Below are 41152 nucleotides of genomic sequence, written 5' to 3'. Positions count from 1 at the left end.
CTTGGGTCGACAAGCAACTTGGAACGACCCTGACCGCTTTCCGCCGCCAAGTCCTGCCACGTTCGATAGGAAGCGATCCGGCCTAAATAACAAAAGCCCCATCAGATCCCAGTTGCGCAGCCCAGGCAGGGGCTCAAATGCCGTAACTCGCTCCACTCGCTACGGCCTACAAAAATCTCTGGCGATTTTTGTGCCTGTGACTATCTGTCTCTCACTGAACCCTGGCGGGATCAGCTACGGGATTGGTCGCGTCAATCAGTCCAACACCAGACCGCAGCGATTGGCCGGTTCGATAAATCCTAGGGTCGTTTTTCCGTAGCTTCGGAAATCCCAAGGTCCGGCGGGCAATCGGTCCGTGTCGAATGACTTTTCGGTTTCGGCCATGATCACGCTGCCCGGTGGCGCGTTGGAAAGACCGGCACGAATGATCTGGTTTAGCCTGTCCAATTCCTCTTCCCACAAAACGTATGGTGGGCACAGAAACACCACCCAAGGTGTGTCTTGCGCGGGCGGACCAAGCAGGGTTTCGGCGACCCGAAAGGTGTCAGAATGGATCAGCTTAATCTTGGATTGAATTTCTAGCGATTCGGCTGTCTTGGTAATTTGTCGGCCGGCCATTCGATTCTGTTCGACCAGCACCGCCGATGATGCGCCACGACTGATGGATTCGAACCCGAGCGCGCCGGTTCCGGAGAACAGATCAAACGCGATCGCTCCCTTGATCGCTCGCCCGAGAATATTGAAAAGGTTTTCGCGGATGTTGTCTTTCATCGGCCGCGTAAACTCTTCGCCGTGATAGGTCACGGTGCGGCCACGCATGGTGCCGCCGATGATACGCAATTTCGCTGGTTTGATATGCTTGGTAGATTTCATGCGACCAATATAGCCAGCATTGATTGGTTGGCGACACCAAACCAATCTTCGGTTGCAAACGTAGCAGGATAAACCGAACAGCGACGCTTAACTTCCGATCGAAGCCCTCTTTAAAGTACTTTTATGGTTCCCACAGTCTCGATCGTCCCATCTGGCCTACGGCCATCCTTGATCGTCATCGCTGCGATTGCGATTCCTTGGGCTGCGATTCCTTGGGCTGCGGTCCCGATCGTCTGCGCGGCCCAGGATGCACCGCCGGCAAAAGAAGAGCTGCCGATTGAAGAGAAAAAAGCTGAGGAAAAAATAGAGCCTGACGATCCAACAGCGAGCGATGGCGACACCGAGACGCCGCCGCCGAAAGAACGCCCATCGTTTGAAGAATTGAAAAAGGATCCGGAATACCGGGCTGAGTTAAAACTCCGTACCGAAGCGTTCGAGGCAGGTCGCAAGAAGTTGGCTGACGCTTTGTCTGATCAGCATTCATGCCTTGTTCGCTATCGAAACGGCGACGCAAACTCCAAAGCGGACCAGGAGAAATACCGTGAGGCTAGGCAGAGAGTTCGTGAAGCGATGGATGAGCTATACGATTCCGCAATGGAGCTGAGCCGAATCTCGCCATCGCAAGACGCCGCGCAGTATTTGGTGACGATGATCAAATACCGCCTAAAGCGCGGGATCTACAATTACGAAACGGCCGAAGGTGCAGCCCGTTTGATCGACAGCGGCGCAAATCTGCTGTACTTGTTTCGTGCAGCAGCTAGATCGGCAATTGTCAGCGGGCAGTTTGAAATTGCTAAGCGTCTGTATGAGGCAATGTCTGAAGAGGATCTGGAGGATGTTGATAAACGGTTTATGTATGGCTTCGAGCAGCTCGAAGAAAACTTTCTGGAAGAGCAAGAAAGGCTTAGGAAAGACGCTGAAGCGGATGACCTGCCAAGGGTTAAGCTCCACACCAGCGAAGGCGATATCGTGCTGGAGTTGTTCTTAGACCAAGCACCGTCAGCGGTCGCCAACTTCATCAATCTTGTCGAAGAGGGCTTCTACGACGGCCTGGACTTTCATCAAGTGATCGATGATCTGCTGGCACTCAGTGGCGATCCGTCCGGTTTGGGCGACGGACACAGCGGCAAGTTCTTGGTCGATGAGCATGATCGTCCCGGTGCTCGTCATGGATTCCGTGGTTCGATCGTGATGGCCAAGATCCCCAAGTCACCTGAATCCATGGATTTTGTTCCGAATTCGGCGAGCAGTCAATTTGCGATTTTGATGGTACCGATCGTCGGCATTGAGAAAGAGCAAACCGTGTTCGGCCGAGTCATCGAAGGAATGAATACGATCGCCGCGCTTAGACGCGTGGATCCGTCGAAGGAGAAAAAGAAGGGCGAAGTCATGTTGCCATCCGATTACATTATCGAAGCGACCGTGGTTCGCCGTCCGAAAGAGCTGCCCGAACCTGTCTATGTTGATCTGGAAAAAGAGGCTCGTGAGTTTGTCGAAAGACAACGGGCTCAAGCCGAGCGTTCTAACCAGTAAACCATTCCCGCGTCGTCAGTCGGCTTGATTCGAGTGAACCCGTGCAACGTCGGATCGGTGGCGTAGTGATAGGTCCAAGCGGTTCCGAGAGACTGATTGGATAAGTCAACGATCGTCGCCTCTCGCTTTGGGAAAGTAGCGGCTGACGCATCTTTCGCGGAGCGAAAGGCGACTTTGAACGTTTCAATCACAATTCGGTCGTACAGATTCGGTACGCCGGGTTGGTTGGTGCCTTCGATGCCGTCGAGCACCCGCGTGACTTCCGGCACATGTTCGTCGCGAAACGTCCAAACTTCGCCTTGGACCTTTTCGTCACCCTGACGCATCGCCGGATACCCCGGTCCGTCGTACAGCGAACCCGCCACCCAAGCTGACTGAATCGATACGGGTGAATGCGGCCACATTTTCGAGCGGCAATTTCCACGGCACAGCGTTCCGTAAACGAAAAAGCGGTTGGGATTCATGCGTTTGCGGGGACAGCGTGAGCTTTCAACTTTTCTCGATGAGCGTCCGATAGCGGAATTTTTGTCAGCCCGGAATCATCGAGCTGGCAACAGACCGCCACGATTGTGCCGACCGCGATCACTTGTTCTTTGCTTTGGTTGTCCCGGTTTTGGTCGGACCGATGAAAGCGAAAGGAATAGGTGACGCTGGACGTACCAAGCTTTGAAATCGAAACATCGATCGTCAACACATCTTCAAAGCGAGCGGCGCTAAGATAATCGCACTTCGCCGATACTCGCGGCCACGTGACGACCGAATTGTTTTCGGTGTTCGGATCATCTTGCGACTGTGAATGTCGCGGTTCAGCATGACGGGGCGGCATCACAGCGATGCCGAGCGAACGAAGCATTTCGTGCTCAGCGGATTCCATCATTGGAAAGAACGCTGAAAAATGCACGATCCCCGCCGCATCGGTATCGCGGAACTCAACACGGCGGGTGGTCGAAAACAAGGCTGACTATTCGCCAACGTAAGGAAGCAGAGCCATGAAGCGGGCTCGTTTGACAGCGGCACTGACCGCGTGCTGACTCGCAGCGGTGCAACCGCTTTTGCGACGTCCAACAATGCGTCCCTGGCGATTGATCATTTTCTTTAGCAGCTCGATGTCTTTGTAATCCACATACATCGGCCTGGGGCGATGACCATCGACGAAGATCGGATCTTTCTTCTTGGTGCGGCTACGGACTCGGCTACGTTTGCGGGCACGACTACGCGTGCTCATTGGACGGGGTGCCATCAAAAAACTCGTGGGTTCATAAGGCGAACGGACTGTACGGCCGACGGGTCAATTACCGACGGCTCGCCATGGGAATCAGGCATTATGCAGATCAGACCAAAATCATGCAACCGGTTCGCGGGATTCATCTGGACAGGGAGTGCACCTGACGGTTTGCAATTGGCATGGCCTTTGATTTGGAAACCGGTCAGAATCTTGGTTTTGTCTTTGAATGTCGGTAAACCAGGAGGGCTAGGATGGCCATTTCACCCCAGAATCGTGCTCGAGCTTTGGAGCTCGCCAAAGAATTAAATGAAATCAACGGCGGGCGCTACCACGACGATGGCACGCCCAAGACCTTCGACGAGCTGGAGATCGAAACCAATGCCTTGACCGATCTGCTCAGCTCGATGGCATTGAACGTGTCAGCGAAGGATCTACCAGCAGAAGAAAAACCCGTTCGCTGTCCAAAGTGCAAAGCCGTGCCCAAGCCGCACGACCCTGAGGACGACGAACCGATGATCGTTCAATCCGCTCGCGGCGAAGTCGAGTGGATCAATGAAGGCTACTATTGCCGGCGATGTCGCCGGTCTTTTTTTCCCTCGGCTGGCTGAATTGGCCCTTCGCGTCGAAGCCACCGTCAGCCCCAAGGTCGAACGCAAGATGGTTTACGCGGGCGCCAACAAGGCCAGTTACCAGGTCGCCAGTGACGATCTAAAAGAACTGGCAGAACTGGACATCAAGACCGAGCGGATCCGACTGGCAACGCTGCGAAACGGCAAGGCTCGTCGTGAACTCGAGAAGATCTTGCAGGATGCCTTCCTCGAGAAATCTATTCCCGATCAGAATGACTCTGGACCTGCTGACAAAGAAGCACCTGAACTGGCGGTGGTGATGAGCGATGGCGGCCGGTACCAACGATTCGACCGCGGTGGCGAGAAACCCGAGTCGGGCAGCTTCTGGAAAGAAAGTCGAATGGCGATCCTGCTGTCGATGAAAACCAAGTCTCACCAAGAAGATCCCGACGCCGACTTACCTGACTTCTTGCAAGACGTTTGCATCGCTAAAAAGCTTGCCGATATGGGCAGCGTCGCTGGCGAAAACCCCAAAAGTCAACGCGGCGATGTCCCGAAGGATCCTCCTTGGCAGCGGCCCGAACTGCTCAGTAAAGACGTTGTTGCCAGCGGTAAAACCTGGAAAGAGTTTGGGCCAATGGTAGCAAGTTCGGCTTGGTATGCCGGCTTCTTCAAGGCGACCGAAAGAGTCTTTGTCTCGGATGGTTCTTCGGCGATCGAAGATATGCAGCAGCAGTGGTTCGGCAACTTCACCAGCGTGTTGGACATCATGCATGCGTTGTCGTACAGCTTGGCAGCAGCCCGAGCGATTTACAGCGAACAGTCACAATCGTGGGAATGTTATCGTCGTTTCGCCACGTTGATTTGGCAGGGAAAGGTCGACGAAGTGATCGCGGAATTGGCTCAGCACCAGAAGGAACTTGGCGATCCTCCTGGCGACGCGAGCGACACAGATGCTCGTGAGATCGTTCGTCGATCGCGAATTTACTATCGCAACCATCGTGGCCGGATGAACTATCCCGAATACCGCCAGCGTGGCTACCCGCTGACGAGCTCGATCATGGAATCGACGGTCAAACAGGTCAATCGCCGAGTCAAAGGAAGCGAAAAGTTCTGGTCGACCGCTGGAGGAGAAGCTGTCTTGGGCCTGCGAGCTGCCTACATCAGCGACAGCAAGCCCATGGAGAACTATTGGCAACAAACCCAAAAAACCGCCATCGGCTGCCGTGCCTACCTCGCAGCGTAAACCTACAAACCGTCAGGTGCACTCCCAATCGGCCACTACGCATCCTCGGAATCGTCCGCCGGCTGGCCCGCCGCCGGCAGGTCGATCTGCAGCCGATCGACCAACGCCCGCCACAACTCACGCTGCCGGTCCCAGTCAATTTCGGCCGCGATCGGACGCATCAGCTTCTCGTGAATCTTTGCCCTCCCGCGCTCGTTGCGCGGTAAACAGAGCAACGTCTCCTGGATGTCCGGGGCCAGCAAAGCCATCGACAAAATTTGAGTCATCCGTGGCTGGCTGACGTGGTTCAGCCGCGCGAGCTCCGTCGCATTGTCGACCTCGCCGCGCCGCAGCATCTCATCAAACTTGATCCCCAACGCGACCATGCGAGAGATCTTTGGCTTGCGGCCAGGTCGTTCCACCTTCGCCGGCTTCGACGAACGGTCCGTGTAACCTTCTTTGCAGCGAACCGATGGCACCCGCATCTTCAGCTTCGTTTTGATCTTCACTGCGATTCACCGCCTTCGTCGTCGGTCGCAGTTTCCGCCAACGACTTGATCGCCGTCGCGTGCAGTTTGATCTCGATCGTTCCGTCGCTCCGGTCAAAGTCGATCCGTTCGATCAACAACGCCATCACCTCTCGTTGCTCGTGACTGCTCAACGAATGCCAAACGTTGTCAAAGTTCGACATCGCTCGAATCACTTCCGCCTCGCTAACCGCACTCGCGTGATGAGCAACCAACGCACGCTCGGTTTCCGCGATCGAATATTCAAAAGTCGAAACCTTCTCGTGCAAGTCCGCCAGCCGGGCCGTCGCGTCACTACTGATGGAACCAACGTTGTCGAGCGAGATCGTCCGTATCTCCTCGGCGGCCCGTTTCAGTTGGCGGCCATGCTGCACCTTCGTCAGCTCCAGTTCCTCGACTTCAGCCTTCTGCCGCGTCAACGATTCGCTCAAGATCTCTCGACGGAGTCCATCGTCCGAAGCGATGCAGCGAATCTGGTCCACCACCTCCGACTCGATGTCCGCCGCAGGAAGCGCCGGCGTCTCGCAGTGTTTCCGTCCGCGTTTGATCACCGTCAAACACGTGTAGTAGCGATACACCTTCGACCCCCGTCGCGTGTTGTTATGGACCATTACCTTCTGGCAATCCGAACAATAGATCAGTCCCTTCAAGCACGCACCGTACTTGTCACGCATCGCGTTCCCGTGCCCGCGACCGTTCTTGCGAAGCAACTCACCGACCTCGCGAAACATCTCCTCGTCAACGATCGCGTCGTGTTCGCCTTCGTAAACGTTCTCCTTGTGCCGCAACTTGCCGACATACAAAACGTTCGTCAACAGTTTGTGAACCGAACACTTGTCAAACGGCCGGCCACCTTTTTCAATGCCTCGCCGAGTCGTCCAAATTTTGCCATGCCAGCCACGCCGATTCAATTCCTCCGCGACCGGCATCAACGCTTGCTTCTCAAGATAGAGCTCAAAGATGTGCCGCACGATCCCGCGTTCGTCCCCGTTGACCACCAACTTCGGACTCGGCCCGCTGCGGTCCACGTCGTACCCAAGCACCGGTGTTCCGCCCGACCATTTTCCGCGTCGTCGCTGCGCCGCGATCTTGTCCCGGATCCGTTCGCCTATGATCTCACGTTCAAACTGCGCGAACGACAGCAGGATGTTCAGCGTCAACCGGCCCATCGAATGAGTCGTGTTGAATTGCTGTGTCACCGAAACGAACGACACGCCGTAGCTATCGAACGTGTCCATGATCTTTGAAAAGTCCAACAACGATCGGCTCAACCGGTCGACCTTGTATACTACGACGCAGTCCACTCGGCCGGCTTCGATCGCATCGACCAACCGTTTCAGCGCCGGCCGTTCGGTGTTGCCGCCCGAGAACCCGCCGTCATCAAAGTGTTCTGGAATCACGGTCCAGCCTTGTTCACGTTGGCTGGCGATGAACGCTTCGGCCGACTCACGTTGAGCGTCGAGCGAATTGAAGTCCATGTCGAGGCCTTCTTCGGTCGACTTGCGAGTGTAGATGGCACATCGAATCACCGGTGCTTGCACTGGTTTCTCCGTCAATAGTTCATTCATGATTTCCCCTTCGGTGGTTTCTTGCCAAGTTTGAAAAACTCGAAGCCGTTGTAGTTCGTGCCACAGACTTCGTTCGCGATCGCCGACAGCGACCGATACCATTTGCCGCTGAATTCAAAGCCGCGTTCGAGCACCAAGACGCTGATCATGCGCCCCTTGTATTGCCGCTCGATCCAGTTCCCCGGCGGCGGCAACCGTGGATCAACGACAGGTTCTTTCGTCTTGGTTGACTTCGGCTTCGGGCGTTTCTCAAACACCGACATGTCACGCGGCGGTGTTTGCCGAGCGTCCGAGGTTGCCGCCAGTCGATTCGCGGTCTTCCGTGCTCGGTCCGACAAACCGCCTTCGACCTTCGCCTGCATCCGCCAAGCAATCCGTCGAATCAAGTAACGCTTGTGGCGACTGCGGCACACTTCGCCAAACGTCACCTCATACTTGGCCACCAACTGATCAACTGTCATCTTCTCCAGACGACCAATCTCAACCGCCAATTCAGGACTCATCGCGATCCTCCTGTTGGCACGGAACCGAGACATCCGTTTCGCGTGTCTCCGGTGCATCGGTTGGCAAATCGAGAACCCGATTCGCCACAGCCCAATTTTCACCCTCTCGCTTACGAATCCGTGAAAGCCCGCGAGCCAACAGCGTCGCGAGCCGCTCTGATCGAGCGTTGTTCATGTTCATTTGCAAATCTCTCTGTAGAAGAATGGAATCCACCGTCGGCGTTCTCAAACGCACCGACGTTCGTCCACAGAGAGCGGTCCAGCGGCACGCGGATCAAGCCGCTCCGCCAAAGAGTCGCGAGAGATTTCCGAAACAGGTCCGTCTATCGGGGCGTCTTCCCCACCATCCGCCCGGTTCATCAAACAACACTTCCGCCAACGCACCACACCGCGCGACAAAACTTCCGCGACCGCCCGCCGCCGATCATCCGGCGACAACGCAACCGCCTCCCCCTTCATCCGATTCAACAAACCAAGCACCTCCCACGAGCCAACCAAACGCGAGCGACCCATCACCCGCCCCTAGTCACATAACCCGTTAGCCCGATTCCCTGCGCACCTCTCTCTCCGACCAACACCGTTTCCAAACGTCAAGCCCCGCGTTTCCCAGCCCAATCGGAGGAAAGAAATTCTTTTGATAGACTTTCGGCCGACGAACGCCGCCAACCAAACCACACCACGAGAACGAACTAACCATGAGTGACACATCGAAGCTGTATCAACCGTTTGAAATGCAAGGCATGAAGCTGGCCAATCGAGTGGCACTGGCTCCGATGACGCGAGCGCGTGCCGGCGTCGAGCGTGTGCCCAACGGAATGATGGCGGAGTACTACGCCCAACGATCGGGCGCGGGACTCGTCATCACCGAAGCGACCACGATTTCGCCACAGGCCAATGGCTGGAACGAATCGCCCGGTATCTACACCGACGCGATGGTCAAGGGCTGGAAGCTTGTCACCGAAGCGATCCACCAAGCCGGCAGCAAAGTGTTCTTGCAACTGTGGCATTGCGGTCGAGCATCGCACCCCAGCTTTCACAACGGCGAAAAACACGTCGCCCCATCCGCCATCAAGATCAACGCCGAATACATTCACACGCCCAAGGGCAAAGAAGACCACGAGACACCGCGTGCCCTCGAAACCAGCGAACTACCGGGCGTCGTCGAGCAATACCGACTCGCCGCCCAACGCGGCAAAGACGCAGGCTTCGACGGCATCGAGATCCACAGCGCCAACGGATACCTACTCGACACGTTCATGCAAAGCAAAACGAACCACCGCGAAGACGCCTACGGAGGCAGCATCGAGAACCGCTACCGATTACTCGATGAAGTCGTCTCGGCAGTCAAAACAGTTTGGAATTCCAACCGCATCGGCGTCCGCTTCTCACCCAACGGCGCGTTCAACGACATGGGCAGCCCCGACTACCGCGAACAGTTCACCTATGCCGCGAGCCAACTCAACCAACACGACCTCGCCTACCTACACATCATGGACGGACTCGCGTTCGGCTTCCACGAACTCGGCGAACCAATGACGTTGCCCGAATTCCGCAAAGTCTTCTCGGGTCCACTGATTGGCAACTGCGGCTACGACAAGTCCACCGCCGAGACCGCCGTCGACGAAGGCCACGCCGACATGATCGCCATCGGGCGCCCGTACATCAGCAACCCCGACCTCGTCGAGCGATACCGAAACAACTACCCCCTCGCCCCCGACGCCGAAGTCAGCGACTGGTACACCCCCGCCGGAGCCGAAGGCTACACAAGCTTCCCCACGTACTCCGAAAACGCATAAGCAACGACCGTCCCAATCGAAATCCAACCGCTCTCAAAGATCACAAATCCGCCCCACGGCAGTTCCCATACCAACAAAACTTTTCGCCCAAAACTCAAAGAAACCACTCTCTCACCCGCAAAGAAATTCGGCCAATGATCGCCCCAAGTCTCTCTCCACCCCTCTCAAATCCCAGCATTTGAAAAGTGTGACCGGCAATCAACTTCTCTGTTTGGTTGGAACAATTTCCGACCCTCCAGTAAACGAAAAGCCGTCGTGGCTCCCACGGCGGCTTTTTTCGTTTTTTGCCCAGTATTTCACGGCATTTCTGCCCATCGGCCAGTTTCTCAGAACCGCGATTCTCTCGCCGGCCGTCGCCACGCCGGGTAATGGACCGGCCCCGTTTTCGAGTGTTTTCGCCCGTTCTCTCAGACCTCTCAGTCCCTCGGCCGTTTCGGGTAAACACCCGTCTGCATCGCTCTCCCGAGACGACCCCCCAAGGTTCCGCTCGGTGAGTGACGCGAACAAAACAACGCCAATTCGGGTTATGTCGATTCTCGCGTAAAATTTCGGTCGACGTTTGCCACTCATTTAGGGAGTTCCCATGCCACGACACCTCGCCATCGGCGACATCCACGGCTGCCTGGACGCCCTGCAAACGCTCGTTGAATTTGTCGGCCTGCGGGACGACGACGACGTGCTGGTGACGCTGGGCGACTACATCGACCGCGGCCCGGATTCGCGTGGCGTGCTCGATTGGTTACTCGAGTTCAACAAAGCCGGCCGGCTCGTCTCGCTCAAGGGCAACCACGAAGTCATGCTGATGGAAGGCCGCAGGATCGAGAGTGAACGCCATCGTTGGTTCAAATTCGGCGGCCGGGAAACACTCGAGTCATACGCCGAGGACGAAGACGACGTCGCCGGCTTGGAAGACATCCCGCTGACGCACTGGGAGTTTCTGTTCGACAAACTCGTCTCGACCTACGAGACCGAAACCCACATCTTCGTCCACGCCAGCCTCGATCCGTCGCTGCCGATCGCCGAGCAATCCGATTACCTCCTTCACTGGGGCGGCTACTCGGACAACTTCCCGCGGCACGTCTCCGGCAAGACCATGGTCTGCGGCCACAAGATCCAATCCACCGGCCGACCCGCCACCAACGGCAACGCGATCTGCATCGACACCGGAGCCTACAAACCCGACGGCTGGCTCACGTGCCTCGACCCCGCCACCGGCGAAATCTGGCAAGCCAACCAGTCCGGTGAGACGCGACGGATGATGTTGTCCGAGTTGTAGGGCAACGGCCCCCTCGCAGGTGCCAAGCTATCAATCGGTCCCGGCGACGTTGGGCGGATCGGTTGAGGCTCGTTTTGTTGCTTGATTCGAGCAGTAGCTCGCGTTGAGTTCTTCGATCACGATCTGTTTGTAAACGTCATGCCAGCTATGGAAACTAGCGATCAGCAAGTGAACCAACAGTTGGTCCCTTCGATCTAGCTCCTGCCAAACCAAACGTCGAATCATTTCGAGCTCCACATCAGGAGCAAGCGACGGGCAACTGAATCCAGGCCGATATTTGAAAGCCATCGGAATTTCCTTCTCAGGTCGGTGAATCGCAAGATTGCCACCTCGGCAACCACATCACCCCTATGCCGCGACCCGATCCCGATTGGGAAACCAAAGGGAACTTTCCGAAAAGAATTTTTCGTTTGAGGATCAGGAATCCGTCTGGCTTGAGCAACACAGACTCATTCAATCGGCAATGTTTGCCGCCTCCATCGCTTTGGACCAACTTCCAAACGTTCGTCGGATCGCCATCGCTTTGTCTCGGTTTTCGAGGCACACTTCGCTGTAGACCAATGACTGGCCGGCGGCTTCGCGTTGCCGGATCCAGAGAATCATTGTTTCTCGGTCGAAGTTTTCCGGCCGGCGGCGGGAGACGTTGGCGAGGTTGATGCCGGCAGCGGTCAGGGCGGCTCGCCAGGTGCCGTGGTGACGCAGCGCGGCTTCGTAGAGCGGTCGGTTGCGGGATCGGTTCACCTTGGCCGCCAGGTCGTAGCCTGTCGTACACAGACGGCGGAGTTGTTGTGCGGTCCGCTCGGGCGTTAGCTCGCGACTGCGGCCAACGTCGCGGGCACGGACGCCGGAGTATTCCAGTGCGGTCTCCCACGAACCGAAGTCTTCGATCGCGGCAGCGTGCAAGAGTTCGTCGTCAGAGCGGACTTCGTCTTCGAGCAAACTCTCGCCGGCGAGGTCTCGTTCAACAATCTTGCGGATGATGGCTTCGCGAATCATGACGCCACCTTCTTTCGTCCGAATTGAACCACGCCGGCGGCGGCCAATCCCTTTCGCCACGTTCCGAAATGCCGAACGGTGAGCATCGCGAGGTTGCGAACGTCGGGATGTCCGCTGCTGAGCGATTCGCCGGCCTCATGTCTTTGCCGAATCATGTCGAGGATCTCTGCTTTCGTGTAAAAGCGTCGTTCCGGTTCGAGGTCCGCGGCGATGATGGCTTTGTTCCAAGTGCCAAAGTGCGTTCGCGCCGCATGAAATAACGCTTGGTACTTACGGCTGACCTCGGCGAGCCGATGTCCGGAGTCATGCCAAGCTCGAATCTCCGCGATCACTCGTTGTTGATTCCATCGCCGAAGCTGTGGTTTGAACGTCACCTTGTCGATCAACCCGGCCGCCTCGACGGCCGCTGGCCAAGAACCGAAGTGCCGGTACGCCGCACTTGCAAGTTTCTCGTCGCCAAATCCGATTCGATCGGACGCTTCGCCGGCGATGAAACGGTCTTGGATGGTGGCGACAACACGTTCCTTCGTCCAGCGTCGTGCCGGTGACTCAATCCCGGCAGCTTCAAACGCGGCGTCGTGGCTTCCGAAGAACCGGCAGGCGGCGGAAGACAAAGCCTGGTCGCTAGTGCCCAGATCCGTTTCGCCGGATCGTTCGCCCCATGCCCTCAGTCGGCCAATGATCCGTTGCTTGCTCCACCGCTCTGCCTTGATCGGCTCAAAGCCGGCAACTCGCATCGCGTTTCGCCAACCTCCGAAGTGCAGACAAGCTCCGCGAAACAGCGACTTGTCTTCACGCCACGTTTTGTGCAGATCCAAACCATCCACCTGACGTTCGAGAATGGGTTGGATCACCTTCTCTGGCATCCATCGTCTCACACGTTTCACCGAAACGCCTGCCGCCTCGCAAGCGTTCAGCCACGATTCAAAGCGACGCCTCGCCGACCGATAAAACATCTCGTCTCACCGAAGTTCTACGGCGTCGCCGCCGCCGGCAAAGTGGCCTCGAATCGTCGCGACAACCTCTTCTGCCGACAGCTTGCCCATCGGCGGACGCGGATGGCCCGCCGCCGGAGCGTTGCCGCCAAGCCTTTCCTGATTTAAACTAGTTCTGGACCAGGCTGCGCTAACTGCCGAGGGCAAAATGAACCTGAAAGCCTCTGTCCTAATCGTTTTTTTAATCCTCTCTGCGTTACCTCCAATCAGCGGAGGCGAGCCACTTGTCGAAATGGCAGAGAGAGTCGGGAAGTCAGTTGTATTTCTACAGACAGATTCAGGCTCGGGAACCGGATTCATCGTAAACGATGAAATGATCGTCACAAATTGGCATGTCGTTGATGGGGCGGCGACCGTACTGATCAAATTCAATGGTGATGTATTTGCTCCGGCCGAGGGATTGCTCTACAAGGACGTCAACCGAGATATAGCAATTCTGCGGGTAAAGACACGCGAAGAACTGATGCTCTCGATTGATTTGGCGGAGGCTTTGCCGAGGCAGGGCCAAACTGCGATCGCGTTTGGCAATCCAAAAGGATTAGAATTCTCGATTTCAAAAGGAATTGTTAGCGCTCTGCGTGATACTTCCTTCATGGGCGATCACTTTAAAGGTATCGACCGCGAGTTAGACGCAAACTGGATTCAGACCGATGCGGCCATCTCTCCAGGAAATAGTGGCGGACCGCTCGTCACAGCTGACGGAACGGTCGTCGGCATGAACAGTTTCTATCTCGGTGGCGACGGAAGCCAAAATCTGAACTTCGCAATTTCGAGTATTGAAATTCTAAAAGCAGTCAAGCTCGCATCGACAAATGAACTAACGAAATTTCCGCTTCTAAGTTCGCCCAATAGGGGCCAGCCATCACCCGGACAGCAGGTATCGGTTGAACCATCGCCTGAAGTGTTTCAATCACAGTTAATTGAGCTGAAACAAAAGCTATCCGATAAGCTCTTCGTGATTTTGAACGAAAGCAAGGTGGTAGCAGACCCGATTACTTCAACCGAAGATCCATACAAGGCGCTTCAAGCAATCTTGCCAATTGGTCAGATCAGCAAAGCGACCTTTGGTGATGTTGTTCGACTTCGGGCGAATTCGACGCTCGTTCAAATTCAACAGGGCGGTTTGCTCTACCAAGTTGACGGAGCAATGTGCAAGATGGTGCGATCTGACCTTGATGCAAATGAACTGAAGGCAAAACTTGGCGTTGATCCGATCTCCAATGTCAATTTAGAAGGAGTCTTTTTTGTTGGCAAATCGCTCCCCTATCAATCGAAGGGTGGAAAGACCCTTTTTGAAATATCGCTTGTCCCTTTGTTTGAGCTATTCAGCACAAACGAGTTGTTGGAAATCCACAATGAATATGCCCTGATTTCTGTCATGCTACGGCTTCGTCGAGTATTCACCGATACAACCGGGAAATTCGAGACAGAAGCGATCGCCGTGAACATTAACGAAACACACATACAGCTACTCAAAGTTGGTGAAAATAGGGCAGTTGCAGTCGAGCTATCAAAACTACGAACGGGAGATCGTTCGTGGGCAAGACGCGAAGCTAAGCGAATCAAAATGTTCGGTCCGACTATTTTGGCTGAATTGCGAAGGTCGATGTCGGAAGAAGAGTAGTTTCCCTCGCAAAATCCATGCTTCCGGGTTTGGTCCGAGCGATGTTCTCGATCAGCGATTGCAGCAGTGCCTCCTTCCGAGTGCAGGTCACCACCTCGGCCGACACATGCGTCTTGCCGAGTTGTTTGTGGGCCAGCAACCGGCCCTCGCCGCAGATCAATTCGTACTTGCCGGTCGATTCGAGAAACTTGTCGTTGACGCGGATCGGTTTCATCAATCCGACGCCCTCGATGCTTTCGACGTTCATGTCGAATTGTTCTTGGTCGCGGTTCCGCGAATTGATCACCTTCACCTTGTCGATCGGCCCGTCCTCGTACCGTCGATTGGCGATCGGGCAAATGTTGTTGAGTGGTTCCATGGTTGTGTGTCTCCGTTAAAGAAGTTGTTGAAGAAACTGCAAATCGGTCCGGCCGAAAAGTTCGGTGCGGACCGATGAACTGGTGAAGCGAATCGGTTTGGAATCCGATCCGAACCGAGGCAGAGCGATGAAGCCGAGGATGTTGAAGTCGGCGGGCTCGGACAGCAGCACGCCGAGCGTCATGTCGATGACCGGCCGAGGGTCGCGGCGGATCGGCCAGTAAGATTCGTAGCCGTGCGGAATCGGAACCGCCGGTTGGATCGAAACGGTCAGCTTCTGGTCGAGCACCAAGAAGTCCGAGTAAGCGGTCACCTCGGGAATGTGCCCGCGGATCTGTTCGTGAACGTTCTCGCGAGCCTTCCCGCGTTCGCCATCGAACAGATTCTGGAAGGCTTGGTCGAGCGATCCGAACTGCCGCGAATACGCCCCTGACGAAGGCAGCTCGTCATCCAATCGCAACAGCCCCGGCCGCACCATGCCACGCGACCGATAAAGCTCGTCGAGCACCCGCAACATGTAATCCGGGTCGTACCGCTGTTTGCGTTTCTCGAAGATTTCCTGCGCCCGAAGAAAGAGATCAAACTCAATGATCCCCGAGAACGCGTCCGTCGTCCGCACCCATTTCTCAACCGGGTTCGGCAGACTCGGCGTCTTCAGCTTCCCCGACGTCCGGTTGTAGACCATCGTCCCGGCGTATTTCTCGTTGCGAAGCCGGGCGACTACGCCGCCAGCGCCCCAACGTCCGTTGCTCGGCGACGGTATCCCGTCGTCGTTGAGCCCCTCTGCGATCTTGAACTCCGAGTGCCCCTTCTCAACGAACTCTTCAAAGATTCGCCGCACCACCGCGACCTGTTCCGGGGGCCCTTCGGTCAACGTCACCCGTTGGTTTTGGATGCCCTTGTGTTGGCCGGCTTCCAAAACATGCAACGGTTCCCGTTTCTCATCGAGCAACAACCGTGACAACCCATACGGCGGCTTGCCGCCGGCGAGATACCCCTGCTCGGCGATCTTCACGCACCCACGCCAAACCTTATCGCTCAATTCGCGACTGTACTGAGCCGCCCGAAAACGCTCGAACTGAACGTAGACCGGATACAGCGGATCGTTCTCTTTCGGCTTGCCGATCGTCGTGTAGATGACCTGCTTCTTGTTCTTCTTGCAAATCGCCGAGAACTGGGCCGACAAGTCGATGTCTTGAAATCGGCCCCACCGCGAAACGTCCAGGCACAACACGTACTCAAAATCGTTCCGCGGCGATCCACTCGGTTGTTTTGTCTGCGACGGCTGGCATCTCCGTGAACGCAGGCCGGCCTTCGGAGTTCAACCCCGACCGCCCCGCATCACAAAACTCGCGAATGATCTCGACCCCATGTTCGCGAGCCCAAGCCCGCACCTGATCCTGCTGAATCGGGATGGAGTTTTCTTGCCGGTCCTGGGCCGAGTGCCGGTAGTACGCCACCGCCCGCACCAGAGGCGGAGCGTCCGCATCCGGGATTTCAATTTCCCACCAATGATTCACGTCAAAGTCCTTTCGCATCTATCCAAGTCGTGGCCGCGAACCCAACGTTCGCGACACCGACAAGACAGTTACGAGAGCACCCCCACATGCCTCAAGCGGCTAAGTCACACCTGTCGCCAAGATTCCCGAGACTTTGTCACACGATGCGAAACCAACCAACAAACCCCAACAAAAAATTCTCGCCGACGGCCACCCCATCGACGAGAATCAAAGTTCACAAAACCAACAATCACGCCTAATCAATCAACAACATCGTCTTCCCATTCTCTTCGCAAACCGCAGCAAGCTCCGCACCCCCATCGTCGACCAAACGCCCCAACCGAGTCCGATCAAAACAAATCACCGCCTCAAAATCATCCCGCCGAGCAATCCACTCCTTCATCAACTCACCCAACCCCGGCCGATCCTCCGCCGTCGCCGGCCCCGAGTCACAAAACTCCCGAACAATCCGCACCCCATTCGCCGCCGCCCACCGCCGAACAAAATCACGTTGCACTTCAACGGACCTTCCCTCGTCATCCAACGAAGACCGAAAGTAAGCCACCGCCCGAGTCCCCACCGACTCCACCGACTCCACCGACGGCAAAGAATCCAAATTCAAACCATATTCATCAACCACGAGACAAACTCCCTCGCAAAGCCAAGATCAAGCCGCCGACCCAACGCCAACGAACCCAACCCAACACTTACGAGAGCACCCCAGCAGTCATCAAGCGGCGATGCTCCGTTCGCCACCGAGATTCAAGACATCACAGACCGCTGCCGTTCCGTTACGTCGATCGCATTCGGTGATCGAACGAAGCGTCATTCCAATTTCGATATGTTCTGGTTTTTGAACCGGCGATTCCAACTAAAAACGCAGGCCGTTTAATTCCGAGAACTCACAACGCACGGCGGAAAAGATCGGCTTCAAGCATTTTTTTGAAATGCAGCGACGTCTTGTTTGCGAGATGTTCCGAGTTGAGATGCAACCCAACTTCGATGTTTCTCTGTTGTCCGGCTTCGGTGAAGTTGGCGGAGGAGATGAAGACGTGACGCTTGTCAACGATGACGCATTTGGCGTGTAGCGAAGAGCGAACTCGCCCTTCATCGGCAACGGATCGAGGATCGTAGTAGACGGATGGCAAACGACTTCCGCTGGGCCATTGAGTTGTCTTGAAACGCTCGATAAAGCGCGAGACCAAGATGTCGGACTTGGTGGTGTCGCGATCTGGACGTGAAATGTTGAGGAAGAACTCCACTTCGAGTTCTGGGACTTTGTCCATGCGTTTTGCGAGGGCTTCAAAAACCATTTGGCCTTGATAGACCGCGTATCCGACAACGGTGACTGACCGCTCGGCGTGTGCGAACATTTCTCGAACTACCACGGAAGTGTCGCGGTTGGTGATTCCGGGTGCTGCTGGGCCTGAAGTCACCAAGTCGATTTCACTTGATCGCTTGTCGCGGTGCGATTGTCGGTCTGACAAAAGCCTTTCCAGCAGTACGGCCACCTGATCGGAAGTGAAGTTCAGACTTGAAAGTGCAGCCAACTCTTGGACGACAGCATCACACAGGTCACGAGAAACAAGTCGGCCTATTTGCAGCGCAGATCCTGGCAACGTAACACGGCCCGATTGAAGTCCACTCGCAATCGCTTTGAGAGAGTTATCACTGAGCTGAGAAAAGACGTTGTGCATTATCTACAAGCCCGAAGCGCAAGCGAGTGAATCAGCATGATTGCAAGCGAGTGAAACGAACAGACGCAGCGTAACACTCGCTTGCGCCTCGGGCTTGTGTTCCTGAAAAGTGACACTCGCTTGCGCTTCGGGCTTGTATTCATGAAAAGAACTCGATGCCCAAGTTGTCAACCGTCGGAACGACCAGTGCCCGATCGAGAAACTCATTGTGCTGCTCGCACGATGTCTCGGAAATCAGCAAGCATCCATGGCAAGCTGCCCCATGAAGGAATCGCCGTTCGTGCTGATTGGCGGGTTCATGCTGTGCACAAACCGGATCGTTTGAACACAACTCACCCATCTCAAGAGCGCCCCGAATGTGCTCGTGGATTCGACGGCCCACCTGAATCAATCCGCCAAGCGTACCTTCAGCGTCCGAGGTTCCGGTGTAAAGCAGCACGCCGTAACCGATGTCGGGGATCGTGTAGATCCGTTCGCGAATCGAACTGGCGGGATAACCGCATTCGAGCGAGACCGATGTGATCAGCATGTGGGCGAAGGAATGAAACAAGACGTAGGGAAGCAATCCGCCCTCCTCCACAAACTTCTTGGTTGCACCACTTCGCTCGGCTTTCCAAGCTTCATAGCCACCGAGCAAACGTATCCCACGGGCCTGAACCTCAGGCCGGGTAGCCCAGTTCTCCACCTCTTCTTTTTTGAATTGAATGAAGATTCCTTCGCCACGGTTTTCGACGGCCGGTAACCACGTGATTTCGCGAGCGAGCGAAGCCCGCCGAACGCCCATCTCGAGCTCACCGTCGATGTCCGGTGAGACCGCCTCAAAACGTGTGAAGCCAACCTGAGCCATGACTTCGCGGAGTCGATGCACCAGCACGATTCGTTCGATCGACCGCATCCAGGGTTTGTCCCAAACCTCCTTCGGCAGAGTCCTGGCAAAGAAGTTTCCGTCCGGCTTGTCATCGCCAAGCTCATCTTTGCTGGCGATCAGCGTTTCCATCTCCGCTTGCTTGATCGTCTTCGGCGGCCCAGCCGACTGACCGCGACGCATCTTCACTTCGGCAAACACTTCTTCGTTGTCGTAGCCGTCGAGAGCCGCATTGACCTTGGCTTTCTTGCGTTCGTATTTCAGTTCGCCGACGTCTTCCGCCTCACCGATGAAATCCCAAACCAACTCGACTGCTTCACGAAGCTCGACATTCCGATCGGGCAGTGAAATCACGCTCATCAATTGAGTGAAGTAAGCATTGCTTGCCGTTCGGATCAACAGCCTGTTCGGCTCACCGCATTTCTCGTTGGCGTACGCTCCAAGCCAAGGACGGCTTCCATCGCAACGAAGCATCGTTTCGGGTTGTTCGATCGCAAGTGCCATGCTGCGTTCGGCATTGCCGCATTCACACCGAACGTAAACCTCCGCCAAGTCGCCACTCGTGCCGCGTTCTTCGATCCAAAGTTGTCGCCGACACTCAGTTTTTCCACCATGTACGAAGTTGTACCAGTCGATGTCTCCGATATGGCCACTGCGACACGCTCGAACGAAGCGGACCGGCACGACGCTGCGTTTCTTCTTGTTGTCGTCGATGAACTTGCCCTTGGTCAGTCTTTTGCGATGCACCAACATGCGAGCTCGCACGACGCCGAAGCTCGCGTCGCGATCAACATCCTGTGTGATGAACCATTCAGGAAACTGCCATGCCGTGATTCCAGTTTGCGGAGCAGTCGGGTCATCGTTGTCCGGTGGCGGACTGAAAAGCTTCAGCACCTGGAGTGGCGGATCAAAAAGCTGCTTCAATTTCTCCACCAATCGCGGTTCGACCACTTCATCGCCACTCGCCGACCAGAAATCCAGGCCGCCGACGAGAACCGAGTGATTTGGAAGGTCCATCATCGAGCCGGGACCAAACGAGGTGATCAATTGGCTTTGTCGAATTTGTCCGTGGGGACGTGCTCCAGGTTTCTTGCTCATTGCTTACTCCCATACAAGCCCGACGCGCAAGCGAGGGACCGAACGAGGGCATCCCCATACAAGCCCGACGCGCAAGCGAGGAGTCTCATCGGCCTGCCTAACCTGCACGCGATCGGATTCGATACATTGTCACTCGCTTGCGCTTCGGGCTTGTATTGTCTGACTTGCATCATGCGTCCTCCACGTCGATTTCGATCCCGTCGATGGTTTTCAGCCACAGATTGACACTCGGCTCAACATCTCGCATCGAACGATTGGCTCGAAACTTGTCGTGACGTTTCGGCAGCATCTTCAGTTCCGGGTTCAGAAATTCGTAGAGCAAACGTTGGGCACTGCCGGTTTCGGTTTGGTACTGCAAGGCACCGCCTGTGTCGTGCAGTTCTTTTGCAATCGTGCTCCATGTATCCAGCAGATCCTTGCAGCGATCGAGAACCTTTTGTCGAAGCTCAACCGCGTCCGGCGAAGAGGAATCGTGGTGCGTCTCCAACGCCCGGTCAGCGAGTTGCTCGACCGCAAACTGCAGGCTCGGCATCTCACGCAAGATTTCCGTCGCACCACGCGGTGGCGTCATCGGCAAGTGTCCGTGACGTGCCAGCGCGATGAACGTACCAGCCAAGCCGCGGTCGAGTGTTCGCGGCGAGAACGGTGTTACGCTGGTCGCTTCCACACTTCGATAAAACGATTCATGGAACGCAGCAAAGCGTTCGTAATGTGATCGGTCACGCGGTCGGTGAATATTCAGAATAGTGATCACCAGACCGGGACGCTTGTCATCACGACCAACGCGGCTGGTCGCTTGGATGTACTCGCTGCTCGTCTTTGGTTGCCCAAAGCAAACCATCAAGCCCAGACGCGTGATGTCCAAACCGACCGATATCATGTTCGTCGCGATCGCCACGTCGACGCGGTCTTTCTCTTTGAACGCTTGCTCCAATCGTCGCTTCGCTTCGGAAACCTTGTCCGTGCTCACTCGGCTGGTCAGTTCCACCGGCTCGTACGCGATCGTGCGATCCTTGAACAATCCCTCCATTTCACCGATACGTTTTCGGCTACCTCGACCAGTCAACTGTGTTCGCACTTCGTCTTCAATCAACCGACGAGCACCACCGAGTTCTCGCAGACTGTTGAAGTACCCGAGCAGAGTCATGTAGGGATCAGCGGGATTGGGATCGGCTTTAGCGCCGCCATGTTCGTGATACGCCTTCTGTGAGGCAGCGAGCAGTGCGAGGTACAGCCGCAACATGATCACTTTCGGACTGCGCCCTTGGGCCGCGATGCCGACGTACTCTCGTGCGTTACTTTCCGCCGTCGAGTGAGTTCGAGCAAAAAACGAATCGCGTATGTCCGGTCCCGGCGGCGGGAACACATCCACGTCGGGTCGATTGAACAACGAACGGATCTGACTGAGTGCCCGGCGCACCGTCGCCGTCGAAGCGATGATCTTCGGCCGGACGTCCTGGCCATCGACTTGAATTGTCGACAACTCATCCAATGCCGTTTCATACAACCCAACCATCGTGCCCAACGGTCCGGATATCAGGTGCAATTCGTCCTGAATCACAAGGTCGGGTGGCGGCAAACGATCAACCGGCAAAGGACGTCCCGAACCGGTATCGCAGGGTCCGTAGAAACCTTCGCTGTCGACACGGTTCACCTTGCCAAAGAAGCCACCGACCTCGCCCGTCCACGGCATCGCGGCGAATTTGTCGACCGTCGCGATCAGGAAGCACGGCAGGCGACGATAGATCGGTTCGTCGACCGAAAGAACCGGCAGCGGGTTGCCGCGAGAAAACTCGCACCGGCGATTCGCGCACGTCACACGCAAATCGGTCGGATTGTCCGTGTTCGGAACCAACTGAAAAGAATTGGATCGGAACTTGGTCCCGCACCAAGGACACTCTTCCAACGGAATCGGCGAAGGCTTGCGATCATCGTTCTTGAACGCGATCGTTTTCGCTCGTGCAGACTCGCGGTCGCTCTCGCCCTTGCGGCCCATCCGGTTAGGCGTCGCCGCGCGGCCCACCCACAAACCGATCTCAAACGGCCACTCGCCCAACTGTTCAACATCCTTCTGCCGCTCCAATTCCAACGCACAAACCAACGCCGCGGCTCGGCCAAGTTGATCCAAAGTCAACAACCGAAGTGTGTATCGCATCAACACGCTCAGCCCCGACGATGTCAGCCCAGGATTACGGAGTCGGCGCAGCACCAACGTGAACGCGGCCAGCCCGAGATAGGCTTCCGTCTTACCACCACCGGTCGGAAAGAACAGCAAGTCGACCAAGTCGCGGTCGTGACTGGTCGGCTCTGCGATGCCCTTCAAGTTCATCAAAATGAATGCCAACTGGAACGGTCGCCACGCCGGCGTGATCTCTTCGGGAGCCTTTCCCAACTGCAACGCCAGCCGGCGTCGCCCTTGAGCCGCCATCGTCTTGTTGGCGATGCGAAACGCCTCCAGGCAATCCGGGTCGGCCAACAATTCGATCCCCGCTTGAATGCGGCCGGCGGCCAAATCGGCACGGTGCAGCAACTCCTTTGCGGTGTCCGTGCGTCGCTGCGAGAGTCCGCCGAGCCCGGACGTTTGCTTCGCGATCCAGTCGCGATAGCTGCTGGCGAATCCCCCCAACTGTTCCATCGCGTCATCGCCATCGCGAACGAACGCCAGCGTTTCCATGTTCAGTGTCACACCGTCAATCTTTGACGGAGCCACCTTTTCAACTTCTGCGGTCGGTAGATGACAGGTGCGGACAGTTTTGCAGTGTCCATCCTCGACCACCGATTCGGTCGCCACACTATGCCCCACTGAAAACTCGAATGAATCGCGATACTGCAAATCCGAAACCCGTTCATCCCAGTCGTCACTTTCGAGGCTCCGCAGGTTCGGCCTCGCAATGAACGACAGATCGCTTTGCACCTCCAGCTCGACTTGGAAGATAAACCCTTCGTCGCGCACTTCGTCCGGCGACGACTTGCGTCGATTGACCACGAACATCGACAAGCTTCGCGTACCTTTCGGCAAACCACCATCGACTTCACCATCGGGCACGCCACGCAACGACCAGACGATTTCAACACCGCGGCTACCTGGCACTTCCACCACGCCCTGAGCGGGCACCTTCTTGCCGAGTGCCACCGAGACGATCTCTTCGTGCGGGTTACGTCGCCACTGAACTGGAGCACCCTGCTTGCTGCCCTCTTCCTGTTCGACACGCAGGTATTCGCCGAAGCGAACGATCGCTTGCAGTTCCTGCGTCTCGGCCGGCACCAGAACACTCAATCCCAGGCTGCTGGGCAAATACGACCGCCGCGCCGCCGACTTCTCCGGTTCCTCATTCTCATCCACTCCGGCGACCGCCGGAGTCTGATCCATGTCGTCATCGCTATTGGGATCAAACCGCTGTTCTTCATCGGCATCGGTTGGAACCAGAAACCCGGTCAGGTACCAACGCGACGGAGCCTGCGGCAAAACCTCGCGATGATCACCGAGTGCCCCCGACGGGCCAATCAAATCAATCTGCAACGCATCCAGCAATGATTGGCGGACTTCGATTGGTTCGCTTTTACTCAATTTGCTGTTCCTACAGATGTTTACGGTGCGACAGTCTCAGCTCATCGTTATCTTCTTGCCCACGTACGGAATGAATAAGTCTCCGCGTTTCTTAATGGGCCAGGAAAAATGGATTCGTACCGGTGGAAAGCTTGATGGCGAATTAACTTTTCCGTGCCAGGTACAGAAAAGATCCAATCCTGCTTCGGTAGGATGCGGAAACGTCATTGCATCACGATAAGCGGACTTGTTGGAAGTTGACTCGTCCGTGAAGTAGGGAGCGTGGCCAGTGAAGTAGGTGTCGTAGGCTTCTTGCCCCCTATCCGTGCGATTTCCGCTGTCGTCAATACTCACGCTAAGCGTGTCCAATACTCGAACGAGAATGCTGATCCACTCGCCGACGCTCTTCACATACGGAAACTTTTTCATCCGCATGAAATCATCCGCGAACGCGACCGACGCGCAGGAAGTTCTTAGATGCTCTTCAAGAGATTCCCAGGATTTGAAGGTTGGTTGAATCGCCCCCAAACGCTGCTCGATTGCCTCAACGGACCAGTAATTCGGAACGCTGACTCTTCGTTCGGTTGTTTCAGATGTCTTCCAGATGACTTCGATCGGATCGCGAAGCCAATCTGACGGGTCAACGCTTACCAGTTCGCGCGGTAACTCATGCAAACAACAAAAGCCCGCTTCACCGATTGCGGTGTCGGTCACCAGCTCTTTCGTGTCTATCTCCAGCCACTCGTCCTCGCTGTGCTGGCGAGCTTCATCCCAAAAAGGTCCTCCCTTTGTGAGCCAAGCCATCCAGATCTGCTTGACGTCACGTCGCATTCCCTGAACAGCCTTCGACATGAACTGATCATTTGTCACTTGGGCATTGGCAAGGTTTCGATGGCAATAGAGATCGCCGCCGGACTTCTTTATCGCGGACCGAATCTGGAGCGTGGCTTCCGCAGACGCCACGAAGTCCGAAGTTGTTGAAAATTGTCCATGTATTGAGCGATCGTTGAGAAGAAAGTCCATTTCATTCGCCCCACCCAGCAAAAAAGTTCATGTCCTTATCGAACTGGTCAAAAAAACCATCGGGCCAATCGCTGATCTCTCCTGATTGATTGAGCGTTGGGCTCGTGACTTGATTGCCTTCAATATCTCGTGACTGGAAAAAGTGAATCGCGACATCTGAAGATTTTGTTTTTTCGCCTTTCACCGCCCGTCTGACTCCGTTCAAAACGTGATCACTGTGCGTCTCGACAAGCACCTGCACCCCTGCAGCGCTTACCGACGCGAGGAATTCACCCATCATCGCCTGTCCAGATGGATGAAGATGAACTTCTGGGTTCTCGATTAACAGAAGATCGCCTGGCGAAGCATTCAAGCATGCAACGATCACTGGCAGCGTCTGCGTGAGCCCAAATCCGACATGGGTTGGCCTGTGAAAATCAGTGGAATCTGATGTCCGAACGCCGAGGGTTACAAAGTTCGTTCGTGGGACTTTCTGGACGTCGATCGATGCACCAGGAAACAGGCGATTCATTCGATTCCCAACCTGCGTTAGCAAATTGTTCGGTTTTGGTGATATGACCAGTGACTCCTCAACCTTCGACGTCCGATTCTGATGCAAAATGCCAATCGCGTTGTCGCCTCTTGGCCCAACAACCTTTGCGACTTCATTATCTCGCAATTCGTAGGTTGGCCTCGGCCCTGTTCGTTCCGCAGTTAGATAGGTCAATCCCCGCAGAACTTTCGTTAGAAGCGTCGCCTCAGATTCCTCCGGAACCAAATTTTGAAGACGCTTCTTGGCGATTGCCTCACCGCCAAAGATGTCCTTATTCACCCTGACGGTGCCGACATCGATCGAGAAGTCATCTCTGCTTTTTCCTGCCGCAAAATGCCAATGCAACATTTCGTCAGTGGTGTTGACACCGAGTTCAAATTCGTATCTTCCGTTCACTTTGTCAATGACATCGGCAACCGTTCCAAGTTCAAGGTCAGGGCCATTCAGGTAGAGTCGCTTGGACCACTCGTCAATCACCATGGTTTGGCGAAGCAATACCAATGCTTGAAAGACGGAGGATTTGCCAGATGCATTGGTTCCAGTGAGCACCGTCAACGGAGCCAACGGAAGCGCAATCCTTTCAAAGCACTTAAAGAAACCCAGTTCAATTTCACGCAACATCAAACACCTCCGAGAACATCTCACCGGCCAGTTCAAAACGTCGCTGAACCTTGTTCGTGCTATTCACGCTATAGGTTATCGAATCAATGAATTCATGATTTTCGAGCAGAGCGTAAAAAGCGTTCTTGAATATTGCTTCTCTCTTAGAGACATCGGCTTCACTGAATCGGGCGAGACCTGTCGACATGACATCCCAGAGTGACGCGTTCACGACGCTGCGTCGGTCCTGGTCCGGAATGTGCTTGCGGAACGCGTGGTTACCAAAAAGATTAAGGTTGTTCTGGAGGCCAGTCCGGAACGCCTCTGAAAGAGCTTCAAGCTCCGATTCCGACATCTTGTTCATTTTTGTCAGAGACCGGGCAAGGAAGTCGTCCATGTCACTTTTCCGGTACTCGTCAGGTCCGAGTAGATAAAAAGCACAGAAACGGTTTGCGAACTCCCGGTCTCGCATTGTTTTCTGGCGGAGGCTTTTGCCTGTTGCCTCGATGAAAAGTGGCTTTTCGACTTCATCTCTCAGCCAACGACTGGCCGGACCGGTGTAAATGCAGTTTCGCATTTGCTGACGCGTCAGGGGCTCTCCGCTGTTCACACGCTCAAAAATATCTAGCTTCGCTCGTTCGGGAACCTGCGCGTCGATGATGTACAGCTCGAGATTGCAATCCTCAACGCGATTCTGCAACTTCGGTGGTAGCTCCTGAAAAGTCTTCCCGTTGAGTGACGCCTGATGTCCGAGCTCCAACGCAAAGCTGTTGTCAAAGAAGCGCTGGAAAGTGGTCAAACGCTGCAATCCATCGACGACGATTGTTCGGCCCTCGAGGTCTTCGGCGAGATAGAATACAGGTAGCGGGATTCGCATGATGACAGACTCAATGAGGCGACTCTGACGCTCTGCATTCCAGACAAATTCCCGCTGGAAATCAGGATCCAAGACAAATCCGCCGTTTTGGATTCGGCGTACGACATCAAAGATAGTTCGGGTCTCTTTCCGAATCATCATCGTGTCGATCGGATAGTCTCCCAGTCCGCTATCAACGTTCTCATCGAGTCCTTCGACATCGTCTTCGTTCTTAGTTTTGACAGTCATAGTATTTTCATTCGTTGTTGGCTGCAAAGAAGACCTTGCAAGGTACGTGGCATTGTCGGCGTTTGCGTCGTTTCTGCCCACCCGGCAGAAGATCGAGTTTGCTCCCGAGTTGGAAAAAAACTAAAAGGTCAGCTTCAGCAACCGCCCGGCATCCTCACGGCCGTGCAGGATGAGGCGGGTGTGGGGTTCGTTTTCGGTGCAGAAACTGGGTGGGGCTTTGGTCGTGGTGACGATGTATTGGAACGCGGGTGTAGATTTTCCGAAGACGCTTTCGAGATAAACGGCGACGTCGAATAGGCGTTTAAACAACGGCATCTCCATTTCGCCTTCCCGTGGGCTGTCGTGGATTCGACAAATCGGCTGGTTTCCGACAATTGTGACTGTTTGTGGATTCTAGCTTCCAGAAGACGTTGCTGCTTTCCCTACCGCTGTTTTCGCAAACCGATGGGGCATCTCGTCCCATGTTCTGCCTTTAAGCACTCGCCCTGTCTTCTTTTTATTGACTCCGCCCCACTGCTTGAAGAAGAAAGGGACCCTTTGTTCAAGGCATCGGTCGCGAACTTTCACCACCCAGTCCGGTTCCATCGGCCGTGACCCTGGACCGGACTCACCACCGGCGATCACCCAATCAATGCCGCGAAGGTCAAATTTGCCAAGGCAGCCGATCAGTGGTTCAACAGACAGGAACTTTGTTTTTGCCGCTGTGTTTCGGAGGTCGTCGATTCGATGGACGACGCGATGATCCTCGACACTCACACCCATCCAAACGTTGTCAGGCCAATCCAGATCCTTCGACAATTCGGCGATGCGTTCACTACGCTTTGTCAAAACTTGAAACTCATGCCAATGGGATCGTCGCATCACCTCAAACACCCGTTGAATAAATTCGAGCGGGACATCCTTGTGGAACAAGTCGCTCATTGAATTGACGAAAATCAATCGCGGCTTTTTCCAGGAAAGCGGACGGTCAAGCATTCCCTCCTGCAACGTCAATTTGAAACCGTTGGCATAGTTCGCCTGCCCCATCGCCAGCAGACGTCGCGACATACGCTCTGCGTAACAGAACCGACATCCTTCGCTAATCTTTGTACAGCCTGTTACTGGATTCCAAGTTGAGTCAGTCCATTCGATTGATGATTGTGCCATAGCCTCAACCCTTCTTTGGAAAAGTGATTATTGCTTTGTTCTCGCTCATTGTATTTTTACGTCTTTTGTCGACTGGTGGCTCAACCGAAATGCGGCCTAGCAATTCAAGCTGCAATAGAGCCGACAGGTAGTTGGCGGGCACGAAAGGGGTCCCAACGTGCGACTGATCGAACATTTGACGACGAGTCAAGGATTGACCGGCGAAACGATCGCAAAGCAGAATTTGAAGATCATCCAAGGGGCGTGAAAGTTCAAAAAGAAGTCCCTGATCCCGAAACGACCGGTTGTATTCAAAGCTCGCAACGCCTTGATCGTGATTGCTACTCTCTTTGGCCATCACCGATTTCATGATTTCGTAACCGCGAATATTCTTGGAAACGAAAATCAGATGATGACTCGTTCGAGTTCCAGACGAGTGCCGAAACCGAAACGGCAACACAAACCGCTTTCCATCGAGATTGAGTTCTTCAGCCAGTGCTTCGACAACAGCTAGCTCCCGATCTTCCGGCGACAACCCGTCCAATTCACCACGCAACGAAGCCGCTCTTCCATTGCCAAATAATCCGGCCATGTGGTCGCTGACGGCGTCGTTCGACAACCCCATGTTGATGCGGTTGTAGTTGAAGAAAAAGATGCAGTCGCATCCCCAGTCTTTCAAGACTGAATTGATGAGTCCAAGCGACAACCCCTTGTACCCGAATGGATCAACAAAGAAGAGTGTCGGGATCAGACGCATCTCCGAAAACTGCTTGACGAATTGATCGCCGACTTCATCGCATGAGACCACTGGCTGAAACTTCAACGATTCAATGCCGGGTAGCTTGTCAATTTCCGACTTCAAATTGCTGCTATGTTCATCGCTGGCGTCATTGAACCGTGTCACCAACGCATCCGCCAGTCGCGGATTGGCGATCGCTTTGCTCAATATCAGTAGCGGCGTTGATGTGGTTCCATCCTCAAAACGACCGGGGCCGGCGAAGAGGTCGAGGTATCCAAGCAGACCATCGCGACGTTCCGCCCAAGGCAGAATCACTTGCGACCAAGCATCAAAATACTTTGTCACGATCGCCGTTTTGACGACTGATTGGTCTTTCGCTTCGTTAAAAAACTGTTTTGCCATGCCTTTTCTCAATCGAACTACTGGTAATCATTGTTGCCCTGGGCTTGGACACGTTAGGTCACTCGTCATCCAGCAAAGGCGTATCGTTTTCCGCGATCTTCGCCCGTTTCTTGCTTTTTGCCTTCTCTTCCTTCTTCTCTAACAACTGAGAACTAGCAACTAGCAACTCTTCTTTGTGTCGTTGTTCGTTGAGTTCGAGGAGTCGGGCGAGGACTTCGTCGCGGAATTCGTCGGGCCAGCGGAGACGCCAGGGCTTTTTCTTTTTGGACTTTTTCGCACTCGCCCCCGGAGCGTCGTCCTCTTCCTCTTCGTAGTCCAGCAGGAACTCACAGCGAGCCGTCTCGGCCAAGTCGTCCCACCCGTAAGCCCGCAACACCGCCCGATCCATCTCGTCGTGCCTTGAACGAAGTGTGAGTATCTTTGCTGACCTCTCCATCGGATCGTGATAACGATTATATGTTTCGGTTAAGCCCTCCGAATTCTCAAGCATCAGTGCGGCCCGGAACTCAAAGTACGTTTCGCCAACGGTGCGAAGCTCCTGACTTGCTTGCCACTCTAACGGAAATGGAAAGGTCTCAAAGCAATCACGGATGTTGTAGCGTGGTGACTCCCTTGCCGCTCCGGGCATTGTTGCGCCGAAGAACAAAGCCCATACCTCGTGAACATGGCACGAAAGGCAAGAAAACGATGCGTAGTCGTCTAAAGAGAAGACGATAAGCGTTTGGTCGAAAACGTACTCATTGCGGAGATACGTGAAGCCAAAGTTTTTACTCGTTAACGAGCGAACTAATACTCTTGGCAATTCACGAATGGCTCCGTGCATTTCAGGCCTTGGCCGAATGAACTGCCACCATTTCTTCTTTGCACCGGCGTCTTTTTGACGAATCCGATCAGGCTTGACTCGTTCCTCTACTATCGCAAACAGTTCAGGCCACAGGCGAGCCTCCTCTTCCGCCATCTCTCCAAAATGTATTATGTAGCGATGGTGCGAGTGAGTTGGGCTTGTGTTTACCTCTTCGCCGCCTATGTATGGGAAGATACGCTCGGAACTTGATGGATTTGCCGCCAGAACCGCGTCCATTTCTTCAATCGAACTCGCAACACCTTTGCGATCTGAGTCATCAAACGTAAATCCCATTCCCAAAACGAAGACTCCGACAAAGCTTTTGCCCGCATTACGCGAAAGGATTGAAGGCGCCGAATGTCCGCCTTGATGGAACAGGAAAGCACTTATCTCATTTACGGCTCGCCCATCCAATGCCCTTCCACCGAGCCATCGTCCTCTGTGGATATGGACAATACTTACGATAACTTCCGCAACACCGGGCCATTTGTATCGTCGAGTTGCCGAGTATACTTCGCCATCTGCTTCGCAAATCGACTGTAAACCCGTCGCACGTGTATCGCCTTGACCAATGGTATTCGTTGCGACAAGCCCGAGATTGCCCTGTAGCCGAAGCAACCCGAAGGTCTTTCTGAAAAAGTGTGCAACTAGGTCGGCGTTGCCATGAGAATCTTTGTGAATGGCCTGCAACCATTCCAAGTACCCCGCGCGACTCGAGTTTATCATGGTGTTTTTACCCGCAAATGGCGGGTTGCCGACAAACGCATCGAATCCGCCATACTCTCTCGCAAACACTTCAGGAAATTCAATCTCCCAATGAAACGCGGGGATCGGGTGGTCGCCTTCGAGCATGGAATCGGCGGCAGCTTGCAGGCCCATGTGAAGCTCGAAGTCCATTTGCTTGTCTTTGAGCTTTTCCAGGTAAGCACTGGCGATGCCAAAGAGCTGCATGACTCGGTCTTCTCGCTCCTTCTTTTTCTTGCCGGCGAAGAAGGCACTGACGCAGGCGTCTCCGAGCAAGCGGATGCCGCTGAGGGCTTCTTCGGCCAATGCCATCTTTTGCTCTTGGTCGCGGTAGGCGACGTCTTCGCGGGCGTTGAGGATCTTGGCGCGGGCTTCGGTCGCTCGGTCCAGCCGACGCTGAATCAAGTCTTCGCCAAACTTCTTCTGCTTCTTCGGTTCCCAGTGGAAGCCGATGATCTGTTCTCGCGACAATCCGACCAGCGAATCGCCGTGACGCAGCGCATGATCCAAGAACGTAAACGCATGATCCCGCGCCAGCGTGACCAGCCACAACGCGAGCTTGGCCAAGTCGACGGCCATGAAGTTTTTGTCGACGCCGTACAAACACCGCTGGGCCACCAACCGCCGCGCGTACAGCACTTCGTCTTCGTCGGGCGGAATGTCACTGGGCACCGCGTCGTGCGCGTACCACGCTTTGATCAACTCATCGCCCAACTGGCGACAGGTTTCCACCAAGAACGCACCGCTGCCCATCGCGGGATCGCAGACTTTCAAATCCAGAATCTGTGACGGATGCGGTGTGCCAATTTCGCGTGCCCAACGCGCGTGCTCGACGGCTTTCTGCGACAACCGTACGCGGGCATCGAGTTCGCCCTGGGTGTAGCGTTTCTTGTCTTCTTTGCTGGGCGAGTAGACCGCCGGTTCGGGTGCCTCGGGATCGCACAACTGTTTCAAGATCGGTTCGAGCGTCGTGCGGACGATCGGTTCGGTCAGGGATCGCGGCGTGTAGTGCGATCCGCTGCGACGTCGTTCGTCGGACGGTTGCAACACGATCGCGCCGGCCGGGACGACTCGCGGTGTAACTTTCTTGGCGATCTTTTTGTCGAGCGCGGTCAGCAGCTCTTCGAGGTTGGTTGCGGCCTTCAGAAGCTTCGCATCGGCGGTGCCGACTTTCTGGTCCGCGTTCTCCTTGAGCCACTTAGCTCGGTCCTTGCCGGGCGTTTCGAGCAGCTCGTCCAGGTTGATGGTCGCCGGGGCACCGTGCGATTTGACAGGCTTGATCGCGATCGACTTGCCGGCGGCGACCTGCAAGTTGAATCCCATCACGGTTTCATAAACGCTGCCGATTTGTTCAACGTCGAGAGTTCGGTAGCTGAGCCGTTCGCCGTCGAGGATGAGTAGATTCTTCAATACCCGGAAAACGACGCCGTCGGAGACACGCGGAACGGTAGGATGGGCATCTTGCCTGTCATTCGTATCGACAGGCTGGAAGCCTATCCCACTTCGCCCCTCCAGGAATGGATAGCGGTCGGGGTCGAACAGGTAGCCTTTGCGGGCCGGCAATTTGAATTCGCTGTGCTGGCCGCCTTCATAAACCAGACGAAACAGCGTGACGAGTTGACTCCAGGCCCCGAATCGCTGATCCATCGTGTCCGGAAACCGCCCATCGTCTTCTCGCAGTCGATCGAATAGACCGGTGACGCTGTAGTGGTTGCTGTAGACCGGATCGCTGGACAGCAAGTCACGGTCTTCGGCGTACAGGATGAACACCAACCGCATCAGCACGGTCAGCAGACCGGAATAGACTTGGTTGGGATCGCGGGCGAGCACGCCGGAGAGCAATTCGCCACCGCGAACGTCGTTGGCAGCTTGGAAGCCTCGCATCAATTCGTAGAGCGCCGCCAATACTTGCTCGGCCAATTCCGTCGAGACGGTGTTTTGGTACTTGCGACTGTTGGCCAGGATCGCGGGCAATCGCTGGTTGTCGCCCATCGAGAACATGCGTTCGGCGGACAGCAGCATGTGCAGGGCAGCGAACATCGGCCGGCCGGCGACTTGCGACATTTCGTCGACGTTGAACGTCGCGTAGCCGCTGGTTTCTCCACGAGGCGAATAAACCAGTCGCAGGGAGCGACCGTTGGACAGCAAGCCGATCGGCACTTCGGTCTCGCGCAGCAGTCGCTCGAATTTGGCCTGCGGCGACGCGTTCCAATGGCGACTGCTATCGGCTTCACCGGCATCATCGAGGTCGGTTCCGGTCGACAGTTCTTGGATCAACAACTGCCACGGGTTTTGATCTTCCTCCGGACGGAAGACGGGAACGGCATGCGTCGGTCGCAGCGTTTCATTGTACTGCGGCAGGACGACTTCCAACCGGCCCATGTCGCCACCGAGCACTTGGCGGGGGGGCACATCCACGAGGTCTTCGGCTTCCCAACCCAGTACGGCTTGGACGAACTCACGCAGATCGCGAAGTTCGGGCCGCGTGACCCCGGCATCGTCTTGCGCCAAACATTCCAAGAACCGGGCATGTTCGCCCATGATGTTCTTGTTGACGTAACACTGGGCCTCCAGCATCGCCGGAATGGAAACGACAAGACCGATGGGCTGGACGTATCCGAGCCATTCAATGTGCGCGAGTTCTTCAGGTGTTTTTGCCATGGTTCGTTACCCCGTCACCGGCCAGAGGTAGACGAGACCAACCGGTTCGATGCGTTTGGCTTGAACGTCGTAGATGCTCGCGATGCGGTCAGGCTCGGTCTTGAGTTCGTCACGCAATTCTTCCAGGCGTTTGGCCCAGTAGCGTTTGTTGGCATCGAGCTGCAGTAGTTCATCGTCGATTTCACCAAAGTCGAATCGCATTTGATTCGGATCGAGCTTGGAGATTCGCTTGATCGTGTCCGAGATGTGTTTGCGTTGCGTTTCCAAAATCTCTCGCATTGCTTTGGCTTCCGCGGTTCCTCGGGCGGCAAGCTTTCTTTCGGCATCGGCGGCGTATTCTTCGCCGCGTGTTTCTAGATGCGGTAGTAATTCGTGAATATCGCCGGCTGCGGACTGTTGAAGTTGTTCGACGACTTCGGGTGTCAGCTTGATTCCGCCGGCACCGAGCAGCGAATCGTCCAGCAGGCCCATCGTTTTTGCCTCCGCGTCTTTGGCGTAGGGCGAAAGCGGTCCTCTGCGAATGGCGGGGTCGGACCAGCGTGCGGTGACGGGAATCAACTCTTCGTGCAACCTCGCGGCCCCTTCGCCGTAAAGGGCCAACCGACCGAGTAAGACGACGCGGGGAATTGAGTCGGTGGCCTGTGCGAAGCAAGCTCGCGACAGATCGTGATGGACGAACCCTTGCGCGGTGAACCGGCCGAGCAGCCGTTGGACGACGCGTTGTTCAAGATGCAAATGGACGAGATCGTCGCCGACGACGCCAGGGTCTTCAAAGATGACCGGCCGGATGGGCGAGGATCGTCGCCACTCCCACAATTTCTGATCTCGCTTTCGAGGAACCCGCAACGTGTCCATCGTTTCGGCCCAGGTTGGGTCGGCACCAGAACGTTCGTCGATGGCTGGAAATTGGTAAGCGGTGACGTTTCCGGGCACATACAAGCCCGAAGCGCCAGCGAGTGACTCCGCGCCTTGTCCTCTCGCTTGCGCTTCGGTTTTAGACTCACTCGCTTGCGCTTCGGGCTGGTATTGCGTGAGCGTCTCGGTGCCAAGCAACGCGAGCGAGCACGAAATGGCGGACTGAAAGTGTTCGTCGCTCAGCCCGATGCTCTTGCGGGACTTTTCGAGTAGCGTTCGCAACCGGTCGATCTGTTCGCGAAGCTCGGTTTGCCGCATCCGAGACGCTTCGAGTTCGTCTTCGATCGCGGCCCTGCGGTTGTCTTCGATGTCGGTCGAGTCAATCTCGGCTTCCATGTCGTCGATCGAACCGTGACGAATACCCAGGCTCATCGACTTGGTGAGTTTTGCGTCGATGACTTGCGACAGACTGCCGAGTTCTTTTCGGATCGTTTCGGTCTTGCGCACCAGCACTTGCAAAATGCGGTCTTCCGGACGTTGCTTGTAAACGAAGTAATGGCAGAAGACTTCGTCTTTGGCTTGCAGCTTGCGGTCGATTCGCCCGTTGCGTTGCTCCATGCGGCTCGGGTTCCAAGGCACGTCAAAGTGAAACAGGTTGCTGCAGTGTGCTTGCAGGTTCAGGCCCTCGCGTGCGGCATCGGTGGCGATCAGAATTCGCACTGGATGCTTCTTGGGGTCCGTGTTGAAAGCCTGCTTGATCTCCTCCCGTTTCGGAGGCGGCGTGGGGCCGTGAAAGATATTGATTCGTGCGTCGGCTCGGTCGCTGCCGGCGATGGCGGCTTCCAAACGGCTGACCAGATATCGCTTGGTGTCGTCGTACTCGGTGAAGATCAAAACACGGGTGTCGTTCCACTGGGCATCTTTCTTGCCCAGATCTGGACACATGTTGTCGCGAATCCACTCGATCAGCTTTTCGGTTCGGGCATCGGTCTTGCCACGTGCTTGTTCGGCGACGTCGGTCATCTCTTCGAGCAGTTGTTGCTCGCGCGCGAAGAGACCTTTGGAACTTGCGTCGTCGGTCGGTCCCATCGTGCTGGCCGAAACGGCTTCCACTTGGGAAGCGACTTCGCTGGCCATCTCTTCTTCGGTTAGCGATGCACGCTCGTCATCGCTGTCGACGCTGCCGGATAAGAGGTCGGCCCTATACAATCCCGAAGCGCCAGCGAGTGACTTCACGCGATAAGACTGCGGTGGTTCGGCGGCAAGTTCCAATTGCCCCGTGTCACTCGCTTGCGCGTCGGGCTTGTATTGCTTTTCCCATTGCCGCTTGACGGTCTTGCGGTGCACCTTCAGCGTCTTGGCGAACGCCTCGATTGATGAAAGCAACCGTTGCTGCAGTCCGGTGATGAGCAAGCCGGAGGCGGCCTGCTTCCGTTTGGTTTCACTGCTCAAACGCTCTTCTCGCGTTTGTCGGTACTCATTGAGCAAGCGCGAGAGCTTCAGTTCCGGTGCGTCTTCGGACAGCCCGTCGATCGTGACTTGGACGACACGACGTTTGGGAAAGCCGCCCTGAATCTCGCGGATGTCCTCTTTGATTCGGCGAACGATCGTCTCGTCGCGATGCTTGGCCGATACGGGAACGCCGCGACAGAAGCGTTGGGGATCAAGGATTTCAAGTAGTGCCGAGAAACTGTTGGAGTGCCCGTTATGCGGCGTCGCCGACAAGAACAGCCGATGCTCGAACCTCGGAGCCAAGTCGCGGACCGACCGAGTGATCTGTGAGTCGATCGCGTATTTCTGGCCGCTCGATGGTGCCGCATGGTGGGCTTCGTCCAGGATGAACAACGAGCCACTGCGGAAGGTGCCAAGGTGATCGCGAAGTGGGCCGGCGTAGGCTTCGTCAATCAGCAACCGATGCGAGATTAGGAATCGGGTGTGGGTGCTCCACGGATTGACGCTGAAACCACGCTCGCGGCGAACACGCTTCATGTATTCCTTGTCGAGAATCTCAAAGGTCAGGCCGAACCGTGATTCGAGTTCTTCTTTCCATTGCAACAACATCGACGGCGGGCACGAAACGAAGATTTCGCGGACCTTCTTCCGCAACAGCAACTCGCGAGCAATCAGACCTGCTTCGATCGTTTTCCCTAAACCAACATCATCGGCGATGAACAGATTGACGCGTGGAAGCAGGAGGGCCTTCCGCAGCGGCTCTAACTGGTACGCATCCAAGCGGATGCCGGCACGGAACGGCGATTGAAATAGTTTCGGGTCAGTCGATGTGACGCAATTCCATTTCAGCGTGTTCAAGTACGCAGCGAACAACTTCGATTCGTCAAAGCCTTTCGCCGCGATCGTTTCCCACGCTTCGCTGGTCAAGACTTGCGGATCGAGTTCCTTTTCCCAGAGCACTTCCAGCGGCGCACCTTGGTTGTCGTCATCGACGCACGACAACTTCACCAGCGTGCTGTCAGCGACGCGTTTGGGTTTGACGATCTGCTCGACCAAGTAGGTTCGTTGCCGAATCCGAGCGATCTGTCCGGGCTGAAGTGTTTCGATGGTGGTCGTCATTTTAATTCGGTCTTCAAATAAAAGCCCGCAGCGCAAGCAAGGAACAGGTTTGTGTTACTTCGGTTTGCCAGAGCGGTTCACTCGCTTGCGCTTCGGGCTTGTAGTGATGGCGGATCGTTCGATGCGTTTGAGGAACTGTTCCAGGTCGCGTCGTTTGAACAACCGGTAACCGTTCGCCGGGTTGCGATGCACCGGAATCTTGCCGTCCTTCGCCCAGGTCCGAACCGTGTTCTGCGAAACCCCGAGGATATCGGCTGCCTCGGCGGTCAACGCGTAATCGGAAAGCTTGGTCATGACTGAATCCCTGTTTGCAGAGGCCCACATGTTCAAAACTGCCCCATGAATCGTCGCCCCGACAGGGTACCAAACCCTGCAGCGCCCTGATACTCGGCCAACAGCCCAACGACTAGAATCGTCGGCATAGATCGAGACTCGGTGCGTTCGGTCATTCATCTACTTAAATTGCTGCCCCAGGCTATGACCAGCGAACCTACGAATCGTTTCCAAATTCGTGCCACTGAGGCCGAAGCGACGGGCTATCCAACCGAGGGTGGCTTTGTCGTCTGCGAGGGGGCGATTGCACGGAAGGCGATTGTGCCCTCGGCGAGGACTAGCAGTTTGCCCCGTGAACGGGAGAGACTGCTCGCTGAGGGAGTGCTGCAAGAGTTCGATGGTCACTACCGATTCATGCGTGACTATGAATTCGATTCGCCGAGTGCAGCGTCCGCAATGGTGCAGGGCCGAACGTCCAACGGCTGGAAGGATTGGAAACACCCGGATGGGCGGACGATGAGCGAAGTTCGCCGTGTGTCGCGACCGGTCGGCGTGACGATGCTGGATGATGCCAAACGGCAACAGATCATGGATCGTGCCCGCGAGATGATCGACGAAGGGGAGATGTTCACCGAGGCGATACTTCGTCAGCAGTACGCGACCTTCGCTGATCGGTTTGGGCCGGATGTGTTGTCGGATCTGGAAGGCGAAGAGCTTTTGAATCGCATGCATGACCACAGCGATCAGGACAGCCTTGTGTATTGGTTGGAATTCAAAAGCGACGAAGATTTCGACACGAAGCGTTTTGGAAGCATCGCTGGTGGGAGCGCGATGAAGTTTCGGATCTTTCGGCGTAGCGAAACAGGGCATTGGCAAGCTGGTGACAAGAAAAACAAGCCAGTCGACATTTCGGTGGAGGAAGGGATTGCGATCGCGAGGTTGCATCGCGATCAATTGCTGGCGGGCGCGGCGTTGCTGAGTGAGTTACCTGACGATGCGACGGATGACGACTACGCGGAGCTGCAAGATCAACTGGACGAACTCGCGCCGGATGTCGGCCGCCTGGCTTGGGGACACAAGTATTTCAGTTTGCTGTTCCCAGAAAAGCTGGATGATTACCACAGCCCGGAGTGGCAGCGTTTTCATTTGATGAAACTGCTGCAATTGCCACCCGAAGGCGACGGGCGATACGTTTGCGCGGGGCGATTTGTGTCGGCGGCGGCTGAAGTTGGCCTGCCGCTGAATCAATTCACGACCGTACTAAATGATGTGCAAGGCCGACTGCACAACTATTGGCGAGTCGGAACCACCGCGGGGAGTCCCAGCGAGAGCCATTGGGAAATGATGCGAAGCCGAAATTGCATCGCAGTCGGATGGCATGATTTGGGTGACTTGTCTTGGGTCGAAGCCAAACGCGAATCAAAAGAAAAGCTGAAGACGTTGCTGGCGAAGCAGTATCCATCGACACCGCAAGCCGAAGGACGAGCCGCATCCGAACTTGTTCACTTCATCGCAACCATGAACGAAGGCGATATCGTTTGGGCGGCTGAAGGTGCGAAAATTCTTGGCATTGGTCGCATTGATGGGACGTACCAGTACGAACCCGAATTCGATTGCTGTCACCAGCGTTCCGTTGAGTGGCTTAGCCTTGAAAGCTGGTCAATGCCGGTGCATGAAGGGCTGCAATCAACGGTCCGTCGAATCCGTTTGCACGACGAAAATATCGTCGAGACTGAGCGGCGAATTCTCAAAACGACGCCAGTCGTGCAGCCATCGGAAGAAGAACCGTCCACGGTCGGGCTGACCAGTATTCGACTATCCGGGACCGAGGCCCGGATTCAATCCGTCTTGGATCGCAAGTCGCAGGTCATCGTTTACGGGCCGCCCGGCACGGGAAAGACGTATTGGTCCGTTGAAACCGCGCGTGAGTTGGCAGCGATTGCGAACTTCGGAAAACGACACAACAGGCTATCGGATGAGCAGCAAATGCAGATCACTGGCGACAACGAGTCGTCAGGGCTGGTACGAATGTGCTGTTTTCATCCGTCCTACGGTTACGAAGACTTCCTGGAAGGCTATCGCCCAACGACGACGGGCGGCAACGTTTCGTTTGAACTCCGCAGCGGGATCTTTAAGAAGCTCTGCCATGATGCGGCATCGAACGCCGATCGACACTACTTCTTGATCGTTGACGAGATTAATCGTGGTGACATTCCACGCATCTTCGGCGAGTTGTTGACGACGCTTGAGAAAGATAAACGGGGCAAGCCGATCACGCTGCCGGTCAGCCAAGAGTCGTTTGTCGTGCCGAAGAACGTGTATCTGATCGGCACGATGAACACGGCCGACCGCTCGATCACGCTGCTCGACTCGGCACTGCGTCGACGGTTCGGTTTTGTTGAACTGATGCCCGATGGCAAAGTGCTGCGAGACACCAAGGTCAGCGGCATTCCGCTGCGAGCATGGTTTGAATCGCTCAACGCACGTATTCGCGAACATGTCGGTCGGGACGCTCGCAATTTGCAGATCGGTCACTCGTACTTGATGCAATCGGGGAGCCCCATCAAGGAGATCGCGTCGTTGAGGCGTGCGCTTCGTGACGACATCATTCCGTTGCTGGAGGAGTATTGCTATGAAGACTACGCGACGCTGGCGAGAATCCTTGGGACCGATTTGGTTGACACGGTCAATTTGACAATTCGCCAATCGTTGTTGGACGCGGGCCAAGAGGAGGCTTTGGTGCAGGCGTTGCTCGCGCCGTGCCCCGAAATCGTGACGACCACCGAGGCGATCTCATCGGATGAATCGGAGTCCGAAGCCGAAAGTGACGATGAGGTTGACGAGGAAGACAACAACTCGGAAGACGAACTGTCATGAGCGGGCACGAGCGCGGGATCGTGCTATCGGAGTGGGAAACGCTTGATCCAACGAACTGCGATGCATTGCAGGGGTTCTTTCTCGGCGAATCTCAGGCGACGTCAACGACGATTCAAACACTTCACGATTCGCGTTTGATTCGTTTGACGGAACTTCGGCATGGCTTGCGTGTTCAGGCGTTTTCCCACGTCGGTCGTTTGAAAGTCGGCAACCTTAGCATCACTGTCCTGCCCAAGCTTCCGGGGACTTCGATGTTGAACTTGTTACGTTACGCCTACGGGTTCCGCAACCTTCGTCTATTGTCAAACTCGCCACAATTCATGGAACCGTGCGGCTTTGAAGACTTGTTGGTTGCGCAACTCAATGTCGAAGCCCAGGAGTTGATCTCACGAGGCCTGCGGCGATCGTACGTTCCGCGTGACGAACGTCTCTCATCGCCGCGCGGACGAATCGACGTTGGACGTTTGGCACGTGATGGCGGATTGCTCACCGCGACATTGCCGTGCCGACACTATCCGCGAATCGAGAACACGAAACTGAATCAAGTTCTTCGAGCCGGGCTTGAACTTGCCGGTTCGATGGCCAGCGGCTTGATGCTTCGCCGGGAATCTCGACGACTCGCGTTGTTGACGGAGGAGTCCGTGTCGTCGGTTCAATTGAACGCCGCCAGGCTTGCGGAAGCCGAGCGGTCGCTCAGCCGTCTGACCGAAAGCTACGCGCCGGCCTTGTCCATCATTCGGTTGCTGTTCAATTCGCAAGGTGTCACGTTGGAAGATCGGTCTCAGGCGGATCGGCTTCCGGGTTTCCTGTTTGACATGAACGCGTTCTTCCAACACTTGATCTCACGATTCCTTCGAGAGAATCTGCCCGGCTACGAGGTGGTGGACGAACAGGGGCTCAAGCCAGGGCGATTGCGCCACGATAGGTAATCTGGGAGACTGAGCGAAGGTTCGTGTTTGGACGGCTGATTTGCAGTTGTCGGGCGAATCGCTTCGTACTGGTGACCTTCGATGGAACGCTCCGCCTCG

General features: G+C 55.6%; 35 protein-coding genes. 8 read left to right on the top strand and 27 right to left on the bottom strand.

Going from position 1 to position 41152, the window contains the following annotated elements; all coding sequences use genetic code 11:
- Positions 1–255: 255 nt before the first annotated feature.
- A complete protein-coding gene (locus tag RC85_RS13585; RefSeq protein WP_084422643.1) occupies positions 256–873 on the bottom strand; it encodes an RsmD family RNA methyltransferase in 618 nt (205 codons plus the stop codon).
- 123 nt (positions 874–996) lie between these two features.
- Between RC85_RS13585 and RC85_RS13580 the strand changes: the two genes are divergently transcribed.
- A complete protein-coding gene (locus RC85_RS13580; RefSeq protein ID WP_068263638.1) occupies positions 997–2406 on the top strand; it encodes a peptidylprolyl isomerase in 1410 nt (469 codons plus the stop codon).
- On the opposite strand, the gene RC85_RS13575 is transcribed toward RC85_RS13580, so the two are convergent.
- Genes RC85_RS13575 through rpsR form a run of 3 tightly spaced genes read right to left on the bottom strand, consistent with a single transcriptional unit; the run spans position 2382 to position 3631 of the window.
- Positions 2382–2870 carry a gamma-glutamylcyclotransferase family protein gene (locus RC85_RS13575; RefSeq protein ID WP_068263632.1) on the bottom strand — a complete coding sequence of 163 codons (489 nt, stop codon included), beginning with the start codon at positions 2868–2870 and terminating at the stop codon, positions 2382–2384. The genes RC85_RS13580 and RC85_RS13575 overlap by 25 nt on opposite strands.
- Positions 2867–3361, bottom strand: coding sequence for an acyl-CoA thioesterase (locus RC85_RS13570; protein ID WP_149752686.1), 495 nt, complete (start codon positions 3359–3361; stop codon positions 2867–2869). Before RC85_RS13570 ends, RC85_RS13575 begins: the two co-directional genes overlap by 4 nt.
- Before the next feature lie 6 nt (positions 3362–3367).
- On the bottom strand, positions 3368–3631 hold the full coding sequence (gene rpsR / locus RC85_RS28480; protein WP_068263629.1) for a 30S ribosomal protein S18: 264 nt from the start codon (positions 3629–3631) through the stop codon (positions 3368–3370).
- A 251-nt stretch (positions 3632–3882) separates the two neighbouring features.
- Here rpsR and RC85_RS13560 point away from each other — a divergent pair, with 251 nt between their 5' ends.
- Complete coding sequence (locus RC85_RS13560) at positions 3883–4239, top strand: hypothetical protein (RefSeq protein ID WP_068263627.1); 357 nt, start codon at positions 3883–3885, stop codon at positions 4237–4239.
- Positions 4184–5446, top strand: a complete 1263-nt coding sequence (locus RC85_RS13555) for a hypothetical protein (RefSeq protein WP_235033156.1) — start codon at positions 4184–4186, stop codon at positions 5444–5446. Before RC85_RS13560 ends, RC85_RS13555 begins: the two co-directional genes overlap by 56 nt.
- A 35-nt stretch (positions 5447–5481) precedes the next feature.
- On the opposite strand, the gene RC85_RS13550 is transcribed toward RC85_RS13555, so the two are convergent.
- Genes RC85_RS13550 through RC85_RS13535 form a run of 4 tightly spaced genes read right to left on the bottom strand, consistent with a single transcriptional unit; the run spans position 5482 to position 8204 of the window.
- The gene (locus RC85_RS13550; RefSeq protein WP_068263621.1) at positions 5482–5934 is read right to left on the bottom strand and encodes a hypothetical protein; all 453 of its coding nucleotides are present in this window, start codon (positions 5932–5934) and stop codon (positions 5482–5484) included.
- Positions 5931–7520: a recombinase family protein gene (locus RC85_RS13545; protein ID WP_068263616.1), complete on the bottom strand. Its 1590-nt coding sequence runs from the start codon at positions 7518–7520 to the stop codon at positions 5931–5933. Before RC85_RS13545 ends, RC85_RS13550 begins: the two co-directional genes overlap by 4 nt.
- The gene (locus RC85_RS13540; RefSeq protein ID WP_068263615.1) at positions 7517–8023 is read right to left on the bottom strand and encodes a DUF2924 domain-containing protein; all 507 of its coding nucleotides are present in this window, start codon (positions 8021–8023) and stop codon (positions 7517–7519) included. Before RC85_RS13540 ends, RC85_RS13545 begins: the two co-directional genes overlap by 4 nt.
- Entirely contained in the window at positions 8013–8204 is a 192-nt protein-coding gene (locus RC85_RS13535; RefSeq protein WP_149752560.1) for a hypothetical protein, read from the bottom strand. Before RC85_RS13535 ends, RC85_RS13540 begins: the two co-directional genes overlap by 11 nt.
- 514 nt (positions 8205–8718) lie before the next feature.
- Between RC85_RS13535 and RC85_RS13525 the strand changes: the two genes are divergently transcribed.
- Positions 8719–9819 (top strand): alkene reductase, encoded by a 1101-nt coding sequence (locus tag RC85_RS13525; protein ID WP_068263609.1) that lies wholly within the window; start codon positions 8719–8721, stop codon positions 9817–9819.
- Positions 9820–10402: 583 nt separating this feature from the next.
- Entirely contained in the window at positions 10403–11095 is a 693-nt protein-coding gene (locus RC85_RS13515) for a metallophosphoesterase family protein (protein WP_068263605.1), read from the top strand.
- 30 nt (positions 11096–11125) lie between these two features.
- On the opposite strand, the gene RC85_RS13510 is transcribed toward RC85_RS13515, so the two are convergent.
- The 3 genes from RC85_RS13510 to RC85_RS13500 all read right to left on the bottom strand — a co-directional run bounded on the left by RC85_RS13510 (position 11126) and on the right by RC85_RS13500 (position 13047).
- Positions 11126–11383: a hypothetical protein gene (locus RC85_RS13510; RefSeq protein WP_068263602.1), complete on the bottom strand. Its 258-nt coding sequence runs from the start codon at positions 11381–11383 to the stop codon at positions 11126–11128.
- A gap of 165 nt (positions 11384–11548) precedes the next feature.
- On the bottom strand, positions 11549–12091 hold the full coding sequence (locus RC85_RS13505; protein WP_068263599.1) for a hypothetical protein: 543 nt from the start codon (positions 12089–12091) through the stop codon (positions 11549–11551).
- Entirely contained in the window at positions 12088–13047 is a 960-nt protein-coding gene (locus tag RC85_RS13500) for a hypothetical protein (RefSeq protein ID WP_238383132.1), read from the bottom strand. The genes RC85_RS13505 and RC85_RS13500 overlap by 4 nt, the downstream gene beginning before the upstream one ends.
- 187 nt (positions 13048–13234) lie before the next feature.
- Here RC85_RS13500 and RC85_RS13495 point away from each other — a divergent pair, with 187 nt between their 5' ends.
- The gene (locus RC85_RS13495; RefSeq protein ID WP_084422642.1) at positions 13235–14710 is read left to right on the top strand and encodes a S1C family serine protease; all 1476 of its coding nucleotides are present in this window, start codon (positions 13235–13237) and stop codon (positions 14708–14710) included.
- Here the strand turns inward: RC85_RS13495 and RC85_RS13490 are convergent.
- From RC85_RS13490 to RC85_RS13415, 16 genes are all read right to left on the bottom strand, one after another.
- On the bottom strand, positions 14667–15068 hold the full coding sequence (locus RC85_RS13490) for a ParB N-terminal domain-containing protein (protein WP_068263589.1): 402 nt from the start codon (positions 15066–15068) through the stop codon (positions 14667–14669). The genes RC85_RS13495 and RC85_RS13490 overlap by 44 nt on opposite strands.
- Before the next feature lie 15 nt (positions 15069–15083).
- Positions 15084–16301, bottom strand: a complete 1218-nt coding sequence (locus tag RC85_RS13485) for a recombinase family protein (RefSeq protein ID WP_068263587.1) — start codon at positions 16299–16301, stop codon at positions 15084–15086.
- A gap of 4 nt (positions 16302–16305) precedes the next feature.
- Positions 16306–16587, bottom strand: coding sequence for a recombinase family protein (locus RC85_RS13480; protein ID WP_160148053.1), 282 nt, complete (start codon positions 16585–16587; stop codon positions 16306–16308).
- Between the two features lie 235 nt (positions 16588–16822).
- Positions 16823–17206, bottom strand: coding sequence for a recombinase family protein (locus RC85_RS13475; RefSeq protein ID WP_068263584.1), 384 nt, complete (start codon positions 17204–17206; stop codon positions 16823–16825).
- Between the two features lie 262 nt (positions 17207–17468).
- Positions 17469–18263, bottom strand: coding sequence for a DISARM system phospholipase D-like protein DrmC (gene drmC / locus RC85_RS13470; protein ID WP_068263582.1), 795 nt, complete (start codon positions 18261–18263; stop codon positions 17469–17471).
- A gap of 139 nt (positions 18264–18402) precedes the next feature.
- Positions 18403–20226: a DUF1998 domain-containing protein gene (gene drmB / locus RC85_RS13465; protein ID WP_068263580.1), complete on the bottom strand. Its 1824-nt coding sequence runs from the start codon at positions 20224–20226 to the stop codon at positions 18403–18405.
- A gap of 169 nt (positions 20227–20395) precedes the next feature.
- Positions 20396–23794, bottom strand: a complete 3399-nt coding sequence (gene drmA, locus RC85_RS13460) for a DISARM system helicase DrmA (protein WP_068263578.1) — start codon at positions 23792–23794, stop codon at positions 20396–20398.
- A 36-nt stretch (positions 23795–23830) separates the two neighbouring features.
- Positions 23831–24625, bottom strand: coding sequence for a hypothetical protein (locus RC85_RS13455; RefSeq protein ID WP_157593928.1), 795 nt, complete (start codon positions 24623–24625; stop codon positions 23831–23833).
- Positions 24626–24797: 172 nt separating this feature from the next.
- The gene (locus RC85_RS13450) at positions 24798–25949 is read right to left on the bottom strand and encodes an AAA family ATPase (protein WP_068263574.1); all 1152 of its coding nucleotides are present in this window, start codon (positions 25947–25949) and stop codon (positions 24798–24800) included.
- On the bottom strand, positions 25939–26946 hold the full coding sequence (locus RC85_RS13445; RefSeq protein WP_202907969.1) for a DUF262 domain-containing protein: 1008 nt from the start codon (positions 26944–26946) through the stop codon (positions 25939–25941). Before RC85_RS13445 ends, RC85_RS13450 begins: the two co-directional genes overlap by 11 nt.
- Positions 26947–27153: 207 nt before the next feature.
- Positions 27154–27348 (bottom strand): hypothetical protein, encoded by a 195-nt coding sequence (locus tag RC85_RS13440; RefSeq protein WP_149752557.1) that lies wholly within the window; start codon positions 27346–27348, stop codon positions 27154–27156.
- A 78-nt stretch (positions 27349–27426) separates the two neighbouring features.
- Complete coding sequence (locus tag RC85_RS13435; RefSeq protein ID WP_068263571.1) at positions 27427–28179, bottom strand: DUF5131 family protein; 753 nt, start codon at positions 28177–28179, stop codon at positions 27427–27429.
- A gap of 4 nt (positions 28180–28183) precedes the next feature.
- Positions 28184–29299 (bottom strand): three-Cys-motif partner protein TcmP, encoded by a 1116-nt coding sequence (locus RC85_RS13430; protein ID WP_068263570.1) that lies wholly within the window; start codon positions 29297–29299, stop codon positions 28184–28186.
- Between the two features lie 58 nt (positions 29300–29357).
- On the bottom strand, positions 29358–33548 hold the full coding sequence (locus RC85_RS13425) for an Eco57I restriction-modification methylase domain-containing protein (RefSeq protein ID WP_068263568.1): 4191 nt from the start codon (positions 33546–33548) through the stop codon (positions 29358–29360).
- A 6-nt stretch (positions 33549–33554) separates the two neighbouring features.
- Entirely contained in the window at positions 33555–36974 is a 3420-nt protein-coding gene (gene drmD, locus RC85_RS13420; RefSeq protein ID WP_068263566.1) for a DISARM system SNF2-like helicase DrmD, read from the bottom strand.
- 54 nt (positions 36975–37028) lie between these two features.
- Positions 37029–37268, bottom strand: coding sequence for a MerR family transcriptional regulator (locus tag RC85_RS13415; protein ID WP_068263563.1), 240 nt, complete (start codon positions 37266–37268; stop codon positions 37029–37031).
- A 183-nt stretch (positions 37269–37451) separates the two neighbouring features.
- On the opposite strand from RC85_RS13415, the gene RC85_RS13410 reads away from it, so the two are divergent.
- On the top strand, positions 37452–40124 hold the full coding sequence (locus tag RC85_RS13410; protein ID WP_084422640.1) for a DUF4357 domain-containing protein: 2673 nt from the start codon (positions 37452–37454) through the stop codon (positions 40122–40124).
- Complete coding sequence (locus RC85_RS13405; protein WP_068263561.1) at positions 40121–41053, top strand: McrC family protein; 933 nt, start codon at positions 40121–40123, stop codon at positions 41051–41053. The genes RC85_RS13410 and RC85_RS13405 overlap by 4 nt, the downstream gene beginning before the upstream one ends.
- The last annotated feature ends 99 nt before the right edge of the window (positions 41054–41152 follow it).

The organism is Rubripirellula obstinata, from assembly GCF_001642955.1.
GTDB classification, from domain to species: domain Bacteria; phylum Planctomycetota; class Planctomycetia; order Pirellulales; family Pirellulaceae; genus Rubripirellula; species Rubripirellula obstinata.
The sequence above is the reverse complement of the archived record's forward strand: the minus strand, read 5'-3'. Positions and strand labels throughout refer to the sequence as shown.

Bases quoted from the DNA above. Each gene is read 5' to 3' on its own strand.
- RC85_RS13585 (WP_084422643.1), bottom strand. From the start codon at position 873: ATGAAATCTACCAAGCATATCAAACCAGCGAAATTGCGTATCATCGGC.
- RC85_RS13580 (WP_068263638.1), top strand. From the start codon at position 997: ATGGTTCCCACAGTCTCGATCGTCCCATCTGGCCTACGGCCATCCTTG.
- RC85_RS13575 (WP_068263632.1), bottom strand. From the start codon at position 2,870: ATGAATCCCAACCGCTTTTTCGTTTACGGAACGCTGTGCCGTGGAAAT.
- rpsR (WP_068263629.1), bottom strand. From the start codon at position 3,631: ATGAGCACGCGTAGTCGTGCCCGCAAACGTAGCCGAGTCCGTAGCCGC.
- RC85_RS13560 (WP_068263627.1), top strand. From the start codon at position 3,883: ATGGCCATTTCACCCCAGAATCGTGCTCGAGCTTTGGAGCTCGCCAAA.
- RC85_RS13555 (WP_235033156.1), top strand. From the start codon at position 4,184: ATGAAGGCTACTATTGCCGGCGATGTCGCCGGTCTTTTTTTCCCTCGG.
- RC85_RS13545 (WP_068263616.1), bottom strand. From the start codon at position 7,520: ATGAATGAACTATTGACGGAGAAACCAGTGCAAGCACCGGTGATTCGA.
- RC85_RS13540 (WP_068263615.1), bottom strand. From the start codon at position 8,023: ATGAGTCCTGAATTGGCGGTTGAGATTGGTCGTCTGGAGAAGATGACA.
- RC85_RS13535 (WP_149752560.1), bottom strand. From the start codon at position 8,204: ATGAACATGAACAACGCTCGATCAGAGCGGCTCGCGACGCTGTTGGCT.
- RC85_RS13525 (WP_068263609.1), top strand. From the start codon at position 8,719: ATGAGTGACACATCGAAGCTGTATCAACCGTTTGAAATGCAAGGCATG.
- RC85_RS13515 (WP_068263605.1), top strand. From the start codon at position 10,403: ATGCCACGACACCTCGCCATCGGCGACATCCACGGCTGCCTGGACGCC.
- RC85_RS13510 (WP_068263602.1), bottom strand. From the start codon at position 11,383: ATGGCTTTCAAATATCGGCCTGGATTCAGTTGCCCGTCGCTTGCTCCT.
- RC85_RS13505 (WP_068263599.1), bottom strand. From the start codon at position 12,091: ATGATTCGCGAAGCCATCATCCGCAAGATTGTTGAACGAGACCTCGCC.
- RC85_RS13500 (WP_238383132.1), bottom strand. From the start codon at position 13,047: ATGTTTTATCGGTCGGCGAGGCGTCGCTTTGAATCGTGGCTGAACGCT.
- RC85_RS13495 (WP_084422642.1), top strand. From the start codon at position 13,235: ATGAACCTGAAAGCCTCTGTCCTAATCGTTTTTTTAATCCTCTCTGCG.
- RC85_RS13490 (WP_068263589.1), bottom strand. From the start codon at position 15,068: ATGGAACCACTCAACAACATTTGCCCGATCGCCAATCGACGGTACGAG.
- drmC (WP_068263582.1), bottom strand. From the start codon at position 18,263: ATGCACAACGTCTTTTCTCAGCTCAGTGATAACTCTCTCAAAGCGATT.
- drmB (WP_068263580.1), bottom strand. From the start codon at position 20,226: ATGAGCAAGAAACCTGGAGCACGTCCCCACGGACAAATTCGACAAAGC.
- RC85_RS13455 (WP_157593928.1), bottom strand. From the start codon at position 24,625: ATGTCGAAGGCTGTTCAGGGAATGCGACGTGACGTCAAGCAGATCTGG.
- RC85_RS13450 (WP_068263574.1), bottom strand. From the start codon at position 25,949: ATGTTGCGTGAAATTGAACTGGGTTTCTTTAAGTGCTTTGAAAGGATT.
- RC85_RS13445 (WP_202907969.1), bottom strand. From the start codon at position 26,946: ATGATGATTCGGAAAGAGACCCGAACTATCTTTGATGTCGTACGCCGA.
- RC85_RS13440 (WP_149752557.1), bottom strand. From the start codon at position 27,348: ATGCCGTTGTTTAAACGCCTATTCGACGTCGCCGTTTATCTCGAAAGC.
- RC85_RS13435 (WP_068263571.1), bottom strand. From the start codon at position 28,179: ATGGCACAATCATCAATCGAATGGACTGACTCAACTTGGAATCCAGTA.
- RC85_RS13430 (WP_068263570.1), bottom strand. From the start codon at position 29,299: ATGGCAAAACAGTTTTTTAACGAAGCGAAAGACCAATCAGTCGTCAAA.
- RC85_RS13425 (WP_068263568.1), bottom strand. From the start codon at position 33,548: ATGGCAAAAACACCTGAAGAACTCGCGCACATTGAATGGCTCGGATAC.
- drmD (WP_068263566.1), bottom strand. From the start codon at position 36,974: ATGACGACCACCATCGAAACACTTCAGCCCGGACAGATCGCTCGGATT.
- RC85_RS13415 (WP_068263563.1), bottom strand. From the start codon at position 37,268: ATGACCAAGCTTTCCGATTACGCGTTGACCGCCGAGGCAGCCGATATC.
- RC85_RS13410 (WP_084422640.1), top strand. From the start codon at position 37,452: ATGACCAGCGAACCTACGAATCGTTTCCAAATTCGTGCCACTGAGGCC.
- RC85_RS13405 (WP_068263561.1), top strand. From the start codon at position 40,121: ATGAGCGGGCACGAGCGCGGGATCGTGCTATCGGAGTGGGAAACGCTT.